Annotated in this window: 56 protein-coding genes; 31 read left to right on the forward strand and 25 right to left on the reverse strand. The window is 46.5% G+C overall.

The features are described from left to right. Window positions 1-125 precede the first annotated feature (125 nt). Window positions 126-1,229 (reverse strand): septal ring lytic transglycosylase RlpA family protein, encoded by a 1,104-nt coding sequence (locus IQ257_RS05365; RefSeq protein WP_193872553.1) that lies wholly within the window; start codon window positions 1,227-1,229, stop codon window positions 126-128. Window positions 1,230-1,668: 439 nt separating this feature from the next. On the opposite strand from IQ257_RS05365, the gene purM reads away from it, so the two are divergent. After that, window positions 1,669-2,745, forward strand: coding sequence for a phosphoribosylformylglycinamidine cyclo-ligase (gene purM, locus IQ257_RS05370; RefSeq protein ID WP_193872554.1), 1,077 nt, complete (start codon window positions 1,669-1,671; stop codon window positions 2,743-2,745). A gap of 82 nt (window positions 2,746-2,827) precedes the next feature. On the opposite strand, the gene IQ257_RS31065 is transcribed toward purM, so the two are convergent. Beyond that, complete coding sequence (locus IQ257_RS31065) at window positions 2,828-3,073, reverse strand: hypothetical protein (protein WP_193872555.1); 246 nt, start codon at window positions 3,071-3,073, stop codon at window positions 2,828-2,830. An 830-nt stretch (window positions 3,074-3,903) separates the two neighbouring features. Between IQ257_RS31065 and IQ257_RS05380 the strand changes: the two genes are divergently transcribed. Further along, the gene (locus tag IQ257_RS05380) at window positions 3,904-4,254 is read left to right on the forward strand and encodes a hypothetical protein (protein ID WP_193872556.1); all 351 of its coding nucleotides are present in this window, start codon (window positions 3,904-3,906) and stop codon (window positions 4,252-4,254) included. Between the two features lie 195 nt (window positions 4,255-4,449). On the opposite strand, the gene metK is transcribed toward IQ257_RS05380, so the two are convergent. Beyond that, window positions 4,450-5,712, reverse strand: a complete 1,263-nt coding sequence (gene metK / locus IQ257_RS05385) for a methionine adenosyltransferase (protein WP_193872557.1) — start codon at window positions 5,710-5,712, stop codon at window positions 4,450-4,452. A 364-nt stretch (window positions 5,713-6,076) separates the two neighbouring features. Here metK and cysC point away from each other — a divergent pair, with 364 nt between their 5' ends. Together cysC and IQ257_RS05395 are read left to right on the forward strand one after the other, a co-directional pair. Next, on the forward strand, window positions 6,077-6,652 hold the full coding sequence (gene cysC / locus IQ257_RS05390; RefSeq protein WP_322744204.1) for an adenylyl-sulfate kinase: 576 nt from the start codon (window positions 6,077-6,079) through the stop codon (window positions 6,650-6,652). A 170-nt stretch (window positions 6,653-6,822) separates the two neighbouring features. Continuing rightward, the gene (locus tag IQ257_RS05395; RefSeq protein WP_193872559.1) at window positions 6,823-7,200 is read left to right on the forward strand and encodes a DUF423 domain-containing protein; all 378 of its coding nucleotides are present in this window, start codon (window positions 6,823-6,825) and stop codon (window positions 7,198-7,200) included. Window positions 7,201-7,355: 155 nt separating this feature from the next. Here IQ257_RS05395 and IQ257_RS05400 read toward each other — a convergent pair whose 3' ends face one another. Further along, entirely contained in the window at window positions 7,356-7,868 is a 513-nt protein-coding gene (locus tag IQ257_RS05400) for a hypothetical protein (RefSeq protein ID WP_193872560.1), read from the reverse strand. Window positions 7,869-8,803: 935 nt separating this feature from the next. Between IQ257_RS05400 and IQ257_RS05405 the strand changes: the two genes are divergently transcribed. Continuing rightward, window positions 8,804-10,720, forward strand: a complete 1,917-nt coding sequence (locus IQ257_RS05405; RefSeq protein ID WP_193872561.1) for a glycoside hydrolase family 10 protein — start codon at window positions 8,804-8,806, stop codon at window positions 10,718-10,720. A 96-nt stretch (window positions 10,721-10,816) separates the two neighbouring features. Here IQ257_RS05405 and IQ257_RS05410 read toward each other — a convergent pair whose 3' ends face one another. From IQ257_RS05410 to IQ257_RS05425, 4 genes are all read right to left on the reverse strand, one after another. Beyond that, window positions 10,817-12,379, reverse strand: a complete 1,563-nt coding sequence (locus IQ257_RS05410; protein ID WP_193872562.1) for an FAD-dependent oxidoreductase — start codon at window positions 12,377-12,379, stop codon at window positions 10,817-10,819. Between the two features lie 222 nt (window positions 12,380-12,601). Beyond that, entirely contained in the window at window positions 12,602-13,045 is a 444-nt protein-coding gene (locus IQ257_RS05415; protein ID WP_193872563.1) for a hypothetical protein, read from the reverse strand. A 362-nt stretch (window positions 13,046-13,407) separates the two neighbouring features. Continuing rightward, window positions 13,408-13,626: a hypothetical protein gene (locus IQ257_RS05420; RefSeq protein ID WP_193872564.1), complete on the reverse strand. Its 219-nt coding sequence runs from the start codon at window positions 13,624-13,626 to the stop codon at window positions 13,408-13,410. 156 nt (window positions 13,627-13,782) lie between these two features. Further along, the gene (locus tag IQ257_RS05425) at window positions 13,783-14,718 is read right to left on the reverse strand and encodes a glycosyltransferase family 2 protein (protein ID WP_193872565.1); all 936 of its coding nucleotides are present in this window, start codon (window positions 14,716-14,718) and stop codon (window positions 13,783-13,785) included. A 723-nt stretch (window positions 14,719-15,441) separates the two neighbouring features. Between IQ257_RS05425 and IQ257_RS05430 the strand changes: the two genes are divergently transcribed. The 3 genes from IQ257_RS05430 to IQ257_RS05440 are packed head-to-tail and all read left to right on the forward strand — an operon-like array spanning window position 15,442 to window position 17,844. Beyond that, a complete protein-coding gene (locus IQ257_RS05430; protein WP_193872566.1) occupies window positions 15,442-16,461 on the forward strand; it encodes an ABC transporter ATP-binding protein in 1,020 nt (339 codons plus the stop codon). Window positions 16,462-16,507: 46 nt separating this feature from the next. Beyond that, window positions 16,508-17,401, forward strand: coding sequence for an ABC transporter permease (locus tag IQ257_RS05435; RefSeq protein WP_193872567.1), 894 nt, complete (start codon window positions 16,508-16,510; stop codon window positions 17,399-17,401). A 44-nt stretch (window positions 17,402-17,445) separates the two neighbouring features. Beyond that, window positions 17,446-17,844 (forward strand): hypothetical protein, encoded by a 399-nt coding sequence (locus IQ257_RS05440; RefSeq protein WP_193872568.1) that lies wholly within the window; start codon window positions 17,446-17,448, stop codon window positions 17,842-17,844. 125 nt (window positions 17,845-17,969) lie between these two features. On the opposite strand, the gene IQ257_RS05445 is transcribed toward IQ257_RS05440, so the two are convergent. Further along, a complete protein-coding gene (locus IQ257_RS05445; protein WP_193872569.1) occupies window positions 17,970-18,404 on the reverse strand; it encodes a peroxiredoxin in 435 nt (144 codons plus the stop codon). Window positions 18,405-18,651: 247 nt separating this feature from the next. On the opposite strand from IQ257_RS05445, the gene IQ257_RS05450 reads away from it, so the two are divergent. From IQ257_RS05450 to IQ257_RS05465, 4 genes are all read left to right on the forward strand, one after another. Continuing rightward, a complete protein-coding gene (locus tag IQ257_RS05450; protein WP_193872619.1) occupies window positions 18,652-19,062 on the forward strand; it encodes an Npun_F0494 family protein in 411 nt (136 codons plus the stop codon). A 64-nt stretch (window positions 19,063-19,126) separates the two neighbouring features. Further along, window positions 19,127-20,626 carry a cobyric acid synthase CobQ gene (gene cobQ / locus IQ257_RS05455; RefSeq protein ID WP_193872570.1) on the forward strand — a complete coding sequence of 500 codons (1,500 nt, stop codon included), beginning with the start codon at window positions 19,127-19,129 and terminating at the stop codon, window positions 20,624-20,626. Between the two features lie 50 nt (window positions 20,627-20,676). Further along, a complete protein-coding gene (locus IQ257_RS05460) occupies window positions 20,677-20,916 on the forward strand; it encodes a 2Fe-2S iron-sulfur cluster-binding protein (protein ID WP_193872571.1) in 240 nt (79 codons plus the stop codon). Window positions 20,917-20,927: 11 nt separating this feature from the next. Continuing rightward, window positions 20,928-22,172, forward strand: coding sequence for an alpha/beta hydrolase (locus IQ257_RS05465; protein ID WP_193872572.1), 1,245 nt, complete (start codon window positions 20,928-20,930; stop codon window positions 22,170-22,172). Between the two features lie 233 nt (window positions 22,173-22,405). Here IQ257_RS05465 and IQ257_RS05470 read toward each other — a convergent pair whose 3' ends face one another. Beyond that, window positions 22,406-22,558, reverse strand: coding sequence for a hypothetical protein (locus tag IQ257_RS05470; protein ID WP_193872573.1), 153 nt, complete (start codon window positions 22,556-22,558; stop codon window positions 22,406-22,408). A gap of 291 nt (window positions 22,559-22,849) precedes the next feature. Between IQ257_RS05470 and IQ257_RS05475 the strand changes: the two genes are divergently transcribed. The 7 genes from IQ257_RS05475 (at window position 22,850) to IQ257_RS05505 (ending at window position 28,221) form a co-directional block, all read left to right on the forward strand. Then, window positions 22,850-23,407: a hypothetical protein gene (locus IQ257_RS05475; protein ID WP_193872574.1), complete on the forward strand. Its 558-nt coding sequence runs from the start codon at window positions 22,850-22,852 to the stop codon at window positions 23,405-23,407. A 29-nt stretch (window positions 23,408-23,436) separates the two neighbouring features. Continuing rightward, the gene (locus IQ257_RS05480) at window positions 23,437-23,955 is read left to right on the forward strand and encodes a mCpol domain-containing protein (RefSeq protein ID WP_193872575.1); all 519 of its coding nucleotides are present in this window, start codon (window positions 23,437-23,439) and stop codon (window positions 23,953-23,955) included. Between the two features lie 131 nt (window positions 23,956-24,086). Then, window positions 24,087-24,332, forward strand: coding sequence for a hypothetical protein (locus IQ257_RS05485; RefSeq protein ID WP_193872576.1), 246 nt, complete (start codon window positions 24,087-24,089; stop codon window positions 24,330-24,332). Further along, on the forward strand, window positions 24,329-24,778 hold the full coding sequence (locus tag IQ257_RS05490) for a type II toxin-antitoxin system VapC family toxin (protein ID WP_193872577.1): 450 nt from the start codon (window positions 24,329-24,331) through the stop codon (window positions 24,776-24,778). Before IQ257_RS05485 ends, IQ257_RS05490 begins: the two co-directional genes overlap by 4 nt. A gap of 159 nt (window positions 24,779-24,937) precedes the next feature. Beyond that, window positions 24,938-25,915 carry an SDR family NAD(P)-dependent oxidoreductase gene (locus IQ257_RS05495; protein WP_193872578.1) on the forward strand — a complete coding sequence of 326 codons (978 nt, stop codon included), beginning with the start codon at window positions 24,938-24,940 and terminating at the stop codon, window positions 25,913-25,915. Window positions 25,916-26,075: 160 nt separating this feature from the next. Further along, window positions 26,076-26,900 (forward strand): SDR family NAD(P)-dependent oxidoreductase, encoded by an 825-nt coding sequence (locus IQ257_RS05500; RefSeq protein ID WP_193872579.1) that lies wholly within the window; start codon window positions 26,076-26,078, stop codon window positions 26,898-26,900. A gap of 19 nt (window positions 26,901-26,919) precedes the next feature. After that, window positions 26,920-28,221 carry a flavin-containing monooxygenase gene (locus IQ257_RS05505; RefSeq protein ID WP_193872620.1) on the forward strand — a complete coding sequence of 434 codons (1,302 nt, stop codon included), beginning with the start codon at window positions 26,920-26,922 and terminating at the stop codon, window positions 28,219-28,221. A gap of 36 nt (window positions 28,222-28,257) precedes the next feature. Here IQ257_RS05505 and IQ257_RS05510 read toward each other — a convergent pair whose 3' ends face one another. Then, on the reverse strand, window positions 28,258-29,763 hold the full coding sequence (locus tag IQ257_RS05510; protein ID WP_193872580.1) for a UbiD family decarboxylase: 1,506 nt from the start codon (window positions 29,761-29,763) through the stop codon (window positions 28,258-28,260). Between the two features lie 47 nt (window positions 29,764-29,810). Between IQ257_RS05510 and IQ257_RS29805 the strand changes: the two genes are divergently transcribed. From IQ257_RS29805 to IQ257_RS05535, 5 genes are all read left to right on the forward strand, one after another. After that, window positions 29,811-30,017 carry a UPF0175 family protein gene (locus IQ257_RS29805; RefSeq protein WP_322744202.1) on the forward strand — a complete coding sequence of 69 codons (207 nt, stop codon included), beginning with the start codon at window positions 29,811-29,813 and terminating at the stop codon, window positions 30,015-30,017. 18 nt (window positions 30,018-30,035) lie between these two features. Beyond that, entirely contained in the window at window positions 30,036-30,254 is a 219-nt protein-coding gene (locus tag IQ257_RS05520) for a hypothetical protein (protein ID WP_193872582.1), read from the forward strand. Between the two features lie 197 nt (window positions 30,255-30,451). After that, entirely contained in the window at window positions 30,452-32,194 is a 1,743-nt protein-coding gene (locus IQ257_RS05525; RefSeq protein ID WP_193872583.1) for an NYN domain-containing protein, read from the forward strand. A 303-nt stretch (window positions 32,195-32,497) separates the two neighbouring features. Continuing rightward, entirely contained in the window at window positions 32,498-34,261 is a 1,764-nt protein-coding gene (locus IQ257_RS05530; protein WP_193872584.1) for a S8 family peptidase, read from the forward strand. Further along, window positions 34,258-34,482 carry a hypothetical protein gene (locus tag IQ257_RS05535; protein ID WP_193872585.1) on the forward strand — a complete coding sequence of 75 codons (225 nt, stop codon included), beginning with the start codon at window positions 34,258-34,260 and terminating at the stop codon, window positions 34,480-34,482. The genes IQ257_RS05530 and IQ257_RS05535 overlap by 4 nt, the downstream gene beginning before the upstream one ends. An 89-nt stretch (window positions 34,483-34,571) precedes the next feature. Here the strand turns inward: IQ257_RS05535 and hcp are convergent, their stop codons facing one another. From hcp to IQ257_RS05555, 4 genes are all read right to left on the reverse strand, one after another. Then, a complete protein-coding gene (gene hcp / locus IQ257_RS05540) occupies window positions 34,572-35,954 on the reverse strand; it encodes a hydroxylamine reductase (protein WP_193872586.1) in 1,383 nt (460 codons plus the stop codon). A gap of 141 nt (window positions 35,955-36,095) precedes the next feature. Then, window positions 36,096-37,241, reverse strand: a complete 1,146-nt coding sequence (lptC, locus tag IQ257_RS05545) for an LPS export ABC transporter periplasmic protein LptC (RefSeq protein ID WP_193872621.1) — start codon at window positions 37,239-37,241, stop codon at window positions 36,096-36,098. Window positions 37,242-37,327: 86 nt separating this feature from the next. After that, entirely contained in the window at window positions 37,328-37,945 is a 618-nt protein-coding gene (locus IQ257_RS05550; RefSeq protein WP_193872587.1) for an NYN domain-containing protein, read from the reverse strand. 77 nt (window positions 37,946-38,022) lie between these two features. Continuing rightward, window positions 38,023-38,850 (reverse strand): class I tRNA ligase family protein, encoded by an 828-nt coding sequence (locus tag IQ257_RS05555; protein ID WP_193872622.1) that lies wholly within the window; start codon window positions 38,848-38,850, stop codon window positions 38,023-38,025. A gap of 380 nt (window positions 38,851-39,230) precedes the next feature. On the opposite strand from IQ257_RS05555, the gene IQ257_RS05560 reads away from it, so the two are divergent. Next, a complete protein-coding gene (locus IQ257_RS05560) occupies window positions 39,231-40,067 on the forward strand; it encodes an alpha/beta fold hydrolase (RefSeq protein ID WP_193872588.1) in 837 nt (278 codons plus the stop codon). Here IQ257_RS05560 and IQ257_RS05565 read toward each other — a convergent pair. Next, window positions 40,044-40,829 carry a COP23 domain-containing protein gene (locus tag IQ257_RS05565; RefSeq protein WP_228060442.1) on the reverse strand — a complete coding sequence of 262 codons (786 nt, stop codon included), beginning with the start codon at window positions 40,827-40,829 and terminating at the stop codon, window positions 40,044-40,046. The two genes, IQ257_RS05560 and IQ257_RS05565, sit on opposite strands and share 24 nt — an antisense overlap. Window positions 40,830-41,137: 308 nt before the next feature. Here IQ257_RS05565 and crtR point away from each other — a divergent pair, with 308 nt between their 5' ends. Both crtR and IQ257_RS05575 read left to right on the forward strand, forming a co-directional pair. Next, window positions 41,138-42,040 (forward strand): beta-carotene hydroxylase, encoded by a 903-nt coding sequence (gene crtR / locus IQ257_RS05570; protein ID WP_193872590.1) that lies wholly within the window; start codon window positions 41,138-41,140, stop codon window positions 42,038-42,040. A 97-nt stretch (window positions 42,041-42,137) separates the two neighbouring features. After that, window positions 42,138-42,983 (forward strand): M20/M25/M40 family metallo-hydrolase, encoded by an 846-nt coding sequence (locus IQ257_RS05575; protein ID WP_193872591.1) that lies wholly within the window; start codon window positions 42,138-42,140, stop codon window positions 42,981-42,983. 486 nt (window positions 42,984-43,469) lie between these two features. Here the strand turns inward: IQ257_RS05575 and IQ257_RS05580 are convergent, their stop codons facing one another. From IQ257_RS05580 to IQ257_RS05605, 5 genes are all read right to left on the reverse strand, one after another. Continuing rightward, window positions 43,470-44,465 carry a DnaJ C-terminal domain-containing protein gene (locus IQ257_RS05580; protein WP_193872592.1) on the reverse strand — a complete coding sequence of 332 codons (996 nt, stop codon included), beginning with the start codon at window positions 44,463-44,465 and terminating at the stop codon, window positions 43,470-43,472. Window positions 44,466-44,725: 260 nt separating this feature from the next. Next, window positions 44,726-46,780: a molecular chaperone DnaK gene (dnaK, locus tag IQ257_RS05585; RefSeq protein WP_193872593.1), complete on the reverse strand. Its 2,055-nt coding sequence runs from the start codon at window positions 46,778-46,780 to the stop codon at window positions 44,726-44,728. 284 nt (window positions 46,781-47,064) lie between these two features. Continuing rightward, complete coding sequence (locus IQ257_RS05590; RefSeq protein WP_193872594.1) at window positions 47,065-47,250, reverse strand: tetratricopeptide repeat protein; 186 nt, start codon at window positions 47,248-47,250, stop codon at window positions 47,065-47,067. 294 nt (window positions 47,251-47,544) lie between these two features. Next, entirely contained in the window at window positions 47,545-48,288 is a 744-nt protein-coding gene (locus IQ257_RS05600; RefSeq protein ID WP_193872595.1) for a response regulator transcription factor, read from the reverse strand. Between the two features lie 300 nt (window positions 48,289-48,588). Beyond that, complete coding sequence (locus IQ257_RS05605; RefSeq protein ID WP_193872596.1) at window positions 48,589-50,730, reverse strand: serine/threonine-protein kinase; 2,142 nt, start codon at window positions 50,728-50,730, stop codon at window positions 48,589-48,591. 134 nt (window positions 50,731-50,864) lie between these two features. Here IQ257_RS05605 and IQ257_RS05610 point away from each other — a divergent pair, with 134 nt between their 5' ends. The 4 genes from IQ257_RS05610 to queF all read left to right on the forward strand — a co-directional run bounded on the left by IQ257_RS05610 (window position 50,865) and on the right by queF (window position 53,000). Beyond that, entirely contained in the window at window positions 50,865-51,428 is a 564-nt protein-coding gene (locus IQ257_RS05610) for a cold-shock protein (protein WP_193872597.1), read from the forward strand. 217 nt (window positions 51,429-51,645) lie between these two features. Further along, window positions 51,646-52,017 (forward strand): phasin family protein, encoded by a 372-nt coding sequence (locus IQ257_RS05615; RefSeq protein ID WP_193872598.1) that lies wholly within the window; start codon window positions 51,646-51,648, stop codon window positions 52,015-52,017. A gap of 170 nt (window positions 52,018-52,187) precedes the next feature. Further along, on the forward strand, window positions 52,188-52,562 hold the full coding sequence (locus IQ257_RS05620; RefSeq protein WP_193872624.1) for a hypothetical protein: 375 nt from the start codon (window positions 52,188-52,190) through the stop codon (window positions 52,560-52,562). A 66-nt stretch (window positions 52,563-52,628) separates the two neighbouring features. Continuing rightward, a complete protein-coding gene (queF, locus tag IQ257_RS05625) occupies window positions 52,629-53,000 on the forward strand; it encodes a preQ(1) synthase (protein WP_193872623.1) in 372 nt (123 codons plus the stop codon). 98 nt (window positions 53,001-53,098) lie between these two features. Here the strand turns inward: queF and IQ257_RS05630 are convergent, their stop codons facing one another. The 4 genes from IQ257_RS05630 to IQ257_RS05645 all read right to left on the reverse strand — a co-directional run bounded on the left by IQ257_RS05630 (window position 53,099) and on the right by IQ257_RS05645 (window position 57,456). After that, entirely contained in the window at window positions 53,099-54,694 is a 1,596-nt protein-coding gene (locus IQ257_RS05630) for an ArnT family glycosyltransferase (protein ID WP_193872599.1), read from the reverse strand. A 264-nt stretch (window positions 54,695-54,958) separates the two neighbouring features. Further along, entirely contained in the window at window positions 54,959-55,210 is a 252-nt protein-coding gene (locus tag IQ257_RS05635; protein ID WP_193872600.1) for a hypothetical protein, read from the reverse strand. A 161-nt stretch (window positions 55,211-55,371) separates the two neighbouring features. Further along, window positions 55,372-57,054 carry a TM0106 family RecB-like putative nuclease gene (locus tag IQ257_RS05640; RefSeq protein ID WP_193872601.1) on the reverse strand — a complete coding sequence of 561 codons (1,683 nt, stop codon included), beginning with the start codon at window positions 57,052-57,054 and terminating at the stop codon, window positions 55,372-55,374. Window positions 57,055-57,267: 213 nt separating this feature from the next. Then, complete coding sequence (locus IQ257_RS05645; RefSeq protein WP_228060445.1) at window positions 57,268-57,456, reverse strand: hypothetical protein; 189 nt, start codon at window positions 57,454-57,456, stop codon at window positions 57,268-57,270. Window positions 57,457-57,529 lie beyond the last annotated feature (73 nt).

Here is a 57,529-nt window from a genome sequence, read left to right on the forward strand (position 1 = left end):
CTTGATGTACAACGACCGAAGACTATCACTTAGTTTGATTAACGATTCTGAAGACATACAGCAGATTGCACACTAATTACTCTCTCAGTATCCCTGGTTTTGGATCATCTTTTTCTTGGAATACTCTAACGTGAAGTATCTAAAACTTCCAGACGCACGGGAGCCGTACCGGTTTGTATCATTCCCAACATTCTGGCGGCTGCTGCTGAAAGGTCAATCACCCGACCTCCTATAAAGGGTCCTCGGTCGTTAATCCGTACAACCACAGAGCGACCGTTGTTTAAGTTTGTCACCCGTACATTGGTTCCAAACGGTAAGTTGCGGTGGGCAGCGGTTAGAGCATTTTGGTTGTATCGCTCACCACTAGCGCTAGGATTGCCGTGGAAGCCAGGACCGTACCAAGAGGCGATGCCGTTAATCTGAAAGCGAACCGGACCGATGGCAACTTGTGTAACGGTACGCACTGGTGGTTTTGGTCTGCCTGCAATTTCGCGCAAGGGGGGAGCGTTGCCCATCAGTCGGCGGAGGCGATTTGTCGCTTGCAGGGCGTCTTCTGCTGGATTTTTTGTGGTGTCTGGCAAGATCGTGTTTTCGTTGATTTGCACTAACTCCTGATCCTGTACGTTGATGCTGTAGCAGTTGCAGTCTGCTTTCCAGCGAACGGCGATCCCTTCGGCATCTAAGTTATCCCGATGGAGTTGATTGAGTTGAGCAGCAATGGCTGTAGCTCTCCAAACGGCATCATTTCCGCTCTCTCCATTCGCCGCATTAGATTGGCTAGACATCGGCAGATTATTGGCTGCAATCGAGTTACCTGCTACCTTTTGTTGAGATTGAGGTAAGGGGGCTTCAGCCGTTTCTCCGACTTTAGTATCGTTAGCGGTTGTCGTTGGATAGCCTAGGAACGTCAGGACGGGAATGCTGCGGACGTAGAGGGTGGCTGCCTGACGTCCATCTAGTTCGTAAGCATGAATTTTGGCAACGACGTCTTCTTCTTCAGTCGCCTGTGATTGAAATTCTCCCACTTTCACGACTTCCGTCGGCTCCACCTGTGCTTGTTCTGATGCCGGAGTGGGAGTTGCTGATAACTCCTGCATCTGTGTGGGAGAAGAGTTGCCCTCGGAATCTGGGTCAACTGCGATCGCTTGTTGGGCAGGATTCAATAGTGCTGTACCGAGGGCTGTTGTCACTAGAGTAACGGTAATGCCACTCCAAATTCGTTGGTTCATAAGCCTGTTTTCAAAAGCATTTGGAATTCTAGGTGAGTTTAGTGTTTCCGGTTGTAGTGCATAGAGAACTCAAATGCGAAAATATAGAACGAACCCGAAACGAGTACGAGCTATTTTTCTGAACTGCCACAGACTAACATGAAGTTTCGGGGTTGGGGATCGGTGATCTTCGGTAGACCCACAAGATTTTATCAAAACTTTACGCTTGTTGATTGGCATCAATGTTTTGTCCAGCAAAGCTTGCAGCGTTTTTACTTCCTCCGAAAAACCACTTAACTTTAACAAAAGTTTACAATACTTGTTTTGCTTCTACAATCTCTTATTAGGGGCTGACTGGTTGTTTTTTGGGAAATTTGCTGACACAGACTGCTACTTTAGCGAGTAAGCAAGCGGTAAAATATATCGGAGCATCTCTAGCTCACAACCTTAATTTGTTTCAATGGATTATCGAGAAGCTGGTGTTGATGTCGAAGCAGGTCGAGCGTTTGTTGATCGCATTCGGAATCTGGTAAACAGCACCCATCGACCTGAAGTTCTAGGTGGAGTGGGTGGTTTCAGTGGTTGTTTCCAGTTACCGACGGGGTATCACGAACCGATTTTAGTATCGGGAACCGATGGCGTTGGCACAAAGCTCAAGCTAGCTCAAGAGTTCAACCGCCACGATACCGTTGGCATCGATTTGGTAGCGATGTGTGTCAACGATGTGTTGACGTCTGGAGCACAGCCACTATTTTTCTTAGATTATTTGGCAACGGGCAAGCTCAACTCCGAGCAACTGACTCAAGTTGTGTCTGGTATTGCTCAAGGGTGCCGCATGGCAGGTTGTGCTTTGCTAGGAGGGGAGACAGCAGAAATGCCCGGTTTCTATGAGTCAGGGCAGTATGACTTGGCGGGATTTTGCGTGGGTATTGTTGAAAAGAACCAGTTGCTCAACAGGATTCAGGTACAGATAGGAGACGTAGCCATTGGCTTGGCGAGTCAGGGGGTTCATAGTAATGGTTTTAGTCTGGTGCGGAAAATTGTTCAGGAGTTTTCAGTAAAAACCCTACCGAGTGGCAGTGCTTATGGAGAAGAGGCACGCCGCTCAAATTGGGACTTCTGTCCGGAACAACTGGCAGGCAAAAGCCTAGGTGACGTTTTGTTAGCACCCACTCAGATTTACGTTAAACCCGTTCTGGATGCTCTGCGTGCTGGAATTGATATTCACGGTATGGCGCACATCACAGGTGGAGGGTTGCCAGAAAATTTGCCACGCTGCCTCGGTAAGAATCAATCGGTTCGCATTGAAGCAAAGAGCTGGGTAGTGCCACCCATTTTTCAGTGGTTAGCTGAAGCAGGTCAGGTTAGTCCTGAGGCGATGTTTAATACCTTTAACATGGGTATTGGTTTTGTAGTACTCGTGCCGCCAGCACAGGCAGAGTCGGTTCGTAGTTGGTTTGAGTCCCAAGGTGTTGCGGCTTCTACTATCGGAAATGTGATTGAGGGAACGGGTGAGGTTGTGGGAATACCTCATTGAGAGCGATCGCTAATGAAATATTCAGTCACGTTAACATCTGCCATGACCAAATCCTCATAGCTCACAGCCTGTTTTAACAGATTTATACTCTTCCCAGAGTGACAAAAGAGCGATAAATACCTTCGTGCTGAACAAGAACGCCAGCGTGCTGAACAAGAACACCTTCGTGCTGAACAAGAACGCCAACGTGCCGAACAAGAACGCCAGCAGGCAGAAACAGCAAAGGCTCAATTAGACGAAGAACGACAGCGTAATGAATTGTTGGTAGCCAGGTTGCGTTCTTTGGGTATTGATCCAGACGCGATCGCCGAGAGTGAGTGAAGTACATTGTTTCTGTGAATAATGGCTGGAGGTCAAATTGACACAGCCATTAACTATTGGCAGCAAGTCACCTCTACTTAGACAGAAGAGGGATATACACCTCCCTCCGGTGTATTTGGATGGGTTGGCGGAGGGGACGGCACCCGGTGTGTGAAGAATTCTCAATGCGAGAGTAAGTAGGTCGGCACTGGTTCCACTTAACGGGTAAAGGTCGTCATTTTTTATTAGTAAGGGTTTCAAGCATCTTTAAGTTTGGCAACATAGTTCGCTTTATTCGTGCCGACCTACTTATCTCTTGTGACCAATGACTTGGCACTAGTCAAAGTTGCGATACCAATAGGCAACCGACATCAGAGCAGCTCTCAAAAAACGCTATCCAGAAACTCACAGCTCAGTTTATTCAAAGCACAAAAGTTAGTAATTTCCGGTGCATCCACAACTAAAAGTTCAGAACTACAGGTGCTCATCTGCTACTTTCTGGTGTAATACATTAGGAAAATTAGTAATACTAAAGTATGTCATGTATTACACAGGAATAGCCGCTTTAGAAACCGGAAATTACCAACAAATCCAGGCTAACTCTCCTATCTTTTATAAAAATAGCAATAAAGTCAAGGGAATCAGAAAAAAATATTTAAAACGACTTAGCCTCTTACCTGAACACACAACGCCTTGAGGTGCATTCAGGAATTTCAGAGCTATTACCAATAGGCTCTATCTTTACAAAAATTGTCGGATTCTTCACGAAATCTTGCTCAGAAGGGTTCGGATTATGGAATTTGCGGCTGAAAAGCAAAATAGAAGCGAAATCTATTATTTGATACCGAGAGCACAGGCATGAACTTCATTAACCGCTTAATTCAAGCTGCAAATGCTAAAGTCAATTCTCAGGACTTACGCAAACACCATTGCGAAAGCCCCCCAAACTCCCCAACCTTGGGGGAAGTAAATCGGGTTCCCCCCTCCTTTCTAACCAAGGGAGAATTAGCGGGGCGAATGCATAAGTCCTGTTCTTTGCTAGCAAACAATCCATCCAGAATTCTAGAGTGCCAAGTTTCTGAAGTTCAGCTCAAGCAGGATAGCCTCAAGGCACAGCCTGATCCTGATAACAGTGACTCATTAATCTCAACGTCATCCAAGTCAATCGTTGATGCTCAACTAGAAGCGCTCTGTTATTTTTGCAGTTAGGGACTTCCCACCCACATTTCGCCCTCCAACTGTCATATAGCCAAAAAAGCTGCCGCTCTCCTGATAGGAATAACGGCAGAAACTCATCGATCTATTACATTTCTCTATAGGGTGAGGTACAAAGGCTCTGAATTTCAGGGAGTAGGTACGAAAACTAAATGTACTTCACTTAAATAGGAATTGCTATACCATTTTTCATCTCATTGAAACTGAAAGTGGTGGTTTTACAGCCTCTCGCAACTGTTCGGCTTTATCAGTCTGTTCCCACGGCAGATCTAAATTGGAACGTCCAAAATGACCGTAGACCGCAGTATCTTGATAGAAGCGACCGCCCCGTAACTTGGGTAGCTCGAGCAGATTAAAGCTTTGAATGATTCCAGCAGGACGAAGTTCAAAATGCTGCTGCACTAGTTCCAACAACTGATCCTCATCTACTTTCCCAGTACCAAAGGTTTCTACCATGATGCTAACGGGTCGAGCGACACCAATCGCGTAACTGAGCTGAACTTCGCATTTTTCTGCCAGACCTGCTGCCACGATATTTTTAGCAACATAACGGCAGGCATAGGCAGCAGAACGGTCTACTTTCGTAGGGTCTTTGCCAGAAAAAGCACCACCGCCATGGCGCGAGTAGCCACCGTAGGTATCGATAATAATCTTGCGACCTGTTAACCCTGCATCCCCTTGAGGACCACCAATCACAAATTTACCGGTAGGGTTGACGAGGAAGCGGGTGCGCTGGTCAGGCTTGATATGGATATCTCGAAAACTTGGCTCAACCACTGCTGCCCAAAGGTCTTCTTTGATTTTGGCTTGCACAGCCGATTCGTTGGTAATATCACCAATGGTAGAAGTGTGTTGGGTAGAAAGTAAGATGGTATCGATTCCAACAGGTTTGCCATCTTCATAGATGACGGTGACTTGGGTTTTGCCGTCGGGACGTAGGTAAGGTAACTGCCCCGATTTGCGCACGGCTGCCAGATGCCGAGACAACCGATGAGACAGACTAATGGGCATGGGCATCAGTTCTGGGGTTTCGTTGCAGGCAAAACCAAACATCAAACCCTGATCCCCTGCGCCAATTGCGTCTAATTCATCGGAACTCATCTCCTCCCGGCTTTCTTGGGCTGTCGTGACACCTTGGGCAATATCAGGAGATTGTTCGTCCAAGGCAACTATAACGGCGCAGCTATTCGCTGAAAAGCCATTCTCGGCGTTGATGTAGCCAATTTCAGCTATTTTTTTGCGAGCTAAGTCAATGTAGTTAACATTGGCTTGGGTGGTGACTTCACCAGTAATAAGTACCAAACCAGTATTCACAACGACTTCTGCTGCAACACGGCTGCGGTCATCTTGAGTGAGCAGCGCATCTAAGATGGTATCGGAAATCTGATCGCAGATTTTGTCAGGATGACCTTCGGTAACGGATTCGGAAGTAAATAGGTAGCGACGAGACAAGGGTCGATTCTCCTTAAAATGGCAGATGGATCGATTGAGGTTTGGGAGCGGTTTTTAGGGACTGTAACTTGCAATCTTATCAATTTACACCTTCAACCAGAGTAGTCAACTGTCTGAGCAGGTGTTTACCTATAATGGTGTGTGGCATTTTACAGTTATTGATAATCTTTACAAACTCTTTACAATAAGTGGCTGGTGATATTGGGTAATAGTATAGGGTTTTCCTTTAGACTATTTTTAACTTGTCAGCTCGGCGTGAGGGTTCAGTTCCACCAAGTAAAGTGCCTTCTAAGAGGTTAGAGGAGAACAATTTACACCCAGTTCATTGGCATCCTCAGATGGAATGAGTCTTAATTAGTAAAGCATACTTGAGACTAGCAGGAGACAATTATTCATGAAGCAGCGTGGTGTTACAGTGTGGTTCACAGGTTTGAGTGGTGCAGGGAAAACCACTATCAGTCGAGCCGTAGCGGAGGCTCTGCAATCGAAGGGACACAACCTGGAAATTTTGGACGGAGATATAGTTCGTGAGAATCTAACCAAAGGATTGGGTTTTAGTAAAGCTGATCGGGATGAAAACATCCGCCGCATTGGTTTCGTATCTCACCTGCTAACCAGGAACGGCGTGATTGTCTTAGTCTCTGCGATCTCTCCCTACCGGGAAATTCGGGAAGAGGTACGCCAGCGAATTGGAGATTTTGTTGAAATTTATGTCAACGCTCCCCTCGCCACCTGTGAAGAGCGTGACGTTAAGGGGCTTTACAAGCGAGCTCGTGCTGGAGAAATTAAGAGCTTTACCGGAATTGATGATCCCTACGAATCGCCACTGAACCCAGAGGTTGAATGCCGCACTGACTTAGAAGAATTGTCCGAAAGTGTGGCAAAAGTCCTACAAAAACTAGAAGAGTTGGGTTATCTTCCTGAAAAGCTAGCAGTGTAAGAAGTCTAGAGGCACTCGAACAAAGCCCTAGTTAGTTATGCTTCACTACTTTCTTTTCTTATAGAACAGTAATCAGCGGTTAGCAGTTCGCTCAAGGCTGATTGCTGTTCGCTGACTTGAGTGCTCAGTTTATGACGGTGCAGAGTATAAGTGCTATAAACCAGATCAAGATGGCTCGGATATTTCTATTTATTGCTGCTCTTCTGGGCGGTTTTGCTGTTGCTGGGGGAGCCTTTGCTGCCCATGCTTTGAAAGCAAAGTTGAGCGAACGGGCGATAGACATTTTTGAAACGGGTACTCGTTACCAAATTTACCATTCCCTAGCTTTGTTAGTGGTGGCATTGTTACTCAGTCGTGCTGAAGCTGCCCAGTCGATGCTGGTAACAGCAGGGTTGGCGTTTATCGTTGGTATTGCCCTATTTTCAGGTAGTTTGTATGCTATGAGTCTAACGGGTATGAAGTGGGCGGGAGCCATTGCCCCCTTTGGGGGAGTTGCCTTTATCTTGGGATGGGGGTGTTTAGCGATCGCAGCTTGGAATTTCAAGTAACTGGCACGGCAGGTTATTCAGTTGTAGTCAGAATTGTATTTTAGCGGTTGGATGCGGGGAGTTGGGGAGCGGGGGAGAGATCAATTACTTCTTTGAATGCTAACTGGGTATCAACATGAAAAGCCCAGGAACAGAGTCTCTGGTCTTTTTAGTTATTATCCATTCACACAGACCATTCTAGATGTTTGTTTTTGACACTGATTGTTAGGAAGCTCTAACCGAATCGGGTTAGCTGCCCAGCTCTTAAAATCTGGTGCCAGCCGAATCAGCTTTTGCAAAATCTCATCATTAATCCACAGCACTAAAGGAAACGGAAATTGTTTGCGAAACTCATCACGGACTAGGTTGGTGGCATTTAACACCCGATCAACTTCCACAACGGACTCTAAACCAAAAACGACTAATGCTGGTGGTGGTGGCTCTTCCAGGGAAGTGAACACGGCGGTAAATAGGGTGTCTACAGAGGGATGTAGTCTCACACCTTGAACGGGTAATGAGGAGAGTTCTTGGAGCTGGTTTAACACTTGTAGCGGTTGAGGTGAGCACTGGCAGCACACTAAAATCAATGAAAATTGACCTTGAGACATACTGATAGCTCTAATCAGCCTTTCCAGTGCTTTGTTATTTGCTGGGCAATCCCCATCGTTTAACTCAGTGTGTTTGGTCATAGGAAAATAGTAGAAGATTTGTACTAAATTAATTTAATTTTTCTTTAAAATTTCTTAAATTTTTATCATTTTTTTTCAACACAGCTCGATTTACAATTTCTAATCTTTAATATCAGATTAGAGTATGGGTTTAGGTCGGCTGATATAGAAAAACAGTCCGATCGCCTTACAATCCTCTCGTTTGTCATAAAACTTAACATTAAGGGTTGATCCATCCAGATCCACTGTATTGGTGGAGAATCCTCAAAGTCAGCCAATGTCACCTAACTCCAGAGGGCAATTACGCTACATTAGGTTAGGGTTCGCCGCTTTTTTGTGGATGAGCAGTTCAGCAGCAACGCTGCTAACTTCAAGGGGACAGGCTTGGAGAAACAGATAGGGAGGAAATTGGAGGAACCGTTAGAGAGTGTTTGTAAAGAAAAAATTAAGACAGGAGGGCAGCCGAGGCACTGGGTTCTCCCTCTCAAAAAAACCGGGCTTTCAGCTTCATCCCTTACTTAACCACTATTTTACAAATCGCCTCTTCTTTAAAGCAGACGTACCTTTGCACAAAGGTACAGTTTGGTTTTCAAAGCTATCAAGAACCTGAATGACCCGATAATCTACAACTATCAATTACCCTCAAGAAGAACTAACGTCCTTAGCCCTCAACCTAAGGAAAGTTCAGGTAACAGCTAGCTGGTAAGCTCTAACCCCAAAGCATACACTCCAAAAGTAAAAAATTCGAGTAAGGAGTGGGCAGTAGTAGCCTGTCAAGCTTAAATGGACGAGTAGAGAGGAGATTCTTGAAGACTAAGGAGAACCAGAAAAATGGTTGATTGCTATCGAAAACGGACAACAGTCGCCAAGACAGCAACTTTTCTCCGACTATCCCAGTCATTCCCGATTGGTTGGAGGCGTTGGCGTCAATAGTGACCTATGTATATTCAATAACGATGAAACGATTTCTAAAACGCTTGTTGACAGCTTGGGCAGATGGGCTGGTTTCTTTTAGCCGTACTTTTGGACATCAGGCTTGGCTAGTTTGCCTGTTTTTACTGGGTGCTTTCGCCGCAATCTGGCAACCAACGGCAGCTTACTCTCAAATAACATTTAACGATATCCAAGGGCATTGGGCAAAACCTTGCATCGAACAGTTGGCATTGCAACAGATCGTCAGGGGATACCCAGATGGCAGCTTTAAGCCAAATGCACCCGTCACGAGGGCTGAGTTTGCGGCAATGCTAAGTCAATCCTTCGCCGATGCATCTGAGTTACGCACGGGTGGAAAATTTGCGGATGTACCAGCCAGCCACTGGGCAAGTACTTCTATTCGCAAGGCGTATCAAACCGGATTTCTGGCGGGTTATCCCGGTGGTGTCTTTCAGCCCAATCAAAATATCCCCCGCGTACAAGCGCTGGTGTCCCTAGCAAGCGGATTGAAGTACGTTCCCACTCAACCTCACCAGGAGACATTACAAGCTGCGTTTACCGATGCGGCTCAAATCCCCGACTATTCCCAAGGTGCAATAGCAGCCGCTACAGAAAACCAGCTCGTCGTCAATTACCCCAACGTCCGGACATTTAACCCCAATCAAACGGCAAGTAGAGCTGAGATTGCGACGTTTTTGTGCCAAGCGACCCAAAAAACAGCATTAGTGCCATCCCAGTATATTGCCACTGCGAAGACCCCAACGAATAATTTAACAGAAGAGATTCGGGGGGTGTGGTTGACAAATATTGATAGTGATGTGCTCTTTTCCCCAGAAAAAACCACTAGTGCCCTGCAACGCCTCAAAGAACTAAATTTCAATACGGTATATCCTACCGTTTGGAATTGGGGATACACTCTCTATCCGAGTCAGGTTGCCAAACAGGTTATCGGACGCGAAGCGCAGATATCGACGCCCTTAGAGAAAGAGTCCTATGATCCAGAACGGGGATTGCAGGGGCGAGATGTTCTCAAAGAACTAGTTGAGGTGGGGCATCAAAACGGCATGAGAGTTATCCCTTGGTTTGAATTTGGCTTCAAGAGTCCCTCCTACTCTGAATTAGCCAAACGCCACCCAGATTGGCTCACCCAAAAGCGAGACGGCACTCAGACTCAGGTTCCCAACGGCTTAAAAGCTGAGGATAGAAAACTGCAAGAGATCGTCTGGCTCAATCCCTTTAAACCCGAAGTACAGCAATTCATTCAAGAGTTAGTCGTCGAGATTGTTCGGAACTATGATGTGGACGGCATCCAGCTCGATGATCACTTTGGTTTGCCAGTAGAGTTTGGTTATGACGACTTCACGGTAGAGTTGTACAAAAAAGACCACCAAGGCAAAGCACCCCCAACCAACCCCAATGATCCCGAATGGGTACGCTGGCGGGCTAATAAAATTACCGATTACCTGACGCGGCTGTTCCGGGCAATTAAAGACACCAAGCAAGACGTTATCCTCTCCGTTTCTCCCAATCCGCTGCCTTACTCCTACGAATTCGCCTTAGCAGACTGGCATCAGTGGGAACGGCGTGGCTTGGTAGAAGAATTAATCGTGCAGATTTATCGAGACGACTTCAACACCTTTACTTCAGAATTAGAGCAGCCGGAAATTACAGCAGCACGCCGTCACATCCCTACTGGAATCGGTATCTTGAGTGGGTTGAACAAGAAACCCGTTTCCCTGTCGCAAATCAAGAAGCAAGTTGAGGCAGTCCGGCAGCGGGGATTTGCAGGTGTGTCGTTTTTCTTCTACGAAACCTTGTGGAATAACAGCACTGAAACACCACAGCAGCGTCAGACAGCCTTTGGATTGCTTTTTCCCATGCCAGCAGAACCCCCTGATGTGTCAGAGGATTGGCAGCCATCCAACGCATCGGCAGATTAATGGGTGAGATTAAATTCAGCCGACATCTTGTAGAGACGTTGCATACAACGTCTCTACTTTCAGAGTACAAAAGGGGATTTTCAAGGCAATTGGGTATCAAACGATAACCGTCTCAAAATCTCTCAGTCTAGTGGCTTCCACCGTTTGAGCTACTCCGAAGACACGAGGAAGTTGACCCGTCTGTGTGAGAACTTGTCTCACCTCCAGGCTGGATACCTCTGATAGATTTCTGCCACTGAGAAGAGCAATCATCGCCGCGATGCCCAAGCCCTGCCCAACTGTTGCGTTAAATTCTACAATCCTACCCGCAGCAGAGGCAAACCCCCCAAATCCAGAAGCCGGACTAACGACGGCTAAGTTGGGAACCTCTTTAATTTGGGCGTGCCGAATGCCAACGTTGAAAACAGGCGCACTGAAACTAACACTCTTGAACCCTTGAGCATGAGCCTTGATACCAATACCAGGAATACCACCTCGTACATCAAAATGATAAGCAAAGGTTCCCAATGCTTCCCAAGCCGGGACGCCACCTGCAAGCATCATTGAGCCAGTCAGGGGTTCTACAACTCCTGTGACGTTGCCAGCGTGTCGTATGTAAAGTTCGGATGCAGGCTGGATAGAAGACGCGCCGATACTCTTCATCCAGGTTTGGACAAATGCCATCTCGTCTAGCATCGATTGAGTCGGCTTGGCACTTCCTCGGGCAAGTTCCTCGGCTTGGGTGCCGTTAACCGCAAACAACAGAGCATTCCACGACAGCCTGCCATCTGGCAGTATCGCAACATTGCCCTTGTCTAGCATGACACCACTTTCAGCCAGGGATAACTTTTTGCCCCGGAACGAGTGGTAGGCTACGGATAGAGCTGGAGAGCGGATGTCGATGTAATCCTTGCCTACCCACATAGTTTTGAGATTGCCGTTGGCATCGACCATATCCTGCCGGAGTCGTTCAGCAAGTTGGGAATCCCCAGCAGTAGCGTGCCTCAGAAAGTCCTGAGCTTGGGTATCAGCCAGATTGGTAAAGCGTTTGAGATAGGCTTGCTCTATCTGTTTGAGCCGTGTAACGCTAAGTCCTTCCGTTTCAAAGACTAGAGTGACGGGAAGTTCCGATTCTGGCAAGCCAAAGGTTGCAAATCCCATGAGTTTATCGACTCCAGCCGCTTGTGCTAACTCGGCATTCACCGTAGAATCGATAAATTGCTGACCCGAATAGGTTTCACCTCGGGTTAAATGGATGCCGACTATCCTCTGACCCTCTTTTAAGATAGACTCAATCTTCACGTCCCGGATCAGAGCAACCCCAGCCTCTTGCATCATCCGCTGAAGAGCGGCAGCCGCCTTGCGGGGATCAAGGGCAATGGAGACAACACCGGCTCGCTGTAAGAATTCTTTGTAGAGTGTGGAGGGTGTCCCAAAGGTATCCAAGCCATGGGATTTTTGCAGCTCTTTTGAAACCTGGCATCGATCGAGATAGGCAAGTCCCCCTCTGACTAGATGACCGCCCACACCTTCATATTTGCTGCCTTTGGACATTAAAAGGACTCGTGGGTATTTCAATGTCCGGCGGCGATACTCTCTAGCCGCAGCAATAAGCGCTAGGACACCGGGAACTTCGTCACCAAATCCGATGACATCATAAAAACGTTCATCCCAAGTCATTTTTCAATTTCCTTTTCCCTGGAGAACTTTTCCTCTCAGACCGATGAGAGGAGTACTTTTGTGATCGCGAGAACTTCTATCTGTGCAAAACTCGCTTTCAGTACTCCATGTATTTTTTTATACCAAAGAGGATTATTTTATGTAGTATAGCCGGAGTAAGTTGGGAAATGGTAGTTTTTTAGGGGAAGTTTTTAAAGCCAGTATTGAGGCAACCTGGGTAGCTTATTCGCTGGGTGAAACGCTTTTGCCTTCTAGCTTGATTACCGAACCCGATACATCCGTCCGATAAGTCCAACGTCGTTGTCCGCTAGCTACAGCAACCTGCCAGCCAGGGACTGGCATCTGAGTACAAGATACCTCAGAATACCCCAATCCCAAACAGTTATCGGGCCAAGTATGGGGTTGAGCATCCACCACACGAAGATTAGAAGGAGGCATCCGTGAATGCTGTGCCGTATGCTGCAACACGGCATGACCAACGGTTGCTGATAACTGAACCTCAGACTCAAGAAACGGATTGATTGCCCCTCCTATATTGGGTGATGTATCACCCACGGTAAAGTACAAGATCGCTGTAAATGCTAATGCTTGAACGATCAGATGGGGCTGGAATGTTCTATCGTCAACGGTTGTTTTGTTAAAGTTTGTATTTTTAATGTCTTCCATCGCAAGTCTCGCAAATGGGGGCTGAAATTGGATAGCGTACCAATTAGTAGATAAGAACACCCCAATGCCGAGTGGCTCCGGAAACCTTGAACTTTTTCCCGGTTTGAGTATCAATACCCTTGCAAGTGATTGTGACTTGAAGTACGACACCAGTTCTTGATCAGACGCTACCCTATAGTAGGTGGCAAGAACTACCGCAAAGAATCTTACTCCCGATTTCCCTCAACGGTTCCCCTTCTGAGGCAACTAACTCGGCTGAGGAGATACTTTAGATACTGCCACACTCCAAAATAGTACTTGCTGCAAAGGTATAACGTTTAATACAGGGATAGACCCTTGCAATCGAGCTATGGGTTCTGCGACTAATCTTCTTTTTGCAGAACCTGTCTGAGTCCTTCTCGTACAAGCGCTTCTTCCTTAGTATATAGTATTTTAATCAATAAAAGGCTGAATTGCCATCTTCCGTTATAAATAAATTGCCTCAGACGATGCCCAAAAAATTCTAGAGCCATCAAAAGAGCGATCGCCACAGTTACCCAATCCTTTTGGTAGCCGAGAAACTCTAGACTTGCAACAAGCAACTCTGGCTATGTGAAAGCAACTTCCAACGTGTCCAAACAGAGATTCAACTCTTAACAGAGGTACGGAATCAGGATGAGTTCACTAAGCGATCGCACTTTTTCAACCCAAAGGCAGTCTTACACTGAAAACTAGTCCATAATGCTTGAATGTTTGAATCACGTCAGTCTTTGACTGGGGGACACCAGTAGCTGGCGTTCAGGCAGACTACTAACTTGTTTCGTCGGAACATTTTCAGCTTGTGCCTCCGCCACTGAATGAACTCTATCCATACCCGATGGCGGCATTTGCTGCATTTCCTGAACCTTGAGCAAAATCAGGTATTCGTAAAACGCTTGTAACGTACACCAAGCAACTCCAGCTTTCCCATCCAAGAAACCCCCAAGAAAGAAATACATATAAATCCAACGCACCAGGGGTCTAAACGGCAAGCGCAGAGATAAGTCCTTGAGTGCTCGTCGTCGTTCCACTTCGGAGTGACCGAAGAACAAATTCCGCCAATTGACAGTTCCCTGTTCTAACTGACGCACAGTTTCAGCCGCTTCGTCGGTAGAGTAGCGGTTGTGCTTTTCAATCCAGCGCGATAGTCCCTTGCTACAAGTGTAATGGGGATAAGTTTCTTTTAGAAAACCCGTTGAGCCATTACACACTTCCCGTTCGGTATGACCATAGTCTGTGAACCAGACTTTCCCTTTTTGGAACAAGCGCATTTGGTAGCGGGGATACTGAGTACTGTGGCGAATCCACTTACCCAGAAATATGACTTGTTCCGCCACATAGTAACCGATAGCCTCTTGGCGTTGGCTTGCCTCCAGACATTCCTGAAATAGGGCTGGGGTCATCCGCTCATCAGCTTCTAGGATGTAGACCCATTTGTGCTTGGTGGGAATAGACTCTAGCATCCAGGTACGCTGCTTACCGTGGCTCTCAAACTTATGTTGCACAATGCGGACGGGATAGCGCGAGGCAATTTCCACTGTGCGATCTGTACTACAAGAATCTACAACAACCACATCATCCGATAGTAGTGCCGATTCAATGCAGGCAGCAATATCAATCTCTTCGTTGTGGGTCAGGATGTAAATGGAAAACATGAATAGCTTTAGTGAGAAGGTGACAGGAACAATAAATTCCTTAAAAAGTGGTTATAACGTCTTGTTGGCTAATGGAACTCTATCTATCTTTCTTTAATTAGAGAAAGTTTAGCAACGAACGGTTGTAGTTTTAAATTTTTAACTCCCTCTTATTGATTTATATCCTGCCAAAATGCAAATAGCAACCCATAGTTTCTAAAATAAGCTCTAAACCTGCCTTAGACTATTAGACTATTGGTATACCTTATCTACTCTTGGTCTAGAGCGTTTTGCCATCCTTGCAAAAATTTATAGTTTCCCTTCAATATTAGCTTGCAGAACGGCATCACATCAAGGAAGATTTTATCCCCAAGGCTTTCGGGCTTTTTAAGGCTAAAAGGATTAACAAAACTTTTTTTAATTCGGTGGCAGAACCTAAAAAAATCAGAGTGCCTGCAAATTGTCCAGAGAGAAGATGGCTCTTTACTGAAAATTTACAATTTCAGTGAGAGCTTGTACAAACGGACGGAGCTAAAATTAGAGAATTATTGAGTATAACTCTACAAACACGAGCCTGAATCACTGCACCCGCACCTAGGTAAGCCATTGACCAAAAATTAGACTTGACAAAAAAGGTAATATGCGCATAAAGCTTAAATGCGCTGGCTCGCGACGAACCCCTTAATATAAGAAAGTAAAGACTGTTGAGATTTGTGTAGCCAATTCAGGCATAGATAACTATATATGGCTCCTGCCGTTTTAATCGAGAACCTGCAAAAACGCTACGGTGATGTCGAAGCCGTCAAGGACATCTCCTTCAAAGTCGAACCCGGTGAAATTTTTGGGTTACTCGGTCCCAATGGTGCGGGTAAGACAACAACCATTCGCTGCCTGTGTACCCTAAGCAAACCCAATGCTGGCAAAATTGAGGTGTCTGGTATCTCAGTTATTGACAATCCCAGAGCAGCGCGGCGACGCCTCGGCTATGTCGCTCAGGAGGTTGCTCTAGATAAAGTACTCACAGGTCGAGAGTTATTGCAACTGCAAGCGTCGCTCTATCACCTCCCCAGCGTTTTTGCGAAAGAGCGAATCCCTAAAATAATTGAGGTACTGGGATTGCAGGATTATGCTGATAAAAAGACTGGCACCTATTCTGGTGGTTTACGCAAGCGTCTGGACTTAGCCGCAGGATTGCTTCACCAACCCGATGTTTTAGTGCTAGATGAACCAACGGTAGGGCTGGATATTGAAAGCCGAGTCGTAGTTTGGGATTTCCTGCGCCAATTGCAGAAAGCGGGAACTACCGTGTTGATTACTAGCCATTATCTCGAAGAAATTGATGCATTGGCTGACCGGGTGGCAATTATTGATAAAGGCGTCGTGATTGCATTAGGGACGCCTTCCCAGTTAAAAGACGAGGTGGGAGGCGATCGCATCACGCTGCGCATCCGTGAGTTCTCACCCGTGGAGGAAGCCCAGAAAGCCAAGGATATGCTTCAAGCTTTACCCTTTGTGCAAGAAGTAATCGTCAATACAGCTCAAGGTAACTCTCTAAACTTAGTCGTGAAACCCCAAAGCGATGCCTTAACAGCCATTCAGCAATCCCTGAATGATGCAGGTTTGCCGATCTTCGGAATTGCTCAATCACGACCCAGCTTAGATGATGTTTACCTTGCGGCTACAGGTCAGACTTTAACCGATGCCGAACTCGCTGCCGCTGGAACCCGCGATCTCAAGGCAGAGAAAAAGCAAAGTATGAAATAAGAGCAGTCAACTCTTACTGTTTACAGGACTTAATTTAAGAAGCACTATGAGTGGAACAGTTACTCCTTCCAAATCCGAAATTAACTGGCAACCCGAGGTAGCGACTCAGATTTCAGTTAGCGATAAAGCTGGTTTGGGCGAGTTCGTCCAAGAAACCCTGGCTCTTACCAAACGCCTATTCATTCAACTCCAACGGCGTCCTTCCACCCTAATTGCTGGGATTATTCAACCGCTGATGTGGCTCGTATTATTCGGAGCTTTATTTCAAAATGCGCCAAAAGGACTCTTTGGTGAGAGCCTCTCCTACGGGCAATTTCTCAGTGCTGGCGTGATTGTCTTCACGGCTTTCGCAGGCGCGTTGAATGCTGGGTTGCCTGTCATGTTCGACCGAGAATTCGGTTTCCTTAACCGCTTACTGGTGGCTCCTTTAGCTTCGCGGTTTTCCATTGTTGCTGCTTCTGCCATCTACATTGTTGCCCTCAGCTTTATTCAAACGGTCGTAATTGTCGCCGCTAGTGCTTTTCTAGGAGCAGGATTACCCAATCTAGTGGGAATGGCTACAATCGCGCTGATTGTCTTCCTGCTGGTTTTGGGGGTGACGGCGCTGAGTCTGGGGCTGGCGTTTGCCCTACCCGGTCACATTGAACTGATTGCGGTTATTTTTGTGACTAACTTGCCCTTACTGTTTGCCAGTACTGCCCTTGCACCGCTTTCCTTCATGCCAGGATGGTTGCAGGTCGTGGCAAGCCTCAATCCTCTAAGTTATGCTATTGAACCGATTCGCTACCTTTACCTCAATAGTGAGTGGTCTTTAGGAAGTGTGGTGATGCAAGCTCCTTGGGCGTCAGTGAACTTGGGCGGGTCAATTTTGATACTCCTAGGCTTTACTGTCGTCGCATTGCTAGCAATTGGACCCCTACTTCGCCGTCGATTTGCTTAAATAGAGACATTGAGTTCCCCTATCTCATTGCCCCATTAACTGCCATGAAAATCAGTACTCCCCTTGTTTCTGCATTGACCTCAACTCTGCTAGCTCCCATTGCTTTGGGTATTGCCGTTTCAACCGCAGCGATCGCTATTACCTCGGCAATAGTATCTCAACCTGCTGTAGCTCAATCTGCAGGAACTGTCGATCCTCTAGAAGATTTGAATCGGTCAAATGATGTAGATGCTTTGACGGGCCAGACTGATGGCAGTGGCTTAAGTCCACTGGACTGGATTCATCGCCTCCGACTGGGTACAGGCGAATTGGATGAAGAAACCGTTCAAAAAAACTTAGACACTTCTATCGACGAGTATCGACGTCAGCAATTAGAGCGGTTGGGCAATTCACAACCTGCCATTCCGGGGACTCCATCTACAACTCCCGGAATAGCAAATTGAGGTAGGGCTCAACCCTCTTCACTTTTATGGGAGGGGGTTAGCTTTTCCCGATTCGCCAACACTGTCGTATTAATGGGTAAGGGCACGGTAGATTGTGCCCCTACAGGTATTTCTGGCAAGATGCCTTAACTCATGGCGGCTAAGATATCTTGGGCGTGAGAATCAGTTTTAACCTTCTCGTCCACATGGGAGATCTTGCCATTGCCGTCAATGATATAAGTCACGCGCTTGGCGTAACCGCCGCCATCAACATCGTAAGCTTTGATAATGGTTCCATCTGGATCGGCGAGCAGTTGGAAAGGCAGCCCAAACTTCTCCTTAAATTTCTTATGGGATGCTTCATCATCCTTGCTGACACCGAGTACAACCATGTCTTTGCCTTGATAGTCTGCGTATTTGTCTCGGAAACTTTGAGCCTCTTTGGTGCAGCCAGGGGTGTCGTCTTTGGGATAAAAATACAAAACAACGGTTTTTCCGGCAAAGTCTGACAGGGAAACAGTGTTGCCCTCAGAGTCTTTGGCAGTAAATGCCGGGGCATCTGTACCAACGTTTAGAGCCATAAATTTGTCTTTCCTGTCTAGTATACGAATGCAAGCTTTAACTTTTAAATAGTACAATGAATTACGATTTAACTGGCTCTAAAATGTAGTGATTAATACCGATGTGGCTTCTATGGATTAATAACTGCCAGGTATTCTGGCAAAACCAACCCTGAGAGGATAGGGAGGTTGCCTTCTTGGGTCGAGTCAGTAAGATAGAAGCATACCATCGCGGATCAGCATGATTTTAATTTCCTTACCGCCCGTGATGACTACAAATCAGTCCCAAAGCGCCCAGTCCATCCAATATCCCGTCCGCACTGTCAAACGTGCCGAGCAAGCCTTACGTTGTTTGCCGTTTCAGTTGCCTTTGTTTACGGCGATGGGTTCGAGGAGTGTTTCCCTACAGGCGATCGCGGGTCAAGAGGGTGTTAATCGCCATTACATCAAGCGTCCTCTGTCGGAATTGGCAGTGCAAGGCAACTTGATGTGGCTGATTCAAGTTGGAATTTTACGACGAGAAGTAGACGGTCAGGGCATTACCGATAGTTTCCGCTTAACCCCTTTAGGACACCAACTTGTAGAAAAATGGGCAAACCAAGGCAATATCTTGCCTCCCCCATCTCTTTGGGATCGGTGCTATAACGCTTTAAACCGTCGGTTGCGATCGCCCCTTTGATTGCATCATTTTAGGGTGGCTTCTATCTACACTTCCTACCCCCTTCTAACTCGTAACCTGCACTATGAAAGCCATTATGGTCGTGGGAACAACCTCCCACGCAGGAAAATCTCTGATTGTTACTGCTCTATGCCGTATTCTCTCGAAGCGCGGCTGGCGGGTGTCACCCTTTAAAGGGCAGAACATGGCGTTGAATGCTTACGTCACCGCCAATGGAGGAGAAATCGGATACGCACAGGCAGTACAAGCTTGGGCGGCTGACGTAACGCCCTGCGTGGAAATGAACCCAATTTTACTCAAACCCCAAGGAGACATGACATCCCAGGTCATTCTTATGGGTCAAGCTGTGGGTAAAGTCAGTGCCTCAGATTATTACGAGCAGTACTTTGATCGGGGTTGGCAGGCGATTGTCGGATCACTGCACCGTCTCGGTAATGAATTTGATCTGATTGTTTGTGAGGGGGCTGGCAGTCCGGCTGAAATTAACCTCAAGCACCGTGACTTGACTAATATGCGAGTGGCAAAGCATTTAAATGCCTCAACCCTACTCGTGGTGGATATTGATCGCGGTGGAGCATTTGCTCATGTAATCGGCACTCTGGAACTGTTGGAGCCAGAAGAACGAGCCTTAATTAAAGGAGTAGTGATTAATAAATTTAGGGGACAGCGATCGCTCCTGCAATCTGGCATTACCTGGCTCGAAGAACGCACAGGCATTCCCGTTGTCGGTGTGATTCCCTGGATGGAGGAGATATTTCCCGCTGAGGATTCCCTTGACCTGCTTGATCGTCTGGTTAGAAAAAAGCAGGAGACTGAAATTACTATTGCCGTCATTCGGCTACCCCGCATTTCTAACTTTACCGACTTTGATCCCCTAGAATCTGAATCTAGCGTCACCGTCAAATACCTCACCCCAAACCAATCCTTGGGATATCCAGATGCGGTAATTATTCCAGGGACGAAGACCACGATTGCCGACTTAATGGTTCTCCAAAAAAGCGGCATGGCAAAAGAAATTCAAACCTACGCCGCTGCTGGCGGAACCGTCTTGGGAATTTGCGGCGGTTTCCAGATGCTGGGTCAAGTTCTCGCTGATCCAGAAGGGATTGAAGGTCACGCCGGACAATATAAAGGGTTAGAATTGTTGCCCTTAAAAACACTGCTTGTTGGTCATAAAGTCGCTCGTCAGCGATTGGTGACCTCCAACTACCCTCATGTTGGCTTGCCTGTGGCGGGTTACGAAATCCATCAGGGACGCTCCCGACTCATGGACTTGGAAACGGCAGAAAAACGGTCAGCCTACAAACCGCTGTTTGATGACCCCGGTTTAGGTATTGTTGATGTGAGTCAATCGATTTGGGGTACTTATCTGCACGGATTGTTTGACAACGGACCTTGGCGGCGTGCTTGGTTGAATCAACTACGACACCAACGGGGCTTATCTTCTCTTCCCACTGGCATTCCCAACTACCGCGAACAGCGAGAAGCTCTCTTAGATTCCGTGGCGACTAAGGTAGAGGCTAATTTAGATTTAAGCCCAATTTTACCCTCTCAGAAAAACTGACGCGGGTATCTTTTCGATTGTGCGATCAGGATAGACACCCACAACCGCTCATGACTGTTAGCATTCGATTTTTACCTGATGATATTATCGTTAAGGCTGAAGTAGGAGAACCTATACTTCAAGTAGCCGAACGTGCTGGTGTTTTCATTCCCACAGGTTGCTTAATGGGTTCCTGCCATGCTTGTGAGGTAGAACTGGATAAGGGCGGCACCATTTGCGCCTGTATCAGTTCCGTACCTCCCGGTTCCGAGCAGCTAACCATTAATCTCTATAGTGATCCTACCTGGTAAGCGAAAGGTCGATGTCACTTGAACCAAATCCGGGCAAAACAAGACTAACCTTGTTGGGGGTGTTCCTGGCTTCGCCTTTCATCCCTTTGTTCCTGAGTGCGGTAGGATTATTTCTGAGCCTCTCGATTGTAGTCCCAGCTCCTACGCTTGCGATACTGCCTCTGGGAGTGGGTGCGCCAGAAGTGAGTCCTTGGCTGGTTTGTGTCAATGCGATCGCACTAATACTAGTTATCTTGAGACGGCATGAAGGCTGGCTGTACAATGTTGCCCTAGTCTGTAGCCTGCTCGGTTTGCTCCTGAGTGTGTTGCCGCTGATTCATTTCCCGGCGGCGAATGCACGGATTGCTGCCGAGATGCAGACTGTATTGGGAACCGACTACTTGACAAAAGTCTCTCAATCTGAGTTGCTACCAATGCGTACCCAGCCCCTTGTTCTGGCAGATGCCTTTCGGGGAATTTCTATAGAGGAGGTTCGCATTGATCGGGGTATTCTGTTTGCCAAACCGGACGGGGTGAAACTCAAGCTGAATGTTTATCGACCGTTGCCCATTGGGAAATATCCGACAATTATCGTAATTTATGGTGGAGCTTGGCGAACTGGTACTCCCGATAACAACGAGACATTCAACCGCTACATGGCAGCACAAGGCTATTCAGTGGTGGCAATTGATTACCGCCATGCTCCCCAGTATCGCTTTCCAGCTCAACTGGAGGATGTACAGGCGGCTCTATCCTATATTCAAATCCATGCCAAAGAGTTAGAAGTTGATACTGAGCGAATGGCTCTGATGGGGCGCTCGGCAGGTGCTCATCTAGCCATGATAGCCGCGTACCGTCTAGATGCAGTTCCAGTTCGGGCAGTGGTGAACTACTACGGACCGGTTAACCTCACTGAGGGATATTATGACCCCCCCTTTCCAGACCCCATCGATACTCGTGCTGTACTGCGGACATTTCTGGGAGGAACCCCCGACGAACTCGCAGAGGTTTACCGACAAGCTTCTCCTATCAGTTACGTTCAACCAGAGCTTCCTCCTACTTTACTGGTGTATGCGGGTCGCGATCATCTAGTACAGGCAAAGTTTGGACGCCAGATCTACGAGCAATTGCAAGCAACGGGAAATCGTGCCGTTTTGCTAGAAATTCCTTGGGCTGAACATTCTTTTGATGCGGTTTTTAATGGAGTGAGTAATCAGTTGGCGTTGTACTATACAGAACGCTTTCTGGCTTGGGCGTTGAAGTCTTCCTATGACTAGCAGAGATATGTGTCAAAAGTTAGGACTTACGCATAAGTCAGGATTAGCGAAGGTTTTATGAATTTGGGTTGTATATATTTTAGGTTCTTGAGCTTGCATCCGCACAACCGTCTATGTTAAGCGGACTAAGATAGACAGGTTATTCGGCATGATGCCTAGATAACGATAGCTTCAACGTTGGTAACGACTGCTTGAGCTATGATAAGGACAACTTCAGCATTAGTAACGACAGCTTAAAGGTTCTTTATGATAGCTTGAGTGTTGGTAGCAACAGCTTCAACGTTGGTAACGACGGCTTGAATTGTGGTAATGACAGCTTTTCCATTCCTGGTGAAGGGATAAAGTGATCGCTCATCGCCACCAACACTATTCAGGAAGTAACGCAAATCTGCTGAGACTGGCGTCTTTCTGAGCGTTATCCAACGTTAGAGTTTGTGCGTCGGCACTTGAAGAATTTGGAGAATGGGATAAAGTTTATGCGATCGCACATGAAACAATGCAGCAAGGGAACGCTGTCACATGGCAACGGGAAGTATACAAGCGCACTGGCTCATTAGAGAATGTGGTTGATTTTGTTGTCCATGGGTGATTTCAACGTGGAGTAGTCAAACAAATCGTTAGCTTGCTACAGTGTCAGACAGAACATGAACTCGGACACAAGAGCTTGATAGGCAAGAATGAACGTTTATCAGAAAACTTTTAAATTAATTTTGGCAGGCAACATAAATGTGCCTGCAATGATAAATGTTATCATCCGGGCAACTCTTCAAGCTCGAAGCGATACACAAAATAGCCAGCTAACTTTTCGCCAAGTACATATTTTTCATACTGAGCAATCACTGCAAGCTCTCACAGCTAGTTCGGTATCCTGGCAAGAAGCACTAGGTCGCTACAGTATTTCTTCAACCAGTCTGGTGCATCATGTAACTAAAATAGAGGATTCTAATGTTGATAGATTTAGAGATCTTGTAGAACAACTACGAACAATTGTTAATCCCATTGACAATGCACAAAACTATATTGATTTGACAGGTGGTATTTCATCTCTTAAATCTATCCTTGCTGTTTTTGCTTACGTACTTGACATAGAAAATATATACTCACTGGAAATCGTTTTTTCTAGTGATCTGGCAACTAGGAACAAGCAAGCCAGCCTTTACTATCATGAGCTAGAGCAACAAGATGTAAGTATGTTGTTCATCCTTCTCCCGAAAATGGGCAAACAAAGGAAATAACAGCTATTCAGTCTCGTTTATCATCTCAGTTGGCATTTGCATTTCTGCAATTTACGACTAAAACGCTCAGTGCTTTTTTAGACCAAAATGGCAAGCTTGTAGATATTCAGGTTCTTGAGACTCCCGCTGAAACAGATGAAACCACTTTTTATTTTGGTTTTGATGGTGATTCCACTGGTGACTATTTAGACATAGCGTTTGGTGAGTCAAATGAAGACGAAGTGCGGAAGCGAAGTCGAGTAGTATATGGGGCAATTAATACACTGAAAAAGTTGATCTATAAGGAAACCAAAGATCACAACAGTGTTCTCTTTGCTGAAGGGGATAATATTCTTTTCAAATCATGTTATAAAGTAAGCTTACTTAATGAGTTGCAGAGGGTTTATAAAGAGACAACTGGATTGACTAGCAGCATAGGATACGGAAAAACATTACCAGAGGTTGCCTTGGCGATGCGTCTATCTAAAGCCAAAGGTGGAGGCAGTATTATGGGTATAGGTTTGCGGGATTCTAGTAAAATTAACAGTACAGACCGACCCACAAGTTAACACTTTGGTACAGCAGCAACTCTCTGCTACCACACAGCTAGATGGCTTATACAGCTTTGAGCTATTACAGCTTCTGTAACCAATTGCTTCGGTTACGATAGAGAAAATTTGCTTTTGCACAACCGTCAATTATGCTGCGAGAAAAGCTCAAGCAAGAATTAGACAAGCTGAATGAAGACCAACTCAAGAAGATTGCTGAATTCATCGCCTTTATTGAGTTTCAAGCGAATCTTGCCCAATCATCTGCTCCTTTTTGGCAGAGGGCAACACCAGCAGAACGAGCTAGGGATTTCCGGGAGTGGGTTTCTCAGCTTCCTCAAACCCGTGTAAGCCTGCTAGATAAAGCCTTCAGCCGTGACAGTATTTATGAGGAATGACGAGATACCTGCTGGATACGAATGTTGTTTTGCGTTTCTGTAATCCTTCTGACGTACAATTTAATCTTGCAACAGAAGCAATATCCCGTTTACTCTCTCAAGGAGACGAAGGTTTTCTGACAGCACAAGTGCTTGTTGAGCTTTGGGTTGTTGCTACGCGACCCGTTGAAGTAAATGGTTTAGGCTGGGCTGTAGAAGAGACGAGAAGTACCATAGACCAACTTCTCAATCGCTTTCCATTGTTAGAAGAATCATCGCAGATTTTTCCAAATTGGTTGGAATTAGTCACAGTCAATAGAGTTACGGGTAAGCGTACTCATGATGTTCGTATTGTTGCAGTCATGCTTGCACATGGAGTTACACATCTTCTGACCTTCAATCCGAGCGATTTTATAGCCTCAGCAGGCATTACAATCGTGCGTCCCCAGGAGCTACTAATCTCTTAAAGTAAAAATAGACCTCTTGCAAAAGTCGATAGACACCCAGAGACTAATGGCAATAGATTTCCCTTTTATACTTGGACAGATGAATTTCTTCGCAGAGTTTGATATGTGTTTTTACCGTACTGATTGGGTTTTCGAGGTTTCTCCGAGAATAAAACAATCATGAAAAACCTAGAGGGCAAAATCACATTAGTCACAGGTGCAACACGAGGACTTGGCAAAGGAATTGCGATTGGACTCGGTGAAGCAGGTGCAACGGTATATATCACCGGTCGCACACTTGAGAGTGCTAATTCCGAAAATGGCATATCAGGGAGCCTCCAGGATACCCAATTAGCCGTTGAGGAAGCGGGTGGTGTCTGCATTCCCATTCAAGTCGATCACAGTGACGATGAGCAAGTGCGTTTACTCTTTGAGCGCATCCAAGACGAACAGGGACAGCTCGACTTACTGGTTAATAATGTTTACTCAGGGGTAAAAGCATTAAGTGACGCTCATGGCAAGCCCTTCTGGGAGTGTGAACCTAGCTTTTGGGATGCTTGCAATAATGTGGGGCTTCGCAGCCACTATGTAGCCAGTGTTTTTGCGGCTCGAATGATGAGTGAGCATCAGCAAGGACTCATTTGCACCATCTCCTCTTGGGGGGGTTTGTCTTACATTTTTGGGGTTCCCTACGGTGCGGGTAAATCAGCCTGCGATCGCTTGGCGGCGGATATGGCAATTGAACTCAAGCAGCATAACATCGCTTCGCTCTCCATTTGGCCCGGTATTGTAGGAACTGAGCATATTTCCCAGTTAGTGGCAGAAATGGATGAAACCGATACTGCTAATCAACAAACCTCAGCAATCAAAGAGGGTTATAACTGGGAAACTCCCTTGCTAACAGGACGAGCGATCGCCGCGCTAGCAGCAGACTCAACGGTAATGCGGCGAACAGGTCGGGTACAGATTGTGGCTGAACTGGCTCAACACTATGGGCTGGTAGACAAAGATGGCAATCACCCTGCATCCCTACGCTCTCTGCGTTTCTTGCTCCCCTTTGCTTTACCCGCCCTCAGAAAATACTCATGGCTCGTACCGAATATTAAAGTGCCTTGGTCACTGTTACTCTTGCAGGCACTCAGTTCACCTAAAATTTGATCTAAGTAGTCGAGCATACACTGCTTACACCAAAGCCCATAAAAATTCTTATTCTTTCTGCCTTCTATTGCACCTTCAGCTTGCTTTGGAAAAATTTCTACAAAGCTTGACGCTATTAAGTTTTACAATTTTGAATGCGTGAATGTTGCGTGAATTTTGTATGACTCAGCTACGCGAGGCAGTGGTGCTGATTACCGGTGCAGCCGGTGGCTTTGGGCAGGAACTCACCCGACAGTTATTGATGGCGGGTAGCCGATTAATCCTAACCGATCTCGATAAAGCAGTTTTACACCAATTAGCAGAGGTCATTCAGCGCCAAATCGCAACAGGTGAGATAGTCAGTTGCCTAGCTGCCGATCTTGCTTCTCGTGAGGGCTGTGAAGCGCTTTATCACCAGGTAAAAGCACTAAGCGTTCCCGTTGACGTTTTGATTAACAATGCTGGAATCGCGGTAATTGGTCGCATGGATGAAGTGCCGCCCGAAAAATGGGAACGGCTGATGCAAGTAAATTTAATGGCACCGATGCGGTTAAGCGCACTATTTACGGCTGATATGATTAAGCGTAAAAAAGGGCATATTGTCAATATTTCGTCGGTAGCTGGCTGGGTAGCTCCGGCTGGGTTGACTCATTATGCAACCAGCAAGTTTGGGTTACGGGGGTTTAGCGAAGGACTTTTCAATGAAGTCAAGGACTATAACGTCAAGGTGACAGCCGTTTATCCGTTTTTCAGCCGCACCCCGATTCTGCAATCAGAACGATATGGGACACTCGCTGAGGGGAGCCAGACTTTACCAGAACATTGGGTAACTGATCCAGCGAACGTCATGCGCGAAACGATTCAAGGCATTGCTCGCAATCAACTACACGTTTTTCCCGATGCGATCGCTAAAAATGTCCATCTTCTCAAACGATATTCTCCCCAGTTCTTAGACTGGATTAATAATGCATTAACCAGGAGTAAAAAAAGTGGTGCAGGTCAGTAACTCTCTTCAAACTCCACAGATGGTTGATACCACTGATAAACATTTAATTCTGGGGGCAGGTTTTGTGGGATTGGGCATGGCTCAAGCCCTTAAAGCGGCAGGTATTCTCTACGATCAAGTTGATGCGAGTGATGATATCGGTGGCAATTGGTATCACGGTGTCTACGAAACCGCCCATATCATTTCATCCCGCAAGATTACCCAGTTTACTCATTTTCCCATGCCGGAGGATTATCCTGACTTCCCCAGCGCTCAGAATATGCGGGATTATCTGAATACTTTTGCTGATCATTTTGATTTACGTCAGCATATTGAACTCAATCGTACTGTCAATTATGTGCGACCCATCGAAAACAACCTCTGGGAAATTACCTTCGCGAATGGAGAACAACGAATCTACAAAGGGGTGTTAGTGTGCAACGGACATCACTGGTGCAAACGTTTTCCCAAATTTGAGGGAGAATTTAGCGGAGAGATTATCCATTCCAAAGATTACAAACGACCTGATCAACTTCGTGGTAAACGAGTTCTGGTGATTGGTGGTGGTAATTCAGCCTGTGACATTGCTGCAGAAGCCGCGCGGGTAGGAGCTAAGTGCGTTTTGAGTATGCGCGAATCGGTATGGTTCATTCCTAAAACATTTATCGGAGTTCCAACTGCTGATCTGATCAAATGGTGGATGCCAGAATGGTTTCAGCGACTGATGGCTTACGGGATAATGCGCCTGACGTTTGGCAAGCACGAAGACTATGGTTTACCCAAACCGCACCATAGAGTGTTCGATAAACACCCTACTATCAACAATGAGGTGCCTTACTATATCAAACATGGTCGTATTATTCCCAAGCCTGCTGTACGCCAGCTTAAAGGTGGCAAAGTTGAGTTTGTTGATGGCAGTTGTGAAGAATTTGACTTAATTGTTTGTGCAACTGGCTATTATGTGTCCTATCCATTTCTACCTCAGGAACTTCAACGTGTCAAAGGAGCGGTCGTTAAATGTTATGGTGGCTCGTTTCTCGATGACTACAAGGGACTTTATTACATTGGTTGGGGACAAGCTCGAGGCGGTGTGGGGTCGCTCATTGCTGCTTCTAATTCATTCTTTATTCGTTGTCTCAAACTTCAGGATGAAATCAATGTGCCGATTGGTTTAGTTTTCAAAGAAATAGGGCAAAAACTACCGACAACTCATCTGTCTGATCCGCAGAATATTTTTAGGCAACTAAAGCTTGCTAACTTCTTTTTTAACCGGATTGCCCAAAAAGCCCATCAGATTGATGCTCAATATCCTAACTTTAGTAACTGCCCACTCTTCCCTTGACATTTCAAAAACCTAATTTGTAAGGTACAGAAAGTCTTACATATCATACCCAAATAAATTCGGATTAACGTCTCCCAACTCCAAATCATCCAAGCCATACTCTGCCCAACGTCTATCAACCATCCCGGCTACATCCGAGTCAGATTCTAACGGCTCACCCCATTCATGTTCAGTTTCGGGGGGAATTTTAGTGGTTGCATCAATCCCCATGCGTCCCCCTAATCCAATCTTCTCACTAGCAAAATCCAAACTATCAAAGGGTGTATTCGGCAGAATAAATACATCTCGCACTGGGTCAACTTTGGAACTAATTGCCCACACCACCTGACGCGGATCACGGATATTAATGTCTTTATCCACGACAATCACAAACTTGGTATAAGTAAATTGGGGCAACGCACTCCAAAACGCCAAAGCTGCCCGACGCGCTTGACCGGGATAGGCTTTATCAATAGAGATAATAGCCGCTTTGTAACTGAGGGCTTCCATCGGCAGGAAGAAATCCACAATTTCTGATACCTGTTGCCGCAAAATTGGGGTATAAATGCGATTAAGCGCGATCGCCATCATGGCTTCTTCCTTCGGTGGACGCCCGCTAAATGTGGTTAAATAAATGGGGTCTTTCCGATGGGTCATGCAGTGGAAGCGAATTAAAGGCGAATCTTCTACCCCACCGTAATATCCCATGTGGTCGCCAAAGGGACCATCGGGCATCATTTCCCCTGGTGTAATTGTGCCTTCTAGGACGAATTCTGAGTCGGCTGGCACTTCTAAATCCAGGGTTTTGCACTTGGCAAGTGACACTCCTGAACCGCCGTAAAGTCCGGCAAACAGCCATTCGGAGAGGTCTACAGGAATTGGGGTAGCGGCTGCCATGATAATTAACGGATCGACACCGAGAGCGATCGCAATTTCTAATTTTTGCCCCTTCTGAGCTGCTTTCCGCAAATGCCGCGCCCCACCCCGCACCGATAGCCAATGCACCGTCATGGTATTGTGCGATTGTAGTTGCAGGCGGTAAACCCCGACATTCGGCGTACCCGTCTCGCAATCCTTTGTAATCACTAGCCCCAACGTGATAATCTTCCCAGCATCACCGGGATAGGGGCGAATCAGGGATAGCTTATTCAAATCTAGGGCATCGCCTTCAACCACTACTTGCTGACAAGCGGGGAAAAAATCCCGCCCTGGTTTCGCTTTAACTACATCAAATAGAATTTTGCCAAACTCTACCGCCTGAGAAATTTTCTTGGGAGGTTTTGGCTGTTGCAGCATTCCCAGCTTCTTGCCAAGAGTTTCCAACTCCTGCGGATGTTCCATATTCATCGCCCAACACACCCGTTCCTCGGTTCCCATCAGGTTTATGGCGACGGGAAAGGATGACCCTTTGACATTCTCAAATAGTAGCCCAGGTCCTCCCGCTTGCAGCATTCGGTTGGATATCTCGGCAATTTCTAAATCAGGATCAACTAGCGCTGTAATTCGGCGTAATTGTCCCCGTTCCTCTAGAAGCTTGATGAATGTCCGCAAATCTCTCGCCATGGTTAAGATGTGTAAAGCTTTGTCTTCCTTTTATTATGGACTGATAAGTGGGTGCGATCGCCTGTGATGCTCTGAGAGAACAATACAATGATAGAAGTAAAGGCTCGATCAGTGTGGGCAAAGTGCGAGAGCTACTAAAGATGCCTACCCGCCTCGAAGTTGATGCATTCCTAAAAGCCAAAGGCATTGAGCTACACTACAATGAAGCTGACTTTGAAGCCGATCGCCAAACTCATGAGCAACTACACTCTTGATGAAAAACTGAACACGCGATGATTGTCGTGTCAGATACGTCGCCCATTTGTTATCTCTTGCTTATTGGTGAAATTGAGCTATTGCCTCAACTCTACGGGCAGGTGCTTATTCCCAGAATTGTTCAACAAGAATTGTCTAATGCACGCTCGCCTGTTTCTGTCCAAAACTGGAGCAATTGTCTACCCGAATGGTTAGTCGTTCAAACCCTTGAGATTCCCTCTAATAACGAGATATAACCTTAAAGTAAAGCTTTGTCTTCCTCTTATTATGGACTCATAAGCGGGTGCGATCGTGAGTGGTTGTCGAGGGAACACTTTACAAGAGATGGCAACACAGCAGATGTTATTCAAAAACTCCTCGCGTTCGGTACATCCCCACGTCACATTAGTAGATGTGACGGCACCTGTGATAAACCCCCTGTGTGGGTCGTGATATGTCAGATAATTCAAGCTTACCGTTGGCTAACCATTCTACCGCTATCGACCAAATTAGCCTTTGGGTCTACCAAACCATCCTGGATATTCAGCAGCAGCAACCGGAACTTCTGCATGAAAAATACAGGAACATCCAGTGGTGTAATTCCCGTTATCAATCAGCTATCTCAACCAAGCTGAAAGCAGAACTGGATAAGGTTGAAGACTGGGATGCCAAACTTCTTAAGGTACGACGATTCCTGCAAATTTTCCTCGTCCCAAACTATTTCCAAACTCCGGGGTTTGGGGAATTGGTGGCAAAAATTCATGCCTCGATACCCCACCCAAGTCAATCGACATCAAACGGATTAGTCGATGCCCAACTAATTCAACCTACCGCATCCCCGTCTCCTGTAGCCAGCCCTCCCCCCAGAATTGCTATCCTGCTGCTGGATGCAGAAAACTTACAACTGGATATCGAAACCGAAAAGTTCCTAGCAGGAATTTGCACTTATCCCATTCAAATAAAGGTAGCATTTGCCAATTGGCGCAGCCTAGGAAAGAAAGATTCCGAATTCCACAGTCGCGGGTACGAACTCATTCACGTTCCCCCAGGTAAGGATAGTGCTGATGTCAAAATGGCGACGGTTGGGTCTTCGATTTTCGTTCATTATCCCACAGCACGAGAAGTGTTAGTCTGTTCGTCAGATGGGGTTATGACCCATCTTTACAACACCCTTCAGACTCATGGATTAACGGTGTACCTTGTCCGGAAACAGAGGGATACCATAACGGTTTTAAACAGCAAAACCAACCAAACCAAAACCCATTCCTTAACTCCGTTGCCTACAATTCCATCTCTGGAGGAATTTATCACTCAGCTCAAAGATATTATCAAAGCAGAACAAACTCAAACAGTGAATCCTTGGATCAAACTCTCTACAATTTCCACTCGATTTCGGACTCAGCACAATATAACCATCAGTCAAGTTGTATCGACTCACTTCCCTGGAAAAAAAGCTAGAGATATTTTTATCGATTATCCCAATGAGTTTGTTATTCATCAACTGTCTGATGACTCAGAATTATATGTTACGATTTTTCAAGTTGAAAACCCTAATACGACCCTTGAAGATAATTCTGCCGCCTCTATAGAATCTCAAGCTCCAGAGCCACCTTTACCGCATCTTAAATCAAAAGTAGAGCTAGAACAGGCATTAATCCAAATTGTGAAGACATTAACGGTAAACTCTAGCCAGAACTACGTGCCTATCTCCAATGTGGGTACTGAGTTTCACAAGCAGTATAAACAAGCAATCACAAAAGTAATGAAAAGCTTAAACTTGGGGAGTAAATTTCTAAGTTTTTTGCAATCCTGTAGTGTTTTGAGTCTACAGAAGTCTGGAAAAGACTATCAAGTGACAGTTTGTACTCCAGCGAAAAAGAAAACAGTTAAATCACAAAAAACTACAGGTAAAGAAGTTGACTCAGCTCAAAGTAAGATTGATTTAGAGGAGGAATTAGAGAAGATTCTTATAAAAATACTCGCAAAACTAACTAAAGCGTCTGGGACAGATGCTATAGTGGTCAACGACCTGAAGAAAGAATTTTTATCTAAATACCAGATAACAGCAGATGCAAGTGTGAAGAATTTTCACGCCGATTCTAGCTTGATTAAATTCTTACGCTCTCGCCCAACCGTGTTTAGCTTAACCTTAGTCGATAAGGACTATCGAGTAGCGATCGCCCCTGGTGTCAACTGAAGATGAATCACGTTTATAGGCTTATTCTAGAGGTTATGCTGGAATTATCTGATTGATACACTGCCTGTTTTCCAGGGGCTGTTTGCGAAGTTCAGCTATTTGGCTCCCCTGTATCTGATAAATCGATGTCGGAAAAATTGCTCAAATCCTTGCAGGATAAGGCGGCGAGGTTCGGAACAGAACAATAAGCTCCTCAGCCATTTTACCAGATTTTCGCTGAGTGCTCATACTCCTGATAACCCTGAGAACAGAACAATAAGTTATCGTAGTGATCAAACTGGCGCACTATGCGGATGAGTTGCCATGCGAAAGCTTTTTTTACTGTGTTTGTTTGTATTGACCCTGGGCTTTGCCCTATTTAACTTTAAGGGTTTAGCCAGTCAAGGACAATATGAATCCATTGTGCTGGACTTTCGGGAAGATATCCCAGCGTCTCAGATTACCCAACAGGTGAGTGCGATCGCTCAAAACTACGGCGTCACTCCCCGACTCAATAGCGAATTTTCCACTACTGACAATATTTACATTCTGGAGGGCGATAAGCAATTACTACGCAATCTGAAAAAATCAGAACTATCAGCAGAAACCGAATATATTGAACCCAACTACATCTACAACGCCTTTTTCGTCCCTAATGACCCCGACTATAGCCAGCAGTGGAACCTGCGCAGCATTAATGCAGAGTCGGCGTGGGATGAAACCAAGGGAAGTGGTATAACGGTTGCCGTAATCGACACCGGTATTAGTCCCGTTCCCGATTTAAAGGATACCCAGTTTGTCAAAGGCTACGACTTTGTAAACGACCGAGTCGAAGCCAATGACGACCAAGGTCACGGCACCCACGTTGCTGGTACAGTTGCCCAATCCACTAATAACGGTTACGGCGTAGCGGGTGTAGCCTACGAAGCCACCCTCATGCCCTTAAAAGTCTTGGGTGCCAGTGGTGGCGGTACAGTTTCCGATATTGCCGAAGCCATTAAGTTTGCCGCTGATAACGGTGCTGATGTCATCAACATGAGTTTGGGCGGTGGCGGTGAAAGCCAATTGATGAAAGAAGCGATTAACTACGCCCACTCCAAAGGAGTTGTTATCGTCGCCGCAGCCGGAAACGCTAACCAAAATGCTGCCGCTTATCCTGCCCGTTATCCCCACGTTATCGGCGTTTCAGCACTAGATTCAGCCGGGAGTAAAGCCCCCTACTCTAACTTTGGTGCTGGAGTAGATATCTCTGCCCCCGGTGGCAGCGAAGCTGGTAAGATTGTGCAGAATACCATCGATCCAAAAACCAATACAGCCGTCTTTTTGGGGTTCAAAGGCACTAGTATGGCAGCTCCCCACGTTGCTGGTGTGGCAGCTTTAGTGAAAGCCAGTGGTATCACTGAACCGGATGAAGTGTTTCAAGTTCTCCAGCAATCTAGCCGCCGCATTGAAAATGACTCCCTGAATCACTTTGGTTCTGGGCACCTCGATGCCGCCGCCGCAGTGAAGCTGGCGCTACGGGGACAAATTACCTTCCGCGATTTCTTCCGTTGGTTGCAGGATAACGGCTATCTGAATCTGCGGTTCTGGATTGACGGCGGTGCTGTTGCCCTACTGCCCAAGGTTCTGATGGTTCTGGGTTCTTACCTACTTGCTTGGTTCTTGCGGAATTTCCTGTCCTTTGGCTGGAGTTTAAGCGCTGGCTTAGTTGCCGGAAGTTCGGGACTGTTCTTCCTGCGCGGTTTCTATATCTTTGACTTACCTCAGTGGCCCCTCCGGGTGATGGGCAGTTCAATTCCTGAACTGGGTACGGCGGTTCAAGGTAGCGCTGTGTTAAACCCACTTTTTGCTAGCGTGCTGATTCCATTTATTCTGGTGGCACTATTCCTGGGACACCCGCAATGGAAATGGGTAGCAATTGGTTCGGCGCTAGGTGTTGCCAGTTGTTTGGCAGTAAGTGCGGTGATGTCTCCTAGCGTTCTGTGGCTGGGGAGTGGCATTATGGCGCGTGTGTTCTTAATGACGAATGCCGTCCTGTGCTTTGGACTTGCTTACTTAGCTAGCAAAAGAGAGGGGAAATTCGCATGAGCGTTAATATCACTGGCGTCATCGAACACAAAGATGTGGGGATGGGTGCTTGGGCATTAGTTGCAGATTCGGGGGAAACCTACGAATTGAAAGATGCTCCATCTGAGTTACAGCAACCTAACTTGAAAGTAACAGTAAAAGGAAAAGTACGAGAGGATATTATGACTGTTGCCATGATTGGTCCGGTGCTGGAAATAAAGTCCTTTGAGGTACTGGATTAGACCTTTTAGACTAACAGTCTTTATAGCTGGGGATTGGACGGTAAACTCTTTGGGTATCCGTCCAATCCCTGATTTTTTGCTCATTGGCACTAACCCAAACAAGCTGCTAAATCTTCATCGGGTGTAGTAATCGCCTGGAGGTTGTACTTCTGTGACAGTAACTTAAATACATTTGGCGAGATAAAAGCTGGCAGTGTGGGACCTAAGCGGATATCTTTAATTCCCAAATACAGCAGGGTTAGCAAAATGGCTACCGCTTTCTGTTCGTACCACGAAAGAATCATGGATAACGGCAATTGATTTACATCAACCTTAAAGGCATTCGCTAAGGCTAAAGCAATTTGAATAGCAGAGTACGCATCATTGCACTGACCCACATCCATTAACCGAGGAATACCACCGATATCTCCCAAGTCTTTATCAAAGAAGCGGAACTTACCGCAAGCAAGCGTCAAAACTACACAATCGTTCGGTACTTTTTCGACAAATTCGCTGTAGTAGTTGCGGACTGGTTTAGCACCATCACAACCACCGACTAAGAAGAAGTGGCGAATCGTTCCCTTCTTAACTGCGTCAATCACGTCACTTGCAACACTAAGTACCGCATTCCGCGCAAATCCGGTCATCACTTGGCGCGGTTCCCCATCGTCTGTAAAACCGGGTAACATTTCGCCGTGAGTATAAATAGAAATACCCGTGTCTACGGTTTGTTTGAGAAGTTCTTCAAGTTCTTTGAGGTCGTGACCTGATACTAAAATAGCTTTGCCTTTTTTGGCATTGAGAGGAACAGGGGTGGGAATGGGATGACCGTAAGTTTCAGTATTACCTGCATCGAGAAGTTCCATTGCCCGCAGATTAATTTCACCGACTTGCAGGGCAATGCTTACCCAGTCATCAAGGCTGAGATCTTGGCGTCCGAGATTGGCTAATGTTTCGTGGAAGAAGGCATACACTCGGTCATCCTCTTGACCCAGTTCTTGGGCATGGTAGACGTAGGCAGCGATTCCTTTGATTCCGTAAATGATAGTCAGTTTCAGGGAGAAAATATCAACGTTTTTCGCGGCTTTGCTGATAAAGTCAAATTCAATATCTCTACCTTGTTGGACTAAGCCGTCTAGGGTAGTCGGTGGTTCAAAGGATGCCAAATCAGAATAGTCTACAGGGGGGGCGATTAACTGGATTTGAGTTTTTAAATCTTCACGCAGTGCGATCGCTTGATGGATGTAGTTGACAAAGCTCTCTGGGTTGAAGTTTACATTAGTCAGGGTAGAAAAGAGCGTTTCGCAGGTAAAGACATCGGCGTTGCGCGTTGAGATACCCAAGTGACGGGCGCGGATTGCCACTTCACCCAATCCTCGCAGGCAGTGAGTCAGCAAGTCTTGCAGGGCATCGACTTCTGGGCTTTTCCCGCAGGAACCCCACTGATAGCATCCTTGTCCTCCGGCGGTTTGTTCGCACTGGCTGCAAAACATAGGTCAGGTTTCCTTTTTCCTCATCTATGCTCACTGTAGGATGGGTAAAGAGAAAGCGCCTTGACTTAAGTCAAGGGAGGTGTGGGGGTGAGGGCACTAGACTTTTGTCGGTGAGTAATTTTAAATGGTGCAAAATGTGAGTTAAGGAATAAATTCCGTTACCACTCTATCTCCACTAGCACCACTGCTAACGACAATACTTTGATCCTGAAGTTTACCCACTGCCGTCGCACCCGTTACGTTAAAGGGTGGATCAATTTGTTTGTAAATTACGTTCCCCGAAGCTTGGATATTCTGAGTTGGAATCTCCCACCTCATTTGATTGGCGTAGAGTTCAGCTTGGTTGCGACTGCCAACACCTTGAACACCACCTGTCAAATTAGCCACGTTTTTCTCCAAATCAACCTGACCCTGATTGGCGGTAAGTACGACGTTCTCTTTCTGATGAAAAATTTTGACCGGTTGGTCTGAAAGTACCGTTTCAGTATTCAAGTTCCAGATAGCTGAATTGGTAGATATCAAAACGGGTGGGTCTACGGATGTGAATTGAGCGTTCTGCTTGAGGATTGCAACCTTGGTTTTCAGATTATACTCAGACTGATCTGCCTCTACCCGTTCTATCACAGTCTTGTCTTTGTATCGTTCCATCCGGGATCGCTGGTCTCCAATCAATTTCTGCTCTTTGATTTGCCAGACCAGATGTTCTGTTTTCATCTGCAAGTTCGGGTTTTTAGAAAGTGCTGTAACCGACCCTTTCAAGTCCACTTGCTGCTTGCGAGTGATATAGCGTCCTTCTTTTGCCGAAGCCTCAATTTGTTCAGGATGGATGCCTTTCAAGTTGTTGCGCACCACTAACAAATCGTCCTGAGGATACCATTCCAGCTCATCACCCTTGAATACAGTGCCGTTGCGGGTGTCAGTGGCAGTAATCTTCCCTTTCAGCAGGATTGTTTTCCCATCCTCTTGAACTTCACCGCTATCGGCTGACACTTGCACAACCAATTTGCCATCTTGGAACAAGTCCCCCGTTGGCTTTTCAATCAGAGCGGTTTTTTTATCGTTAATGTAGGTGGCTTTTTCTGCTTTGACTCGCCATAGAGGATGCCCTTTTTCATCAAACTGATCTAAGGTGACATTGTTAAAGACGAGACTTCCTTCAATTTCCGTTGCTGACGTATCTTTATCTAGCTTCTTAGCGGTGCGGCGGTCAGACTGACAGGCGGATAGGGAAGTCAGTGCCAACAGACATAAACTGAAAGCAAAAAAATTTTTGAAACTCAAAATCATTGAGGACAAATTTGTATTGAATCCAGACACCAGCCATTAGTCATCAACTTTTGAAGGACTAATGACTAATGATTAATGACTAGTTACTAATGACCCATTGATTGTTCTTCTGGTTCGTCCATCATGCCGATACCGGACAATGGACGGTAGGTGTAGTTTTGTCGGGGTGTCTTGCGGATAGTGTCTTGGATTTGATCTAGATCGATGTAGCGATCTGCAACGTTAATGAGACTATCGCTAGTCATTGAACGCAAACTCACTACCTCAACCCGAACCCCCCGATAGCTGACAGCATCTACGGCATATGCCAAATCACCATCGCCACTGACAAGAACGGCGGTGTCGTAGGAACCCACCAGTGCCATCATGTCTACGGCAATTTCTACGTCTAAATTGGCTTTTTTCGAGCCATCGGGTAGCTGTACCAAATCCTTGGCAATAACTCGATAACCGTTACGGCGCATCCACAGCAAAAAGCCCTGTTGCTTTTCGTTAGTGCGATCGACGCCCGTGTAAAAGAAAGAACGCAGCAATCTTGAACCTGCGGTTAAACGAACCAACAACTTAGTATAGTCAATTTCAATTCCCAGTTGCAAGGCAGCATAAAACAAGTTTGAACCGTCAATGAAAATAGCTACCCGACCGCGATTTTCTAAAACTTGTTCAGGTGTAAAAATTGGATCAGTATTAAAGTTATTCAACATTATTGTTATGCCTCGGTTTTTTATGTTAAAAACGGTAGATGCCTCCTTTTTCCACAATTTCCACCTTGGGTAACCCGTCAGTTAATCTCGTGTGGAAGGCGACGGAACAAGCTTAAGCTTGACTCCAATCGCGAAAAAACAGGTTTTGGCGTATCCAAGCTCTGCTTAGAGGGAAAAATCCCCCATAGAGCGTGAGTCGGATAGGTTGCTGAATTTTTAATGAGAGCTTTTTCGTAAATGTCAATTGGATAGCCTAGCTTTTGGTAAATAGCGGTGCTGATATTGGCAATAATCGGTGAGAGTAGATAAGCTGCTAGTCTAACTGATTCCCAGATTGTGTACAATACCTGATCGACGGATTGCTGTTTCCCTTGCTTATAGGAGTTCCAGAGTACTTGGTCGTCCAAAAACTTGTTACAAGCTTCTGTCCGGATCAATATCTGGCAGCAACCTTTACTAAAAGTTGGGGCTTTGTCAGCTTTCGCAATCCACTCCCTCAATTTTAGACGGATGGCATTGGGAGAGTGCTCCCCTAAAATTGCTTGAGTTGGGATAGCCGACACTGAAGCCCTACAGTATTTGTTCGCTTTATCCAATATTCCCTTGAGCCAGTTTCCGCGATCGCCTACAAGATCAGTATTCACACTATTATTAAAACGAATTTCGCGAAAGCCCCCATCTTGGCTCAACTTTGTCCCATTGAGGAAGTCGTAGCAAATCGCCTCAGTACCATAACCCTCGATCAACTCCTCTAGATTGAGGGTTTTATCGAGAATTTTTCTCATTTTCTGACTATATTCCGTTAGGAAGCCATGACCGCATACTTGTGCGACAATTGTAAGCTCTTCTGAACCTAGCATGACAGACCCGCAAACAGTATGAAATTGCAGAATATCTTTATTAATGAGAACACCCTCCCGCCAATTCGCTTTTAAATTCTAGTGTACGGCTACGAGTACCAACTCTCGTCGATAAATCTACTCGGCTTTACTTAGCATTTTTAGCAGAAAACGTATCAATTACTACAAAGAATTCCATAACCTTACTCAAGGTTGTTTAAAAAAATTGAAATAACTCTAAAAAAGATATTAATTCTCAATATTGGGGATCGCGGCTGCTTTATCTGAGATGCATTGAGAGCCGTCAGTCCCTGAAGCAGTTTGTCAAACCCGTAAATAGCTAAGTATCGTAAAGAAAGATTAACTAGGGCGAGGATCGTTGCAACCTAGGATTTGGTGCGCAAACAATCTCGTTTGATACTTCGCGATTGAATGGAACGATAATAATGGTACGAATAACGAGTCATCCTTGTCTTCTGACACCGGGAGAACTAAAACCCGAGTCTCCCTTGTTCGTATTTTTACCGGGGATGGATGGAACGGGTCAGTTGTTGCGATCGCAGACCCAAGGCTTAACCCAAGCATTTGATGTTCGATGCTTGGCAATTCCTCCCGACGATCTCAACCACTGGGATGACCTCACCGACGAGGTGATACACCTCATTGAAGCAGAATTGACCGAGCGCCCTTCTCGTTCAGTGTATCTGTGTGGGGAGTCCTTTGGGGGCTGTTTGGCGCTAAAGGTCGCACTGAGAGCTTCTCATCTGTTTGACCGAATTATTCTGAGCAATCCAGCAACCTCCTTCAGTCAGCAACCTTGGTTCCTGTGGGGATCACCGTTGATTAGCTGGCTACCAGGCAATTTTTACAGCCTATCCGCTTTAGGATTTTTACCCTTTTTAGCCTCACTAGACAAGCTAGCCCCGAGCGATCGCCGCGCCCTTTTAGATGCCATGCGCTCTGTGCCTGCAAAAACCGCGAATTGGCGCTTGTCGATGTTGAAGGAGTTTAATGTTGACGAAGGGCAACTCGAACGCTTGACTCAACCCATCTTGGTTATAGCCAGTGCTGCTGATCGGTTATGGTCTTCATTACCAGAAGCCAAGTACCTGGTTGAATGCCTACCCAACGCCAAGATGTTGGTATTACCTCACTCAGGTCATGCCTGCTTGCTAGAAGCAGCCGTAAACCTCTTTGAGATTCTCAACGACCATGATTTCTTAGATTCTTCTGTTTTTGCACGAGCAACAGCAACCAGTTCAACGGAAATTATTGGGGTCTAAGCGACGATTAGAACGCACCCGGCTTCCCCCACGCAACTGGGTACCTGTGCCACCGTCGGCTGGGTCTAAAAACGGTCGTAGGTTAATGCTATCGGCGGAACGCCCAATCGGGGTTTTGCCCATTCCCAAAGCAGATAGCCCCTCATTTAACACTTGATTCACTAACTCGGAACTCCTACCCCCTTCTACAAACGTTGCTACCGCATCGGTTTGCTCACCGCTATCGGCAACGGTTAAGTTTTCAAACACAAGGTCGCGGGTTTGCTGGGGATCTTGACCGGGAGGCACGGTCAGCACAATTTGACAGGCAGAATTTTTCTGGGTGGTGACACAGATGATATCGTAATTGTTTTCGACACCCGTTTGCATTTCTAGCAAGCCATCCGAGCGGTAAAATTCTAGACGCCTGCTGATCTCGTTACAGCGCCGTTCTGCTGACCAGCCACCGCCCATAGCACTGGGAGTTGCCCAAGGATAAGTTTGACCGGGTTGGCTTTCAGGATGGTACATCACACTATACTCCCCATCCACGAATTGGCAGGTAAACCGAGGAGCATCGGAGTCATTGGCTTCAGATTGAGTATCTTGAGCTAATGTAGTTTTAGGGGATAGCTGGGATTGGACATCAGTGGATGTTTGGGAGCCGTTTGCGGCAAAGGCGCTATTGCCTGTTAAGAAAATTGCAGTACTGGCTGACAAACCAAGGGTTTTAATTAATAAAGACATTCGCTCTGATTTGGGAGTATACTGCGAGAATCTCATAGAATCCATCCTTCAGTATTTAATTGGGATTGCGGCTACCAGGGTTTAGCTCGATAAAGCAGAGTGATCGCCGTTGGGGGTTGGCAGACGGTCGGGGGTAATTTAACCCGTAGACGGAAGCATTGGGATAGTGGTTCCCCATTTACCCTGATTCTATTACCACAAAAAGCTGACTTTAAAAAGATTGCCTGTTGATATTAATCAGTTTGCTGATGTTTGATTAAATGGGTTAATGTCAACAAATCTTTATCATGTCGTTAAGAAGCTTTATACTACCAAAGGATACTAGATAAGGAGCAAAGACAACGATGTCGGAGGCCACAAAGCCGCTGACAGTACCCAGAGAGTTTCTGGGTCCTCCCGATGACTTTAATCTAACTTTACTAATGTTCATAGTAGCGATCGCCTTGATCGTTTTCTCAACCTGTGGATATTGGTTGTGGGATTGGTACGAGCCGTTCTGCTTTGGCATTAACGTCTTGGCATTGCACATGGCAGGAACGGTTATTCACGATGCTTCTCACAATGTCGCTCACAAAAATCGCATAGCAAATGCGCTGATGGGTCATGGGAGTGCGCTGATGTTGGGCTTTGCCTTCCCAGTATTCACGCGAGTCCACATGCAGCACCATGCCAATGTTAACGACCCCGAAAACGACCCGGATCACTTTGTTTCAACGGGGGGTCCTCTATGGCTAATTGCCGCTCGTTTTTTTTATCACGAGATTTTTTTCTTTAAGCGTCGGTTGTGGCGCAAGTACGAGCTGTTGGAATGGTTCTTAAGTCGCTTATTTGTGGCAAGCATCATCTATCTGGCTTGTCAGTACGACTTTTTGGGCTACATCATGAATTTTTGGTTTGTACCAGCATTAGTGGTGGGTCTAGCCTTGGGCTTGTTTTTTGACTATCTGCCCCATCGCCCATTTAAAGAACGCGATCGCTGGAAAAATGCCAGAGTTTATCCGAGTCCCATTCTCAATATTATGATTATGGGGCAAAACTACCACCTGATTCACCATCTGTGGCCCTCCATTCCCTGGTACAAATATCAGCCAGCCTATCGCGCAACCAAGCCTCTTTTAGAAGAAAAAGGCTGTCACCAATCTCTGGGACTGCTAAAGGGCAAAGATTTCCTGAGTTTTGTTTATGACATCTTTCTGGGAATCCGCTTTCATCACAAACCGTCGAAAAAGGAAGTAAAAGAGGTTTAATTCGGTTGTGGATAATCCCCTAAGGACATCTACTATGTAAGGAGGAATAGAGCGATCGCGTTACCCGCACACCGCACACTAGTCGGAGGAGTTGACCTTGGAGCTAAAGGAACGCTTACACGAACACCTGACTCAAGTGGTGCGCGATCGCGATCCTTATCTGGCAACGGCTGGGCATTTTTACGTCCAGCAATACATCCGCCAACAGCTAGAACAGTGGGGCACAGTAGAAACCTACGAGTTCCAAGTGCGGGGAAAAACTCATTTCAATCTAATCCTTAATTTACCTCCCTTCAATGGGAATAAGGCAGAATTACCGCCGATTTTGATAGGTGCTCATTACGACGCCGTACCTGGAACCCCTGGTGCTGATGATAATGCCACGGGCGTTGCTGTACTGCTGGAATTGGCAAAAGCCTTTGCTACCCAACCGCTCAGACATCCCATTCGACTGGTTGCCTTTGATATGGAAGAATACGGGATGCTGGGAAGTTCGGAATATGCTGCCTACTTACAGCAACAACAGCAACCCCTGCGCTTGATGCTTTCTTTAGAAATGCTGGGCTATTGCGATTCAACCCCCAATTCACAACGCTATCCACCGGGACTGAAATACATTTACCCCAATCGCGGCAATTTTATCGGTTTGATTGGTAATTTATCCACAATCCCCGACATGATACGCCTTAATCGCAGTATTCGGAACGTGGGAATTCCTAGTGAGTGGTTGCCTGTACCGAATCGAGGGGTAATGATTCGCGCTACCCGCCTGAGTGATCATTCTCCCTTCTGGGATCGGGGTTATCGGGCAATGATGGTAACGGACACGGCGTTTATGCGGAATCCTCACTACCATCAGCCGAGCGATCGCATTAATACCCTTGACTTAGATTTTCTCACGGGTGTCTGTCGTGGCTTAATAACTGGTATTCAAAATTTCTGATGTCAAGAGATTTTACCAAATCCCCCTGCTAATCCAAAGGGAGGAGTATCCCGTGCAGTTTGTTTCAATCCCTGATAGGGATTAAGTGGAGTTTAAACATTGGTGAGTGGTTCTTTGCGCTGCCTTTAAAAAGTTTCAATCCCTGATAGGGATTAAGTGGAGTTTAAACCGCAGGCATCCAGAACCCTTGCTGTATTCAGTTTTCAAGGTGCATTGGTGACAGACTCCCCCTATAATAGCATTCCAGAGCCAAAGCTTGACAAGAGTAAATTTAAAAATAGCCTGAAATCTATTCATAGCAAAGCTTTCAGAAGCCGTGACACCCTCCTTTAAAAGGCAAAAGCTGCAAACCCTTGTGGAATAAGGAATGCAGCCCCAAAAATCAATCCCCTTCAGAAAACACCTACCGATTGTCACCTTAAGCCCCAAAATCAGAATTGGCTGAGTTACGGCAAGACTGGGATGCTTGATTAGCTCAACTACTACCTAAACTGGCAAACTCCGTCTCGGATTAAAATTCTCAACCTCTCGTAGCTTTTCGTAGAGTTCTCTCGCTTGCGGATTTGGATCTTTGGGAACCACAATTTGAAGTTCCACTAACTGATCACCTCGTACCCCATCAATCGGGTAGCCTTTACCAGCAAGGCGCAGTCGCTGACCTGACCGGACTCCTGAGGGAACATTCATTTTTACCCTACCATCGAGAGTCGGCACTTCTATCCGTCCTCCCAATACAGCTTCCGCTGGCGTCACGGGTAGCTGACAAACAATATCAGACCTGTCTACCTGAAAGAAGGGATGGGGTGCCACGGTAATAATTAAAAAGAGATTACCGCCTGCAATGCCCTGACCTTTGAGCCGAACTCGCTGTCCCGTCACCATACCCGGAGGCAACTCTACTTCTATCGATCGCCCATCTTCCAAGCGAATCCGCTCGAACCCCCCTTCATAGGCTTTTTCTAACGGCAGCGTCAGCCGCGCTTCCACGTCTTTGGGAGTGGGACGGGCGTTAACGGTGTAAGCAGTTTTGCTCGTTCCCGGTCGGAAGGAATCCGATGAGCTAACCCGAACGCCCGTGCGTTCAGTAGTGGTGGCTGTACGAGGTGGACGGCGTCCAAGAAGTTGCTCAACAAAGTTGTTAAAATCGCCAAACTGACTGTAATCAACTTCCTCGGTATAGGTGCGACTTGTGCCGTTACGACTGAATGCAGTTCTGGCTGTGCTTGCTTTGGGGGCTTTACGATTAAATCCTTTCTTCTTCCAAAACTGACTAAACTGATCATACTGCGATCGCCGGGTGGGGTCAGAAAGTACCTCGTTCGCCTCGTTGATATCCTTAAATTTTTCCTCAGCGGTTTTATCTTCGGGATTCACATCCGGGTGATACTTCCGCGCTAGCCGCCGAAACGCCTTCTTAATTTCCTCACCGGTTGCATCTGCGGGGATTCCTAAAATCTCGTAATAATTCCGAAAGTTTTGCATTGTCGTTCGTCATGGGTCATGGGTCATGGGTCATGGGTCATGGGTCATTAGTCATCATGAGCTGTCACTCACAACGAAGTCATGAAAACTACTCTCCCCTGAACCTTTTGTGTATTTCCTCTTCCTATTCTCAAAACAGTCTCTCATGGGCGATTGCTCATAACGAAGGATCAAAATCCTAATGCCCTGTTCCCCACTCCCTATTTCAAAACCGATGTTAGTGAAAGACAAATGACTCATGACGCACGACTACTGACTCCTTAGAACCAGTCATCATCCTCTTCATCCCAATCATTCTCTAAAGGAGCAGGACGCGATCGCTTGCGAGTGTATCCACCCGTCCCAACACCGTAGTCGTAGGGTTGATAGGGATCGCGGCGGGTATCCCGCTCCCGCTCCGGCTCTCGATACTGATACTGATACCGATCCCGCTCTCGTTCATCCTCTCCAGAGAAGGCGCGGCGAATGGAACCAAAAAAGTCATCATCTTCTTCGTCAGAGTAGGCTAGTTGCACCTCGCGCTTGAGTTCGTAGAGAACATCTTGAAGGTCGGATTGGGCGCGGTCGATGGCACGGTCATCGTTGCGGGCGATCGCTTGACGGAGTTCCTGTACCAAGGCTTCAATTTTCCGTCGATAACCGCTTGCAAACTGGCTACCAAAATCCAGCGTCACCTCTTTAAGTTGCCGTTCCGCGTCATTAGCGATAGTGTCAGCTCGATTGCGCTTTTCTACCCGTTCCCGCTGTTGTCGGTCTTCCTGGGCAAATTCTTCGGCTTCCCGAATCATCTGCTGAACTTGGGATTCACTCAAGGTAGACGCCCCTTGAATCATCACACTTTGTTCCCGACCGGTAGTTTTATCAAGCGCCGTCACCTGCAAAATACCGTTGGCATCAATATCAAATGCCACCTGCACTTGAGGAACTCCTCGCGGCGCTGGGGGAATACCCGTTAGTTTAAACCGCCCTAGAGACTTATTATCCGCAGCCATTTCCCGTTCCCCTTGCAGGACGTGAACTTCTACCAGCGTCTGATTGTTTTCAGCGGTAGAGAAGATATCCGATCGCCTGACTGGGATGGTAGTGTTGCGGGGAATCAGCTTTTTCATCACCCCACCAATGGTTTCCAGTCCCAAGGACAGGGGTGTTACATCTAAAAGCAGGACATCCTTCACTTCATTACTGAGGATTCCCGCCTGAATTGCCGCCCCCACTGCCACAACTTCATCGGGATTCACGTTTTGATTCGGCTCTTTATCAATAAAGCTGCGTACTAGTTGCTGCACCAGGGGAATGCGGGTAGAACCTCCCACTAATACCACTTCATCGATTTGCACGGGTGTTAAGCCTGCATCTTTGAGGGCGCGTTTGAGGGGACGGCGCAAGCGACTGACCAATTCTCCGCACAGTCCCTCGAACTGGGGGCGGGTGAGTCGGCTTTCTAGATGCTTGGGTCCATCCTCGGTTGCGGTGATAAAGGGTAAGTTAATATCGGTGACTCCTACCCCTGAAAGCTCAATTTTGGCTTTTTCTGACGCTTCCATCAGTCGCTGTAGTGCCTGACGATCGCGTCGCAAATCCACGCCCTCAGATTCTAAAAACTGTTCGGCTAGCCAGTCAACGATTTTGCGATCGAAATCATTGCCTCCGAGTTGGGTATCACCGCTGGTAGATTTAACTTCAAATACGCCCTCCCCGACTTCCAGGATCGAGACATCAAAGGTGCCGCCTCCCAAGTCAAAAACGAGAATTGTTTGGCTCTCTTGGCGATCTAAGCCATAGGCTAAGGCTGCGGCTGTGGGTTCGTTGAGAATGCGCAGAACCTCTAACCCCGCAATTCGTCCTGCATCTCGCGTCGCTTGTCGTTGTGAATCATTAAAGTAAGCGGGGACGGTAATCACTGCCCCCGTCACATCTTCCCCCAAGTAGCGAGTGGCTTCATCGGCTAACTTCCGCAAAACCATCGCCGAAACTTCTTCGGGGGCAAATTCCTTCTTCAGGCGGGGACAGCGAATTTTAATGTTGCCCGCCTCATCGCGGCGAACGGTGTAAGCAACTCGCTTGGATTCTGGATTGAGTTCGGTGTACTTGCGCCCAATGAATCGTTTGACCCCATAAAAGGTATTTTGGGGATTGAGTACCCCTTGGCGGCGTGCCATTTGTCCGACGAGACGTTCCCCATCCTTGCTGAAACCAACCACGGAAGGGGTTGTCCGCATACCTTCTGAATTGGCAATTACCACCGGCTTGCCGCCCTCCATGACCGCTACCACGGAGTTTGTTGTCCCTAGGTCAATGCCGACTACCTTGCCCATCCGTGTTTTTATCTCCTCTCGCTGTTGGTGCCAACTTACTCAACGATTTCATTTATCCCATGTACTGCTGACAATAGGGTTCCTGATTGGTCGCGATTTTTCTAAAGTTTAATCGCAAATGACGCCTCTATTGTCAGTTGCTCTAATAAGCTGTACGTTTCTGTGTTGCTGACCCTATTGTATCGTTACAGTCCTCTGCCCTACAGGTGGGGAGGCAGAGGGGCTGGGGAGAAGAGTAAAGCTCAAAAATCTTCGTTTCTCCGCGTCAGTCTCAACCCGTCAACTTAAGGTTGACAGCCCACTAGGTTGCGGTAAACTTCTCCAATATTGTTGAGCATCCTATCTTCTCCTGCCTTGTCACCAATTTCAGTGGCAATGGTTAGGGCTTGTTGATAATTTTCCAACGCTTGTAGGTACTGTCCCAGGTTGCCGTAAGCTAAAGCAATACTGATGAGAACAACTGCTTCCACTTACATACCAGTATCAAAAAGTCATGTCATACTTAAACTAAAAGAAAAAATGGATAAATAAGCATGACTTGACCGGAGTAGCAAGCGGCTATACGACCGATAGAGATGTAGCAGCCGCACAAGTAGTCTGCATTCGTGGACTTGCAGCCGTGGGACACACGGTAAAAATGCTTTCTGAGGGTAAATTCACCGAAATCCCCGCGAAGAAAGAATCCTCACCCCTTTAGGCGTGAGGAGTGCCAATTTTCATTGCGCTACCAGCTTTCGTGCAATGTGGCAATTTGCCATTTCCTTCTACTGGGCAGCGGAGGAGTTTACCTCGGTGGCTAATTCCTCATTCGTGGGTAATTCCAGGCAGTATCCTGCACCGTACACCGTTTTGATGTATCTGGGATGGCGGGGATCAGGTTCTAGCTTAGTTCTTAGGTGGCGGATATGTACGCGGATGGTTTCGATATCATCATCAGGATCGTAACCCCAAACTTCTTTGAGAATTTCACTGGGAGAAACTGTTTGACCGTGGCGCTGAAGCAAGCAGTGCAGGAGTTCAAACTCCAGATGAGTGAGTTTAACCGTCTTCTCGAACCAAATGGTTTCAAACCGTTCGGGAATTAGTGTCAAAGGACCATAGTTGAGAATTTCCGAATGCTTGGCTGCTTGAGGAATGCGGTCAGTGCGGCGCAGTAAGGCTCGCACCCGTGCCAGCATTTCTTCCAATTCAAAGGGTTTGGTCAGGTAATCATCAGCACCGGCATTAAAGCCTTCTACTTTATCTTGAGTTTGCCCCAAGGCTGTCAACATCAGTACCGGAATTTCAGCAGTACGCTGATCCCGCCGCAGCCGTTGGCATACGGTGAAGCCATCAACTTTGGGCAGCATCAAGTCAAGCATAATCAGGTCTGGCTGGATTTGCAGCGCTAGTGCCTGACCCTTGATACCATCGGATGCTTGACTAACATCATAACCAGCCATCTCCAGATTGATGGAGACTAATTCTGAAATTGCAGGATCGTCGTCGATTACGAGAATGCGAGGCATCACTAAGGAGTTTTCGCTGATGGTGTTTGTTACTGTTCTATAAGAACTGTTAGCAGAGGATAAGAATCCTGTACTGATTATAAGGGGTGAATATAAACTTCTTCTGAAGAAAATCGGGATTTGCTGACTTTTGAACGGTAATCAGGTATTATTTAGAGGCATCTTGGTACGTTTACTCTAATGTAACCGAATGTAACCGAAGTTACCATTCTTTGACCAAAAAAAATACAGGGGTTCAGGAGTTCAGAATTCTTGTAAACTTTTAGCTGACTGCCTTAAAGCAGCTTATAGGGGCAGTTATCACCAATCTTGGTCTTTTGGTGGCTTTTCAGCCTTTTCCGATTCTTCAGGCTTTTTGGCAGATTTTTCCTCTTCTGCCCGCTTGCGTTCGGCATCTAGCAGGCTCTGTGCCTGGTTTTTTGCCTCCTTCGCTTCTCGGTAATCTGGCTTGTAGCGCAAGGCTTTGTCATAGGAGTCGATGGCTTGGGGGTATTGGTTGAGGTTGAACAGAGCATTGCCGCGACTGTACAACGCTTCGTAGTGACTGGGTTTGATGCTAATGGCTCGATTGTAAGACGCGATCGCATCTTGGTATCGTTTTAAGATATAGAGGATGTTGCCTCGGTTGTACCAAGCTGGGTCAGAATTAGACTTTAACTGAGTTGCTTTATCGTAAGAGTTCAGCGCTTCGTCGTAACGCTGCAACTGGTGCAGCGCCCAACCACGACCGTACCAGGCTTCGTAATCGTTCGGCTGGTATTTAATGGCTTGGTCAAAAGAGGCTATAGCATCTTGATATTGTTTTAAGTTATTTAAAGCACTACCCCGACTGTACCAAGCCCGGAAAAAGTTAGGCTGGAACTGAACGGCTTGGTCGTAAGAGTCCACCGCTTCTTTGTACTTTTGTAAATTGATAAAGGCGTTGCCGCGCTGATACCAGGCTGGGGAATAGTCGGGTTTGTATTCTAGGGTTTTATCGTAGGATTTGACAGCATCTTCGTACTGGCGCAGATTGTGCAAAGCCCAGCCACGCTGATACCAAGCTGGGGAATAGTCGGGTTGGATGTCTAAGGCTTGGTCAAAGGACGCGATCGCGGCAGAATATCTCTGTAACTTAATCTGTACATTGCCCCGACTTTCCCAAGCGTCCAAATCGTCGGGTTCAGTTTTCAAGGCAGTATCAAAGGCATTGATAGCTTCTTCGTACCGTTGCAACAAATCAAATGCCTTGCCTCGACCTTTCCAAGCTGCTACATAATCTGGCTGGATTTGAATGGCTTTGTCATAAGCATCAAGGGCATCTTCATAACGCTTTAACGCCAAAAAGGTATCCCCTTGACCCTGCCAAGCTTCAGTATAGTCCGGTCGGATTTCCACAGCTCGATTGTAAGCCTGAAGCGCATCATCATACCGCTTTAACTGAATCAGCGTTTCACCTCGGTTGTACAAATCGGTAGCGTTGGCAGAGTTAATCCAATTGACGGTAAAAACGGTTGCCGTCCCGACTAAACCCACCGCACCGATGGCAATTAAAACCTTGTAAAGAACAGGTTTGATGGGTTTGGGTCGAGTAACGGCAGGTTTTGGAGGTAAGGCAACGGTGGCGTTGGTTGTTTGGGTTAAATCCTTGAGGGCTTGTAAAGCGGCATCGGCTGAGGGGTAACGCTCGCGGAAGTCGTAGCGTATCATTTTGTCTAAGACTTTAGCGAATTGGGGGCTAACTGATGCCCGATCCCGCCAGGTAATTTCACCCATATCCGGGTCAGTTGGCAGTTCATTAGGCTCTAAACCCGTCAGGGCAGTAATTCCCACCATGCCTACCGCATAGATATCACTACTCAATCGGGGATTGCCGTTGGCTTGTTCGCTGGGACGATAGCCAGGAGTGCCAATTGCGACGGTAAAATTTGTCTGTTTTCCCTGCTGCACTTGGGTACTCACTTGTTTGACGGCACCAAAATCAATCAAAATCAACTTGCCGTCTGACTTGCGCCTGATGATATTGCGGGGATTAATATCGCGGTGGATGACGTTATGTTGGTGAACGTAGTCGAGAATTTCCAAGATGTCCTGCAATAAGGAGATTACTTGGTCTTCGCTGAGGCGTTTTCCGGGTGTTAGTTCGTGACTGAGGTCATCCCCTTCAATGAATTCTTGTACTAAATAAAATTCCTGATTTTCCTCAAAATACGCAAAAAGCTGGGGAATTTGTTCGTGGTGTCCCAACTGAAGCAACATTTTCGCTTCTGTCTCAAATAGACGCCGCGCTGTTTGCAAGGTGAAGGGGTCGGTGGCTTGCGGTTTTAGTTGCTTGACGACACAATAATGGTCGCCCGGTAAATGCTGGTCTTGGGCAACAAAGGTCGTCCCAAACCCGCCTTGTCCGAGTTGACGGATGATTTTGTAGCGTCCACCGATTATTTGTCCGAGACCCGAGTTCATGGGGGTTTACCGAAAGAATGCAGGCATTGCCATGATGACATACTCGATTTTTGCACAGAACTTTAGAAGATTCCGGATAGTGACGGGGGAGATAAGCCCAGACTAGAATTGGGTTAAGGCTTAAACCCTATGACATGAATCCACAAAAATATAGAGGTATTCTGACAAAATGGAAGGATGAGAGAGGTTTCGGTTTCATAAAACCCGATACTGGAACGCGAGAGGTTTTCCTTCATATCACTGTGCTTAAGGGAGCAGGTCGCCGTCCGAGAGTTGGAGATGCTATTTATTATGAGCTAACAACTGAAGCCAATGGAAAAGTTCGTGCCTCTAATGCTTCAATTGAAGGAGTTGCATCTAGCTCTGTGCCGAAAAAGCTAAAAAAGAAGAGCTTTGGGTTAATTCCAACGGTTATCACGGTTTCTGTCCTGGCTATTATTGCTCTTTTCGAGAAATTTACTGGTAGCAATTCTCCCTCTCTAGTTACATCTGTCAATTCTCCTCCTCTAATTACATCCGTTCCAAGACCAGGATGTAACATCAAAGGCAATATCTCTATTGAAACGGGAAACAAAATTTATCACGTTCCAGGAGCAGAGGATTACGAATCCACAATCATTGATCCGATCAAGGGAGAGAGATGGTTTTGTACAGAATCAGAAGCGATAGACAATGGATGGCGTAAAGCACCTAGGTGAAGCCAGCCTCTAACACTACACCAGGCAACTAGTTCAGGTTTCAGGTGAAATCACTAACCCGCTCAATATCGCCCCTACTCTCCTGCCTGAAAAGAGGTGGTTACTTTCCTTTTGCTATGCTGCACTGGAAGTCTGCCTCAGAAAAGTAGGCATCTTTCCCACTTCATCTCGTATCCTGGAAGAGGGTAGTTGCGTAGTTCTCGGAGCATCCGTTGTCATGGCTGGTTTTGGAAATCTTGTTCAAAAAGCGTTTTACCTCGGCGTCGGTTTAGCATCCTATGCTAATGAAAAAGCTGGGGGAGCATTGACAGAACTACGGGTTCAAGCGCAAAAGCTAGCCGATGAACTTGTAGAACGGGGCGAGATCACAACCGAGGAAGCTCGCAAAATGGTTGATGATATGGTGAAACAGGCTCAAACGCAAACCGTTCAACCCTCTCAGGAAAACTCTACACCTAGAGAACCGCGCCCTATCGAAATTATCTCGGACGATGAAGAGCCGACTTCGACGAAAGAGGAGAATGTCGAGGCTATGCGTCAACAAGTGCAAGCGATGCAAGATGAACTGCGTCGGCTCAAGCGTGAGTAAGTCATTGGGTTTAAGATTGAAACTCAACGTAAGCAGACTGGTGAAGGGCTGCTATCTTGGACTAGACTAGTGAATTACCGCGATCGCTCCAGCTAGCATGGCTGTTGGGTTGGTTCATCTCCCCAGAGCGATCGCTCGATAATCATCAGTTGTTTATTAAAGTTCCAATTATGGAAGAGTGGTCGAAAACTCTATTTGAAACCCTCGACTCATTCGCTGATAGAGTTGATGAGTTTTTCATGGAGATCAATGAAGTCGTTGAAGACTGGACTGAGGAATGGCATCATACGGTTGGCGTAGAAATCGATAAGTGCTTAGAGGATGTATTTGAGCCTATTATTGAAATTTATTTTGAGTTTGAAGATATCACAGGCGAAACCGACCAGCTATTTACTTATCCGGTAGAACCAACCCCAGAGCAAAATACAGCTTGTATAGGGTGTCACCATTACCACGGTCAAGTCTACGGCGGTAATTTGTTAGTCTGCGGTATGCATCCCTACGGTTGGGATGGTGAAAATTGTCCGGACTGGGAATCTAATTAGATCAAGCTATTTATGAGTCACCCTTCTATTGAGCAATCCCCATCCTCAGAAAGTCAAAAACCTCAGATGAAATACGGCGAACGGGAAATCGCTGAGGGCAAATTAATCACGTTTCCCAATCCCCGTGTTGGGCGTCGCTACGATATCAACATCACCTTGCCAGAATTTACTTGCAAGTGTCCGTTCTCCGGTTATCCGGATTTTGCCACGATTTACGTGACCTATGTTCCTAACGAGAAAGTCGTGGAACTCAAGGCGCTGAAACTTTATATCAACAGCTACCGCGATCGCTATATTTCTCACGAAGAATCTGTCAATCAAATTTTAGACGACTTTGTGGATGCCTGCGACCCCTTAGAGGTAACGATTAAAGGCGACTTTACCCCACGGGGTAATGTTCACACGGTTATAGAAGTGCGGCATCAAAAAGACGTTTAACTTGTACCAGTTAGGACAGGCAAGATGCCTATCCTACGGGGGTTTTAAGAATAACCTGGACTTAGGCATTCGCCTCTCCAAATTCTGGGGAACTCAATTTACTCCCCCCCAATCAAAGTAAAGCCTCCAGCCGTACCTAAGGCTACGCGATCGCTCAGTTGTAATGTTGTCAAAGTCGAGTCATCCAGAAGCAAGTAAGCCGGAGTTGAACTCAACTCTTGCAATGTTTGGGTGTCTTGGGGGATGATTTGGCGATCGCTATAAAAGTCTAAACTGGGACGCCTGTAGGCAAACGAGGTATAAATAGCGGTTCCAGGTGCTGTCTGCGATCGAATTAAAGCCGCGACTGGTTTCACTGGGAAGGCTTCATTTAACTCCCAAACCCACGATTGAGATAGCATCAACAATGTCAGCGCCACGTACATTCCCCCCAGCAAAATCGGGATAAACATTCGATTGTGCTGATAGACGTGCCATGCTGCCCAACCCATTGTCAACGCCACAACTATACCCATGACGATTAAAACGGCTTGCGGATCGGCTAAGACAAAGTAAACGCATCCTCCCAATGCTGCAACTGCAATAAATCCCAAAATTCCGACTAGAATTCGCGGATAATTCTTGTTATTTTTCCAAAAATATGCTAGGTTAGCGCCGACGGCGAGAGCAAAAAAGGGATACAAGGGCATGATGTACCAAGGTAGTTTGGTACTCATGACTGAAATGGCTCCCAGATACCCAACCGTACCAATCAGCACCAGTTTTCCCCAGGTTTTCTGGCGGTTCTGCCAAGCTAAAAGCAATCCTCCAAACCAGAACAGCAACCACGGAAACGTATATTTGAGTAATTCTAATAAATAGTACCAGGGAGAGCCGCTATTCCCTTCAACGGATTTTGAAATGCGGTTCAACCCTTGAGATTGAAAATGCACTTGCCAAAAGGTTACCCCGTAATAGTGCCACTGGGCAAGATACCAGGCAAGGATAGGTACACCACCCAAAAGAATACCGAGCCAAAAAAATGATGAATGATGAATGGGTAAAAGATTCTTATTGTCTGAGAATCCCAGTTGTCTGTCTGCTAGGAGAAATAAAAGAGCGATCGCACTCAGCAATATCACTAAGATTCCTTTTGTGAAACCAATCAATCCCAAGCTAATGCCGATACCCACCGCCCAGCGCCGATCCTGACGGGCATTGAGCAAACACAACAGCAGCAGCAGAAAAAACGTTACCACCGTACCATCTAGCATTGCTAGACGCCCGTGACGTACTACTGGCAGCAGGGTTAAGTAAACCCCAGCGCTAAAAATAGCAGGTAGGCGTTGGTTAAATAGTTTTCGCCCTACCCCATAAAGCAGGGGAACGCCACAAGCGGAGAAGAAGGCTACTGGCAAGCGAGTTGTAAATTCTCCAACACCGCCTAATTTGTAACTCAGGGCAATCAACCAATCCATTAAGGGGGGTTTGAGGAGATAGGGTTCTCCTTGAAGAGTAGGATAAAGCCAATTACCTGTGCGGTAAATTTCTCTCGCAATAAGGGCGCGAGTACCTTCATCCCAGTCGCGTAGGGGTACGTTTCCGAGAGAAATGCCCCATAGGAAAAGAGCGGCGAGGAAAAAGGCGAAGAACCATTGCGTTTCTCTACGCGAGCGATCGCTAGCGGCAGAATTGGGTGATAGTAGCTTAAGCACTAACTGACTGCATAGAACAACTCAGCTTTAAAACCTTAGCAAAAAAGGTTTTGGGTAGACAGCTTATTTTGTAAAAATTTTTCAGGCGGTTTTCTAGTATTCCCTATTCCCTATTCCCGACAATCCGTAGTATGACACTGGAGGATGCAAAAGGTGGGTAAAAGGCAATTCCATTAAAATACCCCCAGTCTAGGAGCTAGGGGTTTTAATTGAATCTTAAACATTTATGAAGAGAAAAAATTATCTTCTCTTAGGTAGATGAATTTAGCGTTTTCTGGTATCTGAAAGACTCACGAATTGCAAAGCTGTTTTGCGGAAGGGATAAAACCGCTCACTAGCGAGAATGAGCAGAAAAATCAATAGTTGAATGGGCCACGGTGCTGTAGCAAAACCGAAAATTAAGCAAAAAATAGCGCTGCCTACGGCAAGAACGCGGGAAACCTCGTGAGACACTCGCAGAGACAACCAGATGCTACCAATTGCGCTTACCAAAAGAATGAGGAACGTGGGAAGCATAGGGATTACCTCTTAAAAGTTCATCGAGGGCTTCCGCTAGTTTAAATAACTGAGAAAGCCCCCGTACTACTAGGCTAACACTGACCTATAAGGAAAACTTGTAATATAGATAACTATTTTCGATTTATTCAGAAATCTTTGCATAACTTTGCATTGTACGGTTACAAGGGACTATGCTCTTGCAAAAAACTAAATAACCAGTCTTTGAGGTGGTAGGTAGCGCGGCAATCATCTTCGTTGTAGCGTTGGATGGCATCCAGGAAAGAGCGATCGCCCGTTTTCAACCACTGATTGTATAAGCAGACGCATTGAGAACCCGTAATCCCAGCGTCACGCCACTCAAAGCCTAGCCACCGAGCTAAATTTTTAAGGGAATAGCTTTCTACCGGCAACATAACCGTATTCACAACTCGCTGGTGCATATCGACAAAACGAGAAAGCAGGGGTTCGAGAAGTTCGAGGGGTGTGTTGTAAAGTTTGGCTAAACGCTTGACTGTTTCCACTTCGTAGTCAGAAAAATGGAAGATGGGCGCATCGGGGTACAGCCCAACTAAATCTAAAAATTGCTGCCAGATGGAGGCTTCCTCCTGGGGGTGTTTTGCCAGGAAAGGATAAAACATTTCAGTATTCGCAGAGCGATCAATCACCAAGATACCCAGCAAATAGTCTAGTTTTAGGTCAGGTTCTGCCTCAATATCAAAGAAAAGCTCGACAGAAGCGGTGGGGATGGTGTCAGTATAGTCAAACAATGGGGATAGCTGATCATTAGTAGGCTCCTGAGTTGAACTCACTGAACAGCCGTTCTCTGAAATAGCTGAGAGGGGTTCGAGGGGAGGTGTTTTTACAGGAACATTACGCCTTTGCCGTAGAATGGCTCGATTCTGTAGAGTTGCTTGCGCTTGCTGCACCAAATCGTCGGCGATTTGATCACCAAAGAGGAATTCTAGAGTCCTAATTGGGGTTTCGGCAAGGGCTTCTAGGGTTTTGATGCCCAGTGACTGTAAATCTCGGTAGCGGTTGGGGGTAACGCCCGGTAACAAAGAAAGGTGCTGCTGAGATTGAGCGATCGCATAACAGCTACTATACCAATGACAGAGACTGCATTTCTGACGGGAGATAAATACCTCTGGCTCTTGGTGTTGCTGCAAGATTTCGATACAGTTCCCTAATTCCTCCTGCATCAGGGGCAGCCATTTTTCTAACTTAACCGCATAACTCTCTTGACGGCGCAAAATTAACCAGGCAATCGTCGGTAGAACCCTCTGGTTAATTGCCAAGAGTTGGGCATCAAGGGCGGCGATGAGTTGGTATTCTGCCTTGGGACGCTTGCCAAACTTAATACGCAGGGGAACGTACATCCAATCCCCAAACTCAGACTCTCCTGGCTCTTTGATTAACAAGTCAGGACAGCTTACTAAGGTTATGTCCTTAGCTTCGTGTACTAGTAGCACGCCTTGATAAATGCAGTCCGTTCCCTGCTGCATCAATTCTACGGTGGCTCTAGCTCCTGCTCCCCAATCATTTCTGGGGTAATTGGGTGAGCGGAGATTTTCAAGATTAATGCCTGGAGGTAATACTGACTGTAACGAATGGCTTACTTCTTGGCGATGGGTCGGTTGAGGTTCTGCCATCCCCAACTGTAACGAATGGCTTACTTCTTGGCAATGGGTTGGTTGAGGTTCTGCCATCCCCAACACCGTTTGCTTATGGGCAAAGCTATCCTGCCGCAGTTTCAGCAGAAAGTCTTGCGGAGCATCTTGTTGAGTGGGATCGCCGTAACGATCCAGAAACGCCCGACGCCGACAGCGTTTGTAATACAGCAGCAGTTCATCTGTCAGCAGCATGGTTTCAATCCAGGAGTCATCCAACTATTTAAAGACGGATACCCACAAAGGTTTGCAATAACCTGCTGGCGGGAATGATGGAGCTTTCTCATCAACCATTATCTGTTCGAGACGACTAAATGCGGCTTGGGACGCTACTGTTCAAAACGACTTAGCCCCTACAGATAAGTTAACTAAATTTTCAACAAATCGTTCAATTCGCTCTTGGCTGTCTCACTCAAGCCACTTTGCAGAGCGTCTACTGGCGCTGGTGCTAAAACCCTTTTGATGGGACGGGTAGAAAACGTGTTCAAATTCCCTGACAGCAAAGATTAACAGCGCTAATGCCATCAGGAGATGAGTGTCCCGATTTTCGATGAAAAAGCGATCGCTTTCAAACTGACACACCCATGACTTGCTCACGCTCCGTGGCATCTACAGTCGAGTCGTAGGCAGATTGAGCAACCCCTTCACCCAACCCTTTCCGATAATCGGT

This window comes from Coleofasciculus sp. LEGE 07092 (assembly GCF_015207375.1).
GTDB lineage: Bacteria > Cyanobacteriota > Cyanobacteriia > Cyanobacteriales > Coleofasciculaceae > LEGE-07092.

Excerpts from the sequence above, each read along its gene's own strand:
- IQ257_RS05365 (WP_193872553.1), bottom strand. The coding sequence starts at position 1,229 with ATGAACCAACGAATTTGGAGTGGCATTACCGTTACTCTAGTGACAACA.
- purM (WP_193872554.1), top strand. The coding sequence starts at position 1,669 with ATGGATTATCGAGAAGCTGGTGTTGATGTCGAAGCAGGTCGAGCGTTT.
- IQ257_RS31065 (WP_193872555.1), bottom strand. The coding sequence starts at position 3,073 with ATGTACTTCACTCACTCTCGGCGATCGCGTCTGGATCAATACCCAAAG.
- IQ257_RS05380 (WP_193872556.1), top strand. The coding sequence starts at position 3,904 with ATGAACTTCATTAACCGCTTAATTCAAGCTGCAAATGCTAAAGTCAAT.
- IQ257_RS05395 (WP_193872559.1), top strand. The coding sequence starts at position 6,823 with ATGGCTCGGATATTTCTATTTATTGCTGCTCTTCTGGGCGGTTTTGCT.
- IQ257_RS05400 (WP_193872560.1), bottom strand. The coding sequence starts at position 7,868 with ATGACCAAACACACTGAGTTAAACGATGGGGATTGCCCAGCAAATAAC.
- IQ257_RS05405 (WP_193872561.1), top strand. The coding sequence starts at position 8,804 with ATGAAACGATTTCTAAAACGCTTGTTGACAGCTTGGGCAGATGGGCTG.
- IQ257_RS05410 (WP_193872562.1), bottom strand. The coding sequence starts at position 12,379 with ATGACTTGGGATGAACGTTTTTATGATGTCATCGGATTTGGTGACGAA.
- IQ257_RS05415 (WP_193872563.1), bottom strand. The coding sequence starts at position 13,045 with ATGGAAGACATTAAAAATACAAACTTTAACAAAACAACCGTTGACGAT.
- IQ257_RS05425 (WP_193872565.1), bottom strand. The coding sequence starts at position 14,718 with ATGTTTTCCATTTACATCCTGACCCACAACGAAGAGATTGATATTGCT.
- IQ257_RS05430 (WP_193872566.1), top strand. The coding sequence starts at position 15,442 with ATGGCTCCTGCCGTTTTAATCGAGAACCTGCAAAAACGCTACGGTGAT.
- IQ257_RS05435 (WP_193872567.1), top strand. The coding sequence starts at position 16,508 with ATGAGTGGAACAGTTACTCCTTCCAAATCCGAAATTAACTGGCAACCC.
- IQ257_RS05440 (WP_193872568.1), top strand. The coding sequence starts at position 17,446 with ATGAAAATCAGTACTCCCCTTGTTTCTGCATTGACCTCAACTCTGCTA.
- IQ257_RS05445 (WP_193872569.1), bottom strand. The coding sequence starts at position 18,404 with ATGGCTCTAAACGTTGGTACAGATGCCCCGGCATTTACTGCCAAAGAC.
- IQ257_RS05450 (WP_193872619.1), top strand. The coding sequence starts at position 18,652 with ATGACTACAAATCAGTCCCAAAGCGCCCAGTCCATCCAATATCCCGTC.
- cobQ (WP_193872570.1), top strand. The coding sequence starts at position 19,127 with ATGAAAGCCATTATGGTCGTGGGAACAACCTCCCACGCAGGAAAATCT.
- IQ257_RS05460 (WP_193872571.1), top strand. The coding sequence starts at position 20,677 with ATGACTGTTAGCATTCGATTTTTACCTGATGATATTATCGTTAAGGCT.
- IQ257_RS05465 (WP_193872572.1), top strand. The coding sequence starts at position 20,928 with ATGTCACTTGAACCAAATCCGGGCAAAACAAGACTAACCTTGTTGGGG.
- IQ257_RS05475 (WP_193872574.1), top strand. The coding sequence starts at position 22,850 with ATGAACGTTTATCAGAAAACTTTTAAATTAATTTTGGCAGGCAACATA.
- IQ257_RS05485 (WP_193872576.1), top strand. The coding sequence starts at position 24,087 with ATGCTGCGAGAAAAGCTCAAGCAAGAATTAGACAAGCTGAATGAAGAC.
- IQ257_RS05490 (WP_193872577.1), top strand. The coding sequence starts at position 24,329 with ATGACGAGATACCTGCTGGATACGAATGTTGTTTTGCGTTTCTGTAAT.
- IQ257_RS05495 (WP_193872578.1), top strand. The coding sequence starts at position 24,938 with ATGAAAAACCTAGAGGGCAAAATCACATTAGTCACAGGTGCAACACGA.
- IQ257_RS05500 (WP_193872579.1), top strand. The coding sequence starts at position 26,076 with ATGACTCAGCTACGCGAGGCAGTGGTGCTGATTACCGGTGCAGCCGGT.
- IQ257_RS05505 (WP_193872620.1), top strand. The coding sequence starts at position 26,920 with ATGGTTGATACCACTGATAAACATTTAATTCTGGGGGCAGGTTTTGTG.
- IQ257_RS05510 (WP_193872580.1), bottom strand. The coding sequence starts at position 29,763 with ATGGCGAGAGATTTGCGGACATTCATCAAGCTTCTAGAGGAACGGGGA.
- IQ257_RS05520 (WP_193872582.1), top strand. The coding sequence starts at position 30,036 with ATGATTGTCGTGTCAGATACGTCGCCCATTTGTTATCTCTTGCTTATT.
- IQ257_RS05525 (WP_193872583.1), top strand. The coding sequence starts at position 30,452 with ATGTCAGATAATTCAAGCTTACCGTTGGCTAACCATTCTACCGCTATC.
- IQ257_RS05530 (WP_193872584.1), top strand. The coding sequence starts at position 32,498 with ATGCGAAAGCTTTTTTTACTGTGTTTGTTTGTATTGACCCTGGGCTTT.
- IQ257_RS05535 (WP_193872585.1), top strand. The coding sequence starts at position 34,258 with ATGAGCGTTAATATCACTGGCGTCATCGAACACAAAGATGTGGGGATG.
- hcp (WP_193872586.1), bottom strand. The coding sequence starts at position 35,954 with ATGTTTTGCAGCCAGTGCGAACAAACCGCCGGAGGACAAGGATGCTAT.
- lptC (WP_193872621.1), bottom strand. The coding sequence starts at position 37,241 with ATGATTTTGAGTTTCAAAAATTTTTTTGCTTTCAGTTTATGTCTGTTG.
- IQ257_RS05550 (WP_193872587.1), bottom strand. The coding sequence starts at position 37,945 with ATGTTGAATAACTTTAATACTGATCCAATTTTTACACCTGAACAAGTT.
- IQ257_RS05560 (WP_193872588.1), top strand. The coding sequence starts at position 39,231 with ATGGTACGAATAACGAGTCATCCTTGTCTTCTGACACCGGGAGAACTA.
- IQ257_RS05565 (WP_228060442.1), bottom strand. The coding sequence starts at position 40,829 with ATGAGATTCTCGCAGTATACTCCCAAATCAGAGCGAATGTCTTTATTA.
- crtR (WP_193872590.1), top strand. The coding sequence starts at position 41,138 with ATGTCGGAGGCCACAAAGCCGCTGACAGTACCCAGAGAGTTTCTGGGT.
- IQ257_RS05580 (WP_193872592.1), bottom strand. The coding sequence starts at position 44,465 with ATGCAAAACTTTCGGAATTATTACGAGATTTTAGGAATCCCCGCAGAT.
- dnaK (WP_193872593.1), bottom strand. The coding sequence starts at position 46,780 with ATGGGCAAGGTAGTCGGCATTGACCTAGGGACAACAAACTCCGTGGTA.
- IQ257_RS05600 (WP_193872595.1), bottom strand. The coding sequence starts at position 48,288 with ATGCCTCGCATTCTCGTAATCGACGACGATCCTGCAATTTCAGAATTA.
- IQ257_RS05605 (WP_193872596.1), bottom strand. The coding sequence starts at position 50,730 with ATGAACTCGGGTCTCGGACAAATAATCGGTGGACGCTACAAAATCATC.
- IQ257_RS05610 (WP_193872597.1), top strand. The coding sequence starts at position 50,865 with ATGAATCCACAAAAATATAGAGGTATTCTGACAAAATGGAAGGATGAG.
- IQ257_RS05615 (WP_193872598.1), top strand. The coding sequence starts at position 51,646 with ATGGCTGGTTTTGGAAATCTTGTTCAAAAAGCGTTTTACCTCGGCGTC.
- IQ257_RS05620 (WP_193872624.1), top strand. The coding sequence starts at position 52,188 with ATGGAAGAGTGGTCGAAAACTCTATTTGAAACCCTCGACTCATTCGCT.
- queF (WP_193872623.1), top strand. The coding sequence starts at position 52,629 with ATGAAATACGGCGAACGGGAAATCGCTGAGGGCAAATTAATCACGTTT.
- IQ257_RS05635 (WP_193872600.1), bottom strand. The coding sequence starts at position 55,210 with ATGCTTCCCACGTTCCTCATTCTTTTGGTAAGCGCAATTGGTAGCATC.
- IQ257_RS05640 (WP_193872601.1), bottom strand. The coding sequence starts at position 57,054 with ATGCTGCTGACAGATGAACTGCTGCTGTATTACAAACGCTGTCGGCGT.